This window comes from Alkaliphilus serpentinus (assembly GCF_009017255.1).
Classification (GTDB): Bacteria; Bacillota; Clostridia; order Peptostreptococcales; family Natronincolaceae; genus Alkaliphilus_D; species Alkaliphilus_D serpentinus.
In genome coordinates, this window is record NZ_WBZB01000004.1 from 57672 (window position 1) to 115342 (window position 57671).

The window sequence follows — 57671 nt, forward strand, 5'->3', positions numbered from 1 at the left end:
ATCCATAACATCAATGTGAAGTAGATGACAGCCTGCTTCCTCTACCTTTTTAACATCCTCCAGCAGCCTAGAAAAATCTGCCGATAGAATAGATGGTGCTAATTTTATCATTTTATTATCATCCTTTCCCTCCACTCAAGGTGTAAATAGAACATCATATGTGCTTTTTATTGAATATTGTACATAGGCTTGGTATTAACATTCCATTTTCAATTGTCAAGTAAGATTAATACTTCCTATTTCCTCGTATCTCTTCCAATAGCTGCAAATAGCTTTCATATCTACTTTCACTGATTTCTCCAATACTAACAGCCTCTTTTATTCCACATTGGGGCTCCTTTTCGTGGAGGCAAGAGGTAAATTTGCATTCCTCACTGGGCTTTAAAAATTCCGGGAAGTAGTGGGTAAGCTGTAACTCTCCAGTGAAATCCATCCGTAGATTGCTAAATCCAGGAGTATCTACTACCCATCCCTTTTGATCTAGGGGGATTAGCTCCACATGCCTTGTAGTATGTTTTCCTCTCTCTGTCTTATTACTAACCTCTCCTGTTTGCAGATGAATATTGGACTGTACATGATTTAATAATGAAGATTTCCCTACACCCGATGGTCCTGCCACCACAGAGACCCTTTCAGCTAAAGCCTGTCTTAAATCATCAAGACTTATGGGATGATCCTTACTGGTTGTGATTACCTTATAGCCCACTCTACTATAAATATCTAACATCCACTGATATTCCTCCAAAGGAAGAAGATCTATTTTATTAAAGCAAATGACAATATCCAAGTCTTCTTTTTCAGCAAGAATTAAAAAACGATCTAATAAAGAAAGATTGGGGTCTGGTTGAGTTACTGCAAAAACTACAATTACTTGATCTACATTGGCGACTGGTGGACGAAAGAGCATATTTCTTCTAGGTTTAATTTCTTCAATTACGCCTTTTTTCTCTTCTACATCTAAAACCGTAAAAAACACATAATCGCCTACCATAGGAGTTAAGTTGTTTTTTCTAAAGATTCCCCTTGCCTTACACTCAAATAACCCTTCTTCTGAATCAATGTAATAAAAACCGCCAATCCCTTTTATGATCCTGCCTTCCCTCATTTAATTCCTCCTAAAAAGTTATTTCTATGGTGTCATAAAGATTCCCATTTACATATATTTCAAAGGTCTGTTGTCCCGAACTCCTGACTTCTAAATTAACATCTCTTCCATCCTTAGATATGTCTCGGGTTATGGTTTCAATTCTGACTCTACCATTGTTGGTCAACTGAAAAATTTCGATATCCACGATTCCAGAATAGCCATCCAACTTGAAATAGATAGGTCTTGTGGATATTGGCACACCGGTATTTGTATCATCTTCTCCATCTTCGTCATCTCCAGGTTGTGGATCTTCATCATTACCTTCACCATCTCCAGGTTGAGGTTGGGGTTCTTCACCAGCCTCAGGCCCTAAGCTAACTACAAGGTCTACTTCGCTATTTTCTAAGGTTTCTGTTTGAGGCTGTATACTCTGTTCAATAATCAATCCTACCTCTACTTCACTGTTTTCTCTTGAGACAGTACCAATAGATATTCCTAAAGGTTTTAAAGTTGCTTCAGCGCTTTCAAGGGTTGATCCTATTAAACTGGGCATAAGGATGGTAGCCAGTTCTTTCCCTTTACTAACAACATAATTTACCTCAGAATTCTCTGGAATCTCCAAACCTGCCCTTGGGTTTTGATCAATTATCACACCTATTGGCAAGTCACTGAAATCTTCAGTTACCTCACCTTCCTCTAGATTGGCCTCCTTCAATAGCAATTTTGCATCAAAGCCATTTTGGTTTATCAAGTTAGGTACTTTTACCAAACGGCTGCCAGCACTAACGGATACATTAATGGTTTGTCCCTTTTTCACCTTCATACCAGCAGAAGGACTTTGACTTCTTACATGATTAACAGGAACCTCACTGTCAAATCTTTCAGTAATATGAATATTTAGTTCTAATTCCTCTATTATGGTTTTAGCCTCATCAATATCCTTACCCACCAGTGGTGGTACCTCTACATCATCGGTTTTCAACCAGCTACCTGCATAGAAGAAGGCCGTTACACCAATAGCTGCCATTAAAGCAAGGAGGATTGCAATCGTTACTAACCATTTACTTAGCTTCTTTTCCTTTACCGGCGGCTCTTTTCTTCTAGATTTATGGGTTACCCTTTCAGCCTTATCCCTAACAGTTTTACCATACATATCCTCACTAATTACAGGTATCACCTGAGTAGGGGAATCCGTCTCACTAATTCGGCTACCAAATACCCTCGTAGATGGATCATTCTTTAAATGGTTTAAATCGTCAATTAAATCTTGAGCAGTTTGATATCTTGATGACTGTTCCTTCTGCATCAGCTTTAAAATAATTTCCTCTAATCCTGATGGCAGATCTTCGATAATCTTTGATGGTTCCTTTGGTTTTTCCTGTATTTGCTTCAATGCAACTGTAATAGGGCTTTCACCCTCAAAGGGCACCTTTCCTGTAGCCATTTCATATAAAACGATTCCTAAGGAATAAAGGTCTGACTTTTCATCGGTATAGCCGCCTCTGGCCTGCTCTGGTGAGAAATAATGAACAGATCCTATTACACTACCGGCATTGGTAATAGTAGATGAAGTAGCTGCAACAGCAATGCCAAAATCCGTTACCTTAGCCCTACCATCGGCAGTTACCAGAATATTATGGGGCTTGATATCTCTATGGACTATATGGTTGTTATGGGCGTGCTTTAGTGCATAGGCAATTTGCTTACCGAAATCAATAATCTCATTAAAGCTTAAATGACCCTTCTCCTTGATGATTTCCTTTAAAGTTTTACCAGCTACATATTCCATTACAATATAATAAATACCTTCATCCTCACCTACATCATAGATATTTACTATATTGGGATGGGATAGGCTTGCAGCTGCCTGAGATTCCCTTCTAAATTTATCAAGAAGGTCTTTATCGGCTACAAATTCTGGTCTTAGGATTTTAACAGCAACATATCTATTCAACAAAGTACATTTCGCTTTATAAACAATGGCCATCCCGCCACCACCTATTTTTTCTACGATTTCATAGCGATTACCTAGATTTTTTCCGATCATTATCTTCACCTGCCTTCCCCATTTAAGAGATTATTTTTTATCATTATGATGGTTATGTTATCATATCCTCCCCTGAAGTTGGCAAGGTCCACCATTTCCTGACAAGCCCTTTGACAGTCCTCCATCTCTAGGGCATATTTCTCAATTTCATACTGATCTACAAAATTACTTAAACCATCTGTACACAATATTAGAGTATCTCCTACGCTAAAATCGATTGAAAAAACATCGGCTTTAACCTGCTGATCAGTTCCTAAAGCTTTGGTTATAATATTCTTTTGTGGGTGCTTTAGAGCTTCCCTCTCAGAAATACTGCCCTTTCTTAAAAGCTCAGCTACCAAGGAATGATCTTGGGTTATTTGTTTTATCTTCCCTTCTTTGATAATATAGCCGCGACTATCTCCTATATGACCAATATATAATTTGTCTTCATGATATAAAGCAAGGGTAGCCGTCGTTCCCATACCATCGCAGCCATCATCTTGATTGCTTCTATTAAGAATTTCTGTGTTGGCACGATTAAAGGCTTCAAAAATGATACCCTTTATAGACTCATCCTCATTTTCATCGAGGATGTATTTTAATAAATGTTCCTTAATAGTTTCAATAGCCAATTCACTGGCTACTTCACCACTGTTATGGCCTCCCATACCATCTGCCACAATGAATAGCATTAATGGATCCTCTAAAACCCAATAATGATCTTCATTATTATCCCTTACCTTACCAACATCTGTAACGGCCCCTACCTTCATTCTTCCAACCTCCCACCTTTATGAGTTGTAACTAGTTCATTACTTTTTACTCATGATGTTATTTCCATTTTATTCTTCATTCTTCATTCTTCATTCTTCATTCTTCAGGTGGCTATTTCTTAGCTGTCCGCAGGCAGCATTGATGTCTGATCCCATTTCTCTTCTAATGGTGGTTTCAATTCCATTCTTTTTCAATGTGGTTTCAAAAGTTTTAACTGTAGCATTATTGGACTTTTTATGATTACCCTCAACTACTTCGTTTATAGGAATTAAATTTATGTGACACAATAGGCCCCTTAAGAGCTTTGCCAACTGTTGAGCATGGGATACCTCATCATTTACGCCCTTAATCAAGGCATATTCAAAGGTTATCCGTCGATTATTTTTTGTTAAATAATATCTGCAAGCATCCATTAATTGAGTAATCGGATATCTTTTTGCTATTGGCATGAGGTTTTTTCTTAATTCATCCGTTGGTGCGTGAAGGGAAATTGCTAAATTAATGGGTATTTGTAAATCTGCTAATTTCCTAATTTCTGGTGCTAAGCCACAGGTAGACAGGGTTATATGTCTATTCCCAATGTTTAATCCCTTTTCATCATTTACAATATGTAAAAAACGTATTGCCTCATTAAAATTATGTAGGGGTTCGCCACTTCCCATAATAACTACATTACTGATTCTTTCTCCTAAATCCTCTTCCATTGCCAGAAGCTGTCCAATCATTTCGCTGGCCTTAAGATGCCGAATTAAACCTCCCTTTGTAGAGGCACAGAAGCTACAGCCCATGCTACACCCCACCTGTGAGGATATACAAGCCGTGAGCCCATGCTTATAGCTCATTACTACACCTTCTATTATATTATAATCCTCTAGTAAAAATAAATATTTAATTGTGCCATCTATTTTAGATACCAGCTTTTTTTCAACCCTTACCCTATTGATATAGGCCCTTGACTTTAATTCTTCTCTAAGTTTTTTTGAAAGGTTGGTCATATCATCAAAGGACTTTACTCCCTTATAAAGCCACTGGAATACCTGGTTGCTACGGAATTTTGGTTCCCCTAACTGCTGAATATATTCTGATAACTCTTCACTGGTAAAGTTTAAAATATCGATCAAACTAAATCCTCCTCAGACATTTTAAGATTTTCTGATGATTTTAGATATAAAGAAACCATCTGTCCCATCCATTCCAGGGTATAGCTGTAGCATAGCCTCTTGATGATTGCCTGGTATAAAGCTATGGTATTCCTTTGAGATATCTATTAGCTGATAATTCTTGTTATGATTTAAAAAGGTCTCTACCACCTTGTGATTTTCCCTAGGATCTATGGTACAGGTGCTATATACTATGGTACCACCTATTTTTAAGTATTTAGCAGCATTGGATAATATTTTAGCTTGCATCTCGGTTAAGGCCTTAATATCCTCATTGGTTTTTCGATATTTGATTTCAGGCTTCCGCCTAATAATTCCTAATCCAGAGCAGGGGGCATCCACCAATACCCCATCAGCCTTTCCTAAAAGGTTTTCATCTAACTCTATTCCATTAAACTCTTGGGTTTCAATAATATTCACCCCTAATCTCTTGCCATTGGATTGTACCAGCTTTAATTTATGGGGATGAATATCTCTAGCCAATATCCTTCCCTGATTCTTCATAAGTTGAGCAATATGGGTGGTTTTTCCACCTGGAGCACTACAGACATCAATAACAAAATCCCCCTCCTTAGGATCAAGGATTTTTGCTATTAACATAGATGCAAAATCCTGTATATAAATATGTCCCTTTTTCAATTCCTCCAACTGTTGAAGATTCTTCTCTCCCTTTATCACCAAGGCTTCGTCAATATACCCACTCCTATGAATGGTAAAGCCCTTTCCTTCAAGGCTCTTTAGGACATCAGCTACACTTGCTTTTAAGGTATTTACCCTTACATAAAGCTCCGGTTTACCATTGTTAGCCTCTAATATTTTTTCCGTAAAGGAAGGATCAAAGAACTTCAAAAAGGTATTCACCATCCATAGGGGATGTGAATATTTTAGGGACAGATAAAGAGGTAAGTCATCAGCCCTTGAGGGCATATGGATTTCACCCTTTTTCCGTAAAATATTTCTTAGCACACCATTGATAAAGCCTGAGGTCTTTTTGCAATATTTTTTTGAAAGCTCCACAGATTCATTGATTGCTGCGGAGGGAGGGATCTTGTCTAAAAATAATAATTGGTACAGGGCCAATCTAATGAGGATCAAGGCATAGGGGTGGATTTTTTTCAGCTTTACAGACGAAAATTGACCAATAATATAGTCCAGCTTCATTTGATTTTCCAAAACACCATATACCAGCTCCGTTAAAAATCCCCTATCCACTGGGGTATAGGGATTTTCCTTGATCTCCCTGTTTAAGGCTATATTCGAATAGGCCTCCTTCACATCAATCTGATAAAGAACCCTTAGAGCCCCTTCTCTTGCAGTCATATTCCTTCCTCCTAGCTATATATCCCCATAAAAAGCAAAGGCTCCTATGGCCTTTGCTATCTTCTTCTATTTCTTAATAATATTAATCTTAATAGCTGTGCCACAGATGCCGCCATAGCTGCAACATAGGTAAGTGCAGCAGCCCTTAAAACTCTTTGTGATGATTGCTGCTCTTCACCAGCAATAAATCCCCCATCTGCCAATAATCTTATGGCTCTACTACTGGCATTAAACTCCACTGGTAGGGTAACAACCTGAAATGCTACTGCTGCGCCAAATAAAAGAATGCCTATTTGAAATAATCCATCGTATCCTAGAAATAAACCCCCAATGATAAAGAACCATGCAGCTGATGAGCCAAAGCTGGCAATAGGAAATATTGCATTCCTCAAGGTTAGTGGAGCATATCCGCCTGCATGTTGAAGAGCATGACCCACCTCATGGGCAGCTACACTCACTGAGGCAATGGAAGAACCATTATAAACAGCTTGGGACAGCCTAACAACCCTTTTTCTTGGATCATAGTGGTCTGTCATATGGCCTTGAGAAGGCTCTACTGGGATATCTCTTAGATTATAAGAGTCTAATATCCCTCTGGCAACATCAAAGCCAGTATAGCCTTTTCTTGTAGGAACCCTTAAATAATTATTAAAGGTACTTTTTACCTTACTTTGAGCATATAAAGTAAAAATTATCGCCGGTATTAATACAATCATGGTTTCATCCACTGGAAAAAACATAAACTCACTCCTTTATAAAATGTATTATCGCTTTTTCTACCTCTTCAATATCTGCTTCAGTGTTAAAGCAAGGGCCTTCGGGCCTTTTATTAACCACGGCTACTACTGGGATACCCTTTACATCCTTTAAACCACTAATTAAGTCCCTCTCACAGGCTATTGCAATAATTGCCTGTGGTTTGGTTTTGCTAATGATCTTTCTTGCCAGACTACCACCAGTAACAATATTAATGGAAACACCATACTTTTCCTTCATCTCCAAAAGCTTATCTACATCGCATTTGCCACACCTTTTACAGTTATCTATATTATGGGTTATTTTGTGGGGACAAAAGGATTTTTGAAGACAGTGGGGCGTTAACAATAAGATATCCTGTCCACTAATTTCGTAGGTGTTAGCCATCACCAACTGATTATTTATTAGGGTATAGGTTCTGCCTATATCCTCAGTTCTTATTCCCAAGGCTTTTCCAATATAGGAGGTTATGGGAAATAATAACATAAGACTGAGCTTAGCAAAGGGACTTATATAGGTTGGTATAGGTATATTATACCACATTAGGATGGCTGAGCTTATAGTAGTTAATAATATAACTAGGATAAAAACCAATAATCCAAGAGAAACTCCTGCCAATAGCCTAGCAAAGGTTAAATCCCTATGAAAATACAAGGTTATGGCAAGGGCAATTAAAGCTATAATCACAAGGGCAGTAATAGCAATAACCACGATAAAATTTTTATGATATTTATCCTTTATACACACGTTATGAAAGCTCATTTTCCTCACCTAAAACTATGCCTTTTTCTATAGTATTACCAACAAGATATTCTTTAACAGTCATACGTTTACCACCGCTAAATTGTAGCTCTTCAATAATTAATAAGCCCTTTGAAGTTCCAACATAGATCCCTTCCTTGGAAACTTCTATAATCTTCCCTGGTAGATACTCCTCATCAATATTTTCAACCCTACCACGCCAAATCTTCATGGTACGATTTATGTAAGTAGTAAAGGCACCTGGCCATGGAATGGTACCTCTAATTAAATTTTTAATTTTAATTGCCTCATTGGCCCAATGAATTTTGCCTAAGTCTTTACTCATAATTTTTGCGTAGGTTGCTTCTTCATCCTTTTGGGGCTCCCTCTCAACCCCTCCAACCTCTATCAGGTCAATGGTTTTAGTTAAAACCTCTGCTCCTATAATCGAAAGTCTATCATGTAGCTCTCCAGCGGTTTCATCAGGCTTAATGGCAATTTTTTCCTTTAGGATCATATCTCCAGTATCTAGGCCCTCCTCCATATACATGGTTGTCACACCAGTTGATGCCTCACCGTTGATAATTACCCAATTAATTGGAGCAGCTCCACGATATTTTGGTAAAAGAGATGCATGTACATTTATACATCCAAAGGGTGGGATATTTAAAATCCTTTTTGGTAATATATGTCCATAGGCTACAACAATAATTAAATCTGGTTCTAAATCGTTAACAATCTCAAATACCTCGTCGGTCTTCATATTTTCTGGTTGATAAACGATTAGTCCTGCTTCTTGGGCAACCTCCTTTACCGGCGGCATAGTAAGTTTATTCCCCCGCCCCTTAGGCTTGTCGGGTTGGGTAAATACCCCAATGATCTCATGACCTTCTTCTATAAGGGCTTCTAGACATGGTACGGCAAAATCAGGAGTCCCCATAAATATTATTCGCATTTTAACACCTCTAATCTTCCTTAACAACTAAATCAGTGAATAGTACACCATTCAGGTGATCGATCTCATGGCATAGGGCTACCGCTAATAGGTCCTCACCAGTAATAATTACTTCTTCACCCTGGCGATTTAATCCTTTGGCCACAACCCTTTTTGGTCTAACAACCCTACCCGATCTACCTGGAAGGCTCAGACAACCTTCCTCCTCACATTGTTGACCTTCCTTTTTAAGGATTTCTGGATTAATTAGTTCGATAATCCCATCACCAATATCGATTACAATGATTCTCTTCAGTATCCCTATTTGGGGTGCCGCCAGACCTACTCCTTCAGCATGGTACATAGTCTCAGCCATGTCCTCCAATAATTGTATAATTTTATCATCAATTTTATCTACTGTTTTTGATTGCTTTCTTAATACTGGATCATCATCTTTTCTAATTATTCTAATGGCCATATTCTTCCTCCTTTTTTACATTAAATTATAGGGATTTATATCAATACCAGCTAAAATTCCTTTAGGCAGATATTTCTGTCGATGTTGTATAAAAAAATATCTAATTAATCTCTTTAAGGTTCCTAGCTCTACTCCATGATCCTTAAGAAGTATTTGGTATCTATATTTATTATTGATTTTAGGTATAATTGCTGCATTGGGACCCAATAACATATCATTCATACTCTGATATCCCTTAGACTGAAGAATATACCTTATACCATCAGCAATTTTATTAACATACTGAAATAACTCATCATCCCTTCCTCCACTAAAGTTGAGGGCTATTAAGTTGTTGAAGGGGGGATATGCAAATTCCTTTCGAATTTCCAACTCCTCATTATAAAAGCCTTTGAAATCATGTTTAGATGCAGTAACGATACTAAAATGATTAGGATCATAGGTTTGTAAAACTACCCTTCCAGCTTGGAGGCTTCTACCTGCCCTACCGGCCACCTGAGTAATTAATTGAAAGCTCCTTTCAGATGCTCTGAAATCAGGTAGGTTTAATGTAGAGTCTATAGAGATAATCCCCACTAGGGTAACATTGGGAAAGTCTAGTCCCTTTGAAATCATCTGGGTTCCAATTAAAATATCCTTATTGCCCTTTTTAAAATCTGCAAGGATTCTCTCATGGGCACCCTTTTTTCCAGTAACATCTAAGTCCAGTCTTGCTACTCTAGCCCCTGGAAATTGCCCTTCTATTACCCTCTCCAGCTTTTGTGTTCCTGCTCCAAAGTACTTAATCCTATTACTGTTACAACTAGGACAGCTGGTGGGGGCAGATATTTTTAAGCCACAATAGTGGCAATTCAAACTTTTAGTCCCCATGTGGAAGGTCATGGATATATCACAATGATTACACTTTACCACATGACCACAGCTTCTACAGGAGACAAAGGTAGAGTAACCTCTTCTATTTAGGAATAATATTGTTTGCTTTTTCTTTTCTAGGTTTTCCATAATCAATGACTTAAGTCTATTACTTAATATACTTGTATTACCAGTATCAAGCTCTTCCTTCATATCTATTACTTCTACCTCAGGCAACTTGGCCATCTGAGGTCTTTTTTCTAAGGTCCTTAATTTGATTTCGCCCTTCTGGGCCTTATAATAGTTTTCTATAGAGGGGGTAGCAGATCCTAAGACCACCACTGCCTTCTCTGTCATTCCCCTTAGAAAAGCTATATCAATAGCATGGTATTTAGGGTTTTGTTCAGATTTATAGGTTTGCTCGTGCTCTTCATCGACGATAATTAAACCCAAATTATTAAAGGGGGCAAATATTGCCGATCGAGCACCTATAACCATATCAACCTTACCCTCTGAAATTCTCCTCCACTCGTCATATCTCTCACCTTCAGAGAGGTTACTATGAAATACTGCAATACCCTCTCCAAATCGTCCTCTAAAGCGTTCCACCGTTTGAGGCGTTAAGGATATTTCCGGTACCAGAATAATCCCTTCCTTCCCTTCAGCCTTAGCAACCTCCATCAGCTGTAGGTAGATTTCAGTTTTCCCACTTCCAGTGATTCCATGAATTAAATAGTTATTAGACCTATTATCTATTATATCCCCTACAATTTCTTTAATGATATTTTCCTGTTCTTCTGTAGCCTTTAGCTTTGGATATAATTCAACCTCATCGGTAGAAAAAGGGTTTCTTTTACTCTCCTTTTCAAAGATGGTAATAAGGCCCTTGGCTTCTAAAGCTCTTATGGTGGCATTGGTTGTGTTTATTGTCTTTGTTATATCAGTAGTTTTAGCTTCACGATGTTTTAATAAGTATTCTAACATGGCCACCTGTTTAGGGGCTCGATTTAACTCATTAAGGACAATGTCTATCTCCTCAATGGTTTTTTTCAGCTTAACATATTGCTCTCGTTTGATATTAACCCTTGAGGATAACTGGTATTCAATATCTAAATAACCTTCCTCCTCTAAGGATTTTATTGCTTGATAACAGTCCTTAAAGGGTAGGGTTTTATTGATGAGATCTTGAGATAGTGAACCCCCATGCTCCTCCAGTAGCATCATTATCTGCATTTGTTTATGCTGCTGGTGAGGAATAAAGTTCCTCCAATTTTCTTTTGTTAAATGTAAAATTCTCTTCTCCTTATTTACGATGCCAGTGGGAATAATACAATGGATGGCCTCAATAAACTTACACATATATTTTTTCCTCATCCAAAAAACCATTTTTATCTGATTTTCCGACAGGATGCTATGATAATCTAGTGGTGTTATAATCTCCTTTAGCTTTAAAGATTCCTCTTTAATTACAGCTATATTCAGCAGGTAGGCTTCCAGTCTTTTATTTCCTTTCCCAAAGGGAACTAAAACCCTCATTCCAATTTTTAGGATGTTAATTAGATGGGGTGGAATTAAATAGTCAAATAATTTATCCGTTTGATGGCTATTATTGTCAACAATTACCTGAGCAACCAGCTTTTTAGAATCCATTATTTCACCCCCATGCTTATTATATCAAATTACCTATGTTATAGTAATAGGTTTTACTTGTACTATAAGATTCTCAATACGAATGCTATTGAAAAACCTCCATCTTCTATTTTGTAAAAATCCAGCAGGCAAACCACTACCTTGTTTCACCGAATTTGTTACATCCCGAATATGAAGGCTTACATACTTTGATGATTTTTGAGCTTTTCATCGAAGGATTCTCTTTTAAATTGATTTAACAATTTTATCTAGTACCTTATGGGCTACTTCCAGCTTTGTCATCTTATCAAGCTTCGTCGTATCTTCCTTTGAATCTATTAAATAGACTACATTGGTGTCCTTTCCAAAGCCTGCACCCTCTTCAGTTAAATCATTTGCTACAATTAGATCGAGGTTTTTCTTCTTAAGCTTATTCTTAGCATACTCTATAATATCGTTGGTTTCGGCAGCAAAGCCAACAAGGTATTTGTTTCCCTTTCGCTTTCCTAGCTCCATCAAAATGTCTGGATTCCTTACTAGCTTAATATATAAATCATCATCCTGCTTTTTCATCTTCTGAGGATGGGTAGCTTCTGGCCTATAATCGGCTACTGCAGCAGACTTTATAATAATATCATTTTCTTCAAAGTTCTCTAGCACGCGATCATACATTTCCTCTGCTGTGTTTACTCTAATAAATTCCATACCAGCAGGGGGTTTTAAGTTGGTAGGGCCAGATATAAGGGTAACTTCTGCCCCTCTGCCATGGGCGGCCTCTGCTATGGCATAACCCATTTTTCCAGTTGAATGGTTGGTTAAGTACCTTACAGGATCAATGGCTTCTATTGTGGGCCCTGCTGTAATTAAAAGCTTCTTACCCTTTAGATCTGCCTCCATCGATAGGAGCTCTGTAACATAAACAATGATTTTTTCAACCTCACACAGCTTCCCGACTCCTAATTCACCACAGGCTAATCGACCACTGGCTGGATCAATAAAAGCATATCCCAATGCCTTTAGCCCTTCAATGTTATTTTGTACGATGGGGTTTAGATACATTTTTGTATTCATTGCGGGAGCAAATACAACCTTAGCAGTTGAGGCCATAATAGTAGTGGAAAGCATATCATCTGCTATCCCATTGATAACCTTCCCTATGATATTGGCTGTAGCTGGGGCTACTAAAATCAAATCTGCCTTTTGAGCTAAGCTAATATGCTCAATATCCCAATATCTAGGGGTATCAAACATATCTACTGTTACGGGATTTTGACTTAAAGCCTGAAAGGTTTGAGGATTCACAAAATGAGTTGCAGATTCAGTCATAATCACGTTGATTTCTGCCCCTAGCTTCTTCAAGCTACTGGTTATATCACAAGCTTTATAAGCCGCTATACCACCGGTTACTCCAATTACAATTTTTTTGCCTTTAAGCATATTCAAAACATTCCTTTCTAGCAAAGAAAAGCAATTTATTATTTATTCACTATTACTTGTACTTATTCCTTATTACCTATTACCTATTACCTATTACCATAGTTCTAACTTCCCTACTTATTTGCTTCTTCATTATACTTAGTATAATTTACTGCATCTTCATAAATCTCTTGTGTGGCAATTGATACGGGTTTTTTTGATTGAGGGTTAACCAAAAGCTTATCCCCGTCTATTATCTGTCTTGCTCGCTTTGAAGCTGCCAGCACTAAAGTATATCTACTATCAACCTTCTTCAATAAATCGTTAATTGATGGATATAACATCTTTATCATCTCCTTGTCTAATTAATATCTAGTTATTATATCTTCATATTGCCTTATTACCCTACAACCCTCTGCTCTAAGGATGGCCTCAATATCCTGAATAGCCCCTTCTACATTGTCATTTACTATAGCATAATCATATTTAATCACTTGATTAATTTCCTTTAATGCAGAGCTGTATCGTTTATTGATATCCTCCATGGTTTCTGTACCCCTATTTATAATTCTATTCTTCAACTCTTCTAGGGATGGAGGCAAGATAAATACAAAAACCCCTTCATTGAATTTCTCTTTAATTTGTAAGGCTCCATCTATATCTATCTCTAATAATACATCATTGCCAGCCTCAAGATTATCTAATACATATTTTTTGGGGGTTCCATAAAAATTATCATAAACCTTGGCATATTCCAAAAGTTCATCTTCTTGAATCATATTTTTGAAGGCATCGGTGTCAATGAAAAAGTAATTAATGCCATCTACTTCTCCTTGTCTAGGTTTACGGGTTGTTGCTGAAATAGATGCCTTTATATGGGGATTTTCTTCAAGAAGCAGCTTGCAGATTGTTCCTTTACCTGCTCCCGATGGACCTGATATTACTATTAGTAAGCCTTTTTTTCTCATAAACTCTCCTCTTTCTAGCTACCCTTCCTGACAGTCAGTATTCTCTACATCCTTATTCTGATCCTTTGAATTTAGTCTATGGGCTACGGTTTCCGGTTGAACAGCAGATAGTATGATATGATCGCTATCGGTGATAATGACGGCCCTTGTTCTTCTACCATAGGTTGCATCTACCAGCATTCCCCTATCTCTAGCCTCTTGAATAATTCGCTTTATAGGTGCTGATTCGGGACTTACAATAGCAATAATTCTATTACCAGAAACAATATTTCCAAATCCAATATTTATTAGTTTTATACTCATTTATAGACCCCCTATTCAATATTTTGAACCTGTTCCCGCATCTTCTCCAATTCACTTTTTATATTCACTACAATATTGGTTGTCGTTAAGTCATTTGCCTTTGAACCAATGGTGTTAACCTCTCTGTTCATTTCTTGAATAATAAAGTCCAGCTTTCTACCCACTGAGTCCTCTTCCTTCATAGCCTGCTTAAACTGCTTAATGTGGCTATCAAAGCGGACAATCTCCTCAGTTACGCTGCTTTTATCTGCAAAAATAGCTACCTCCATAATAATTCGATTATCATCGACTGTATAGGCATCATCAATAAGCTCCTTGATCCTATCGGTTAACTTTTTCCGATATTCCTCAACAATTATTGGACTCCTATCCTCTATTTCTTTAACCATATCTTTAATAATATCCAGTCTTTTTATGATATCTTGGTTTAGCTGTTGTCCTTCTCTTTCCCGCATTTCAGTAAGCTTTTCTAAAGCTAAAATAAGAGCCTCCTCCATACAGCTCCAAATTTCATCTTCATTTGCCTCTTCCTTTTCGATACGAATCACATCAGGAAACTTAGTTATTAGAGATATGCTAACATCGTTTTTGATTTCAAGTTCTTTATCCAAGGCCTTCATAGCCTTTAAATATTCCTTAGCAAGGGCAATATCAGGAATAACCTTAACATCGGTATCCCCAATGTTTTCAAAGCTAATAAAGGCTTCTACCCTTCCTCTTTTTATATAGTCTTTAATTCGCTGTCGAATCTTTTCTTCTAGATATGTAAAAATCTTTGGCATTTTTATGCTTGTGTCAAGGTATCTATGATTCAGCGACTTAAGCTCAATCATGAACTTTTTATGCTCCGATTGGGCCTCTCCTCTACCAAAACCAGTCATACTTTTTATCATCTTATTCATCCTTCCGTTAAGAAAATAAACAGAAATTTACTCATTTAATATTTTATACCTCATTAATGATTATTACAATAGTAATGATGGTTGAAATGAAGAATTAAGAATGAAGAATTAAGAATGTAGAATTTATGATGAAACATGAGTACACATTTCTTTTAACTTAACTGCTAAATTTTCAACTATCCTTCATTCATTTTCCCTATTCCCTATTCCTTATTCATATGCACAAAGAGAACCGTCCCTATTGTGCACAATTTTTCATTTATAGTAATATTTTCCCTCACAAATATCCTCAGCTGGACCTTCCATATCCATAGTTCCATCATCCTTAATAATTACCTGAAGTCTTCCTCCATCAATTATAACCTCTACCTCACTGTCTACTAAGTCAAGATAATGGGCCACACCACATACGCTGGTTACCCCCGTACCACAGGCTAAGGTAAAACCAGCACCCCTCTCCCAGGTTTTCACATGGACTAAACCTCTGCTAACAACCTCTACAAAGTTGACGTTGGTTTTATGGGGAAAGATTTCCATATTCTCTATAATAGGTCCAAAGTTCCTTACATCATCATCAGATAACTTATCTAGGAAGATCACAGTATGGGGAACCCCCATTAATACAGTAGTAGCTTCAAATACCTTGCCTCCCCCATGAATCTTTTGCTTAATAAAATGAGGGCCATCATGTACCACAGGTATTTCTTCCGGTTTAAAATACATTCTACCCATGTTTACCTTCACAAACTCAACTTTATGATTTGCTATTTTTACATCCACCCTGTAGATACCTGCCAGGGTCTCGACTTTGAAGTTTTCCTTATTTGCTAAGCCCTCATCAAAAACAAATTTTGAAAAACAGCGTATCCCATTACCACACATATTGGCGATGGAGCCATCACTATTATAATAGATCATCTTAACATCTGCTGCCTGGGAAGCCGCCACCACCAAGAGTCCGTCTGCTCCTATTCCGAAATTTCTATGACAGCAGCTTCTGGCCAGTTGTTGAAGTTCAACATTGTCAGGAATATCTTCTTCTTTAATCACAATAAAATCGTTGCCTGCTCCATGCATCTTTTTAAAGGGAATGAACATCTTTTCACCTCATTTAATCAATTTGCCTAGATTTTTAATCAAAAAAGTAGTTTTTTTATGACCTTTCATGTATGATTGTATTATTGTATTATAAATATAATATTATCACATATAACCATAATTTAATCAAGAATTATTAGTGAACTTCTATTAAAAAATTCTATAAAATGTAGATATTTTGGAGGGATTTATATGGCATTAGATGGTTTAGTAATTGCGGCAATGGTGGAGGAGCTTCAAAAACTCTTACCAATTAACAAAATAGAAAAGGTTTATCAGCCAGAGATTGATGAGTTATTATTACATATTAGAGCTCAAGGAAGGAATTATAAGCTTCTACTCTCTGCTGATAGCAGTTATCCTAGAACCCACTTTATTGACCACAGCAAGGAAAACCCTGCTGCTCCCCCGAACTTTTGTATGCTATTACGAAAGCACCTACAGGGAGGCAGGATTATATCCATAACCCAACCTGAGATGGAGAGAATGATTATATTTAACATTGAAAACTATGATGAGTTAAATGTACTAAAGAGCAAAAAATTAATCATAGAAATTATGGGTAAGCATAGTAACATTATTCTAGTAGATAGTACTTCTGATAAGATTATTGATTCAATCAAAAGAGTTCCCATAGATGTAAGTAGATATAGGCAGGTATTACCTGGTCTTACTTATCAAATGCCCCCTGCTGGAGATAAGGTTAATCCGTTAACTGTTGAAACTTTTGAAGAATTTAGTGATAGATTATTAAAGGATCGAAAGGATAAGATTCTAAAGGCAATTTACGGTACCTTTACGGGTATTTCTCCTCTGATATCTAGGGAGCTATGTTTTCTCAGTGATATAGAGGAAAATACCCCTCTATTAGGAGTTGAGGAAGGTAAACTGAGGGATTTATATCATTCCTTTACGTCTATAATCGAAAAGATTAAAACAAAAGCCTTTAATCCTTCCATCTATATTGACGATGCTACTGATAAGTATATTGATTTTAATGTATTAGAGCTACAGCATCTTTCCATCTATAGATTGGAAACCTTCGAAGATGTAAGTGGAATGCTGGAGACCTTCTATAGAAATCGAGATATTAGGGAAAGAATTAAGCAAAAATCCCAAGACTTAAGAAAAAATCTAAATATAAAGCTTGATAGGCTCTACAATAAGATAGAAAATCTTCAAAAGGATTTAGAAAGAGCTCAAAGGGCTGAGGAATATAAGGTTAAGGGAGATCTTATTACTTCAAACCTACATCTAATAAAAGGACGAGAGGAAAGAATCAGTGTCATCAATTATTATGATGCAGAAATGCCAGAGGTTGTTATAGAGTTGGATCAAAAGCTTAGTGCCTCTCAAAATGCCCAAAGCTATTACAAGCAATACAACAAGTACAAAACCGCTGTTTCTGAGGTCCATCGGCAAATGGATATTACTACGGATGAAATTTCCTATATAGAAGAAATTCTAATGAACATTGAGCATTCAACCCATATATCTGATTTAGAGGAAATTCAAAGGGAGTTATCGGAAGCGGGGATCATTAAGGGTAAGGGTGGAAGGAAACAAAAGGAACAAGGAAAAAAACCTAAATTTCTAAGGTACTTGTCCTCCGATGGTTACGAAATCATCATAGGCAAAAACAATCAACAAAACGACGAGATCACCTTTAAGCTGGCCAGTAAAAATGATTTATGGCTTCATGTTAAGGACATCCCTGGTTCCCATACAATCTTAAAGGTTAAGGAGGATGGTTATAGCAAAGTAGCACTATTTGAAGCCGCAACCCTTGCAGCCTATTATAGTAAAGGAAGAGAGTCTACCAAGGTGGCTGTAGACTATACCCCTAGGAAAAATGTCAAAAAGCCTTCGGGAGCTAAGGCTGGGATGGTTATTTATGATCATTATGAAACAGTGTATGTGGACGGAAGCTTAAGAGATATAAAGGGAGTTAGGGAGATAGAGTAAATTAAGAAGTTAATGTTGAATGTTGAATGTTAAATGTTGAATGTTGAATATGCACAACAGGGACGGTTCTCTTTGTACATATTACTATAATTATAAGGAATAGGTAATAGGGTTAAACCCAAAAGAAGAAGCAGACTTTCGATAACCAGTTTATATTTGAGTAGATGAGTAAAAACCTATTTCTAATTTTGTAGGTAAATAACCTACTACCTTATTGTTGAATGTTGAACTCAAGATACTTCTATAGATCAGAAGGATTTAATAAAAAGCAATATTAACTATAAAGTAGGGTAACTATTTTCATAGCTACCCCCTTATCAAACCGCACGTGCCCTACTAAGGCATACGGCTTACCAACGTGTTTTAAATGAATTAAGCATAGCTTTTTGCAGCATTTATCTTTGAAACTCGGTCAGGAGTATAATACTCTTGGCCTTTCTCTTTTAATTTCTTGATTTGTTTCTCTAATTTTGCTCTACTTTTGGCCGTTATTTTCTCCAAGTACATTTCTAAGGTGTAACCCCACATTTTGTTATAATATAACCAATGGGATGGTATAAGCCCTATCTTAACAAAATACTCATTGTTCCACTTTGAGGTCATGAGCCAGCCTTTTCTTTGACATGGATTTTTGTGTATCATTGCTACCCTTAACCTTTGCCTAACATAGGAGTCTACTGCATGTAATTCCTTGCTGAAAGCCTGTAGTATACATCTACTTTTCTGACCATATCCTTCGTTGGCTTTAACTGCCTTGTAGATATTTAGATAGTAGTTTATCTTTCCTCTTATTATTGGATTTAAGGCATCTAGCCATGCTTTGGTGCTAAGGGTTAGGCTTTTCCTTGTTTTCTCTTTTATTTTAGTTTTGAAGTCTTTGATCGAATTCTCAGTAGGTCTTACGATGAAATATGACTCTCCATCGTTCTTTCTTTGTCTCCAATGCTCAAATGTAAATCCAAGGAAATTAAAATTTTCATTGTTGAAATTAACGAATTTTGTTTTCTCCATTGATACTTCCAATCCTAAATCAGTTATTACCCTATTCGCTGCCGCACCTGCTCTTTTGATTTCTTCTTCTGTTTTTGCAAAAAGAAGAAAATCATCAGCATATCTTACAAAACGGATATTTTCCTTATCTAGTTCCCAGTCTAGTTCATTTAGGTATATATTTGCAAGTATTGGCGAAATCACCCCTCCTTGCGGAGTGCCAGATTCAGTATTATGGAATTTACCTTCTTCCATATGTCCAGCCTTTAGCCACCTCCATATCATATCTAGGACAGTTCCATCAGCTATATATTTTTCAATATCTTCATCAGTTTCTTGTGTGGTATGTTGTCAAAAAACCCTTTTATATCACAGTCATATATGTGGTTGTGTCCTGTTTCTAGATTCCAAAGAATTATCTGCATTGTTCTTTCTGCACCTAATCCTTTTCTGTATCCACATGACCATTTATGAAATATCTCATTCTCAAACTTAGGACTTATGACATTTACCACACTTTGCTGTACAATCCTATCCTCTATGGTTGGGATTCCTAATGGTCTTTTTTTACCATTTTTCTTTGGTATATATACCCTCTTTACTGGCTTTGGTACGTAGCTTTTCTCTTTTAGGGTAATTAGGAGTTTATTGATCTTCTCCTCTTCTTTTTCAGCGAAGGTTTCGAGGGTTTCACCATCAATACCTCCACAGCCTTTATTTTCTTTAACCTGTTTCCATGCTTCCATTAGCTTTCTTTCAACTAACAGCTGTCCATAAATACTATGCATTTTAAGCTTCAATTCTTGATTCATTTATTATCCTTCACCTTTCTTGTGTCCTTTCGGTTCGTTTTTACTTTCGTAGCGTTACCGTTATCATTACACATGATTAAAGCTGGGACCACTGAGGTCAGTTCCCTTCCGTTCGGTACCAGTTTGGTCTAATACCTACTTCCGTACTATGAAACTGTCTGACTTCTCTATCCGTAGCAGAAACTTCGGCTTAACCTTATATTCCACTACCCCTTACAGGCTTGTATAGAGACCTCACAGGGTCATCGCACTTTCCTTCCTAACATACCGAGCACTTTCACATGATAAACTACTTTAAATCGGCTGATTCATTGAACTAAGATTATTGACTTTCCATTTTATTCGCATGGTCGTCAGTTTACCCCGCCACCTGTGCTTCACACCTCTGCATTTCGGTCTGCTAGTCCGCCTATGGGTCTCTCGACTTTCCACGTCTCCTTCAGACAACACCTCACGATATTGCCCTAGACTAGGCTTCCTAGGTTGTATCAGCACTCCTAGGGAAGGACTTTCACCTTCGAGAACTCTTGAGCTTCCAATCTCTAAACTCGTTTTTACCATTATTGGTATCGTGGTCGCTGCTTTGACACTCAAGATTTCATAAACTTTAGTTTATGAATGTGCGACTGCCTGTCGCACAAATAAAGGCTACCATCATTGGTAGCCTTAGACTGATGAAAAACTATCATCTGCTTTGTTGTTGCAAAAAGTCAGCACTCTTACGTATTTCTGTATACGCTGCAATCGCTGACTTTTCTTATGCCTCCCATCTGCCAGCTTTTGATCAGTCTTAATCTTGAATACTTCGTCTACAATCTGAGGCTACCATCATTGGTAGCCTTTAGCTATAAATTCTCTAACATCACTGAATTCTCATCATCTGTTTCTTGTAGTCTTACCTTAACGATTTCATTTTTTGCAGTTGGTACATTTTTTCCTACATAATCAGCCCTTATGGGTAGCTCCCTGTGGCCTCTATCAATCAATACCGCCAATTGTATAATACTAGGTCTACCTATATCCACAAGGGCATCTAGGGCTGCCCTAGCGGTTCTCCCAGTATATAAAACATCATCAACGAGAATCACGGTTTTATCATTAATATCATAGGGGATAGATGAGCCGTGGATTACCGGATCAAGGTTTTCCTTAGACAAATCATCCCTATATAGGGTAATATCTAATAATCCTACTGGAATATCAAAATCCTCGAATTCCTTGATTTTTGCTGCAAGTCTTTTGGCAATGGGAACGCCCCTGGTTTTAATTCCTATAAGTATTAAATCCTTAGGGCCTTTATTCTTCTCTAAAATTTCATGGGCTATTCTAGTAATAGACCTCATTATCCCCTTATCATCAAGAATTTGAACAGTTTTACCCTCCATCAATTATTTCACCCCTTCTTTTATACTCACATATTATTGAGGATTATCTCTTATTGTATTATTTTTAATTACCCTTAAAAGCTTTTCAAAATATTCTGGAAGAGGAGCTTCAAATTCCATGTATTCTTCCCTTGTAGGATGAACAAAACCCAAGGTTTTTGCATGAAGAACCTGTCCCCTTAAATTAAACCTACTGCTTTTAGTACCATAAACTTCATCCCCTAATAGGGGGTGCTTAATATAGGATAGATGCACTCTTATTTGGTGGGTTCTACCGGTTTCCAGTTGAGCTTCTATGAAGGTATATTGAGTAAATCGTTCTACAACCTTAATATGGGTAATGGCATTTCTGCCACCATGAACCACAGCCATCCTCAGTCTATCAACAGGATGTCTACCTATGGGAGCATCTATAGTTGCCAGATTTTCTTTAATATTACCCATGGCAATTGCATGATATTTTCGTGTAATGCTGTGGTCCTTTAACTGTTGAGCCAATGATTGATGGGCTCTATCATTCTTAGCTACTACCAAAAGTCCCGTAGTATCCTTATCTATTCTATGTACAATACCTGGTCGAATAACTCCATTTATCGTTGATAATTGATCTTTACAGTGATATAAAAGGGCATTTACCAAGGTGTTCTCATAATTACCCGGTGCAGGATGAACAACCATATCTTGAGGCTTATTAACCACCAATAAGGAATCATCCTCATAAACAATATCCAGGGGGATATTTTGAGGCTTAACATCTAACACCTTAGGTGGTGGAATTTCAACCTCAATACCATCTCCTGTTTTTACGATATATTTGCTTTTTTCATGCTTCTCATTTACTAAAATCATCTCTTCTTTGATAAGTTTTTGTATATAGCTACGACTATATTCCGGGAAGGCATCGGCTAAAAAAACATCCAACCGAACTCCTTCCTCCTCTTCTGATATAAAAATCTTACTCTTTTCCATAGGCTACAGCTCCTTTGGACTAAATGAATCGTATCGGATAATTAAATAAGAGACTAATAATGCGCCAATTACAATTGAAATATCCGCGATATTAAAAACAGGCCAAATTTTAAAATCAAAAAAATCAACTACATAGCTAAATCGTATTCGATCAATCAAATTACCGATGGCCCCTGCCATAATTAAACTCAAACCCAACTTCATTGTCAAAAATAGCTTTTTATTCTTTGATATAAAAATTATAATTCCCACTACAATTAGGGTGGTGGCAAATATAAAAAACAACTTTTGATTTTGAAGGATTCCAAAGGCAGCCCCTGAATTTTCAACATATGTTAAATGAAAAATCTTCGGAATTACAGCAATACTTTCTATCGGTTTTAGGGAATTAATTGCCCAGAGCTTGGTTATTTGATCTAGTATTAAGACTATTAAAACTATTAAATATGCCACTATAAAGCCCCCTTTATGAATATTGACATTACTGATTATATCATTAAGTTAAGAAAAAAGATACTTTGTAGTATCTTTTAATATTTACTTCTATTATTTCCCCTCAGCCTTCTATCGAGGCCAGTGGTGTATAGCTGCTCTAAATATTGGTCCTCTGTTACCTTCTCAACCCCTTGAACGATTCCCGGAGCATCATCATCAAAAACCATTTGTTGATTTCCTCCTTGAAAGGAAGGGTCATTTTTGATTTCATTAAACTTCTCTACTGCTTGATAGGTATCCTCCCCATCAAATCCCGTATAATCCTTGCCATCCATATTGGTTCTAGAAAAGGGTGGATATAAGAGTTTCTCTTCTATAGGTCGTCCTCTATCCCCCTGCATAGCTTCTAAGGGGAGCTTTTCCTTTGCACAACTCATACAGATATTGGCTTCAGGCAGAATCTCTAAGCGGTCTTCTGGTATTTCTTTACCACACAGATCACAACTACCATAGGAACCTTCTTCAATTTTTCCCAATGCTCTATCAATCTCTGTAATTCTGTATCTTTCATGATTTTCTAGGTTTCCCTGCATTTCAACCATAAACATTTCTGTACCCAAATCAGCTGGATGATTATCATAGGCAGATAGTTCTTCTGTATACTCCCTCATGGAGGCATGTTTGTTATGATGTTTTTCCATTAATTCAAGGGTATTTATTGTATTGAATTTTTCATTGATTAATTTATTTTTATAGTAGTTTAGTTTATTTTTATCCACCAGTACTCCTCCTATCGATAATTTTCTATTATATCTAATAAATCAGCGATAATCCTTCCAATTACAGGTAGATTCACCCATCCCCTCATTAAATATATTAGCCCACCTAATAAAATGGTGAAGCCTATACCCATTCCAAAGCCCCTTACTAAGCCTAATAGAAAATTCATAAAGATTAAACGGCCTGGATGGTTGATCATAGCAACATACTCTGCAACTCGCATATTATCCATATTTTTTGCTAAAGCTTCCAGCCTTCTATAGGATGTTTTTTCCTTTTTATGATTTTTTTCCTCCATAATCACTCACCTTTTCAGTTCTATTTTTCCCCTCCTTAGGTTTTTTAATTAATGATTCTACAAAAAACACAAAAGGATTGGAATCTATCCTCCCAACCCTTTTAAATTAGCTCTTTAAATATTCACTTAAACTCCTAATCCTTTTCATCAAAACTTCATAATCCTTAAAATTTAGGGATTGCATCCCATCAGACAGAGCTTTATCTGGATTAGGATGTATTTCAATCATTAGCCCATCAGCTCCGGCAGCTATTGAAGCCATAGACATAGGTAAAATTAACTCCCTTATTCCAGTTCCATGACTGGGATCAACAATTATTGGAAGAAAGGTTTCCTCTTTGATTATTGGAACCACTGAAAGATCCAGGGTATTTCTTGTATAGCCCTCAAAGGTACGAATACCCCTTTCACATAGGATAATTTCAAGATTTCCTTCTGAGGCTATATATTCAGCCGCCAATAACCAATCCTCAATAGAGGCAGCCATCCCTCGCTTTAAAATTACAGGCTTATTGGTTTTACCAACCTCCCTTAAGAGGCTATAGTTTTGCATATTTCTTGAACCTATTTGAAATATATCGACATATTTATCCGTCATTTCTATTTCTCTTGTATCCATCACCTCAGACACTACAGGTAGGTTAACCTCATCTCCAGCGATCTTTAATAGCCTTAAACCTTCTTCTCCTAAGCCTTGAAAGGAGTAGGGTGATGTACGGGGTTTAAAGGCCCCACCCCTTAGTATATTCCCACCCATGGCTTTAACAGTTTCTGCAATCCTTAAAATTTGCTCTTCACCCTCGATGGCACAGGGCCCAGCAATTATGGTGGTGGCTTGTCCACCAATAATTACGTCCTTAATCTTTACTTCTTTAAAATCATTTTTATCTTTTTTCTTAATTAGTCTTAGCTCCATTATTACTCCTTCTTACTTATAAATCTCTAAGAATTTTTCTTACGATTTCCTTAGAATGCTCAGCAGCCTTTTGAACAAACTCATTAAAATTAGAGTGGGCAGAGCCGTCAGCTTTATCTGACATCGCACGAATGATTACAAAGGGAATACCATTTACATAGCAGGTATGACCTATAGCAGCACCCTCCATTTCAGTAGCAAACCCAATAAATAGCTTCCATAGCTTATCCTTAAGGTCACTATTGCTTACAAAAATATCTCCTGAAACAATTCTGCCCTTCAACACTTTATTCTTGGTTAAAACCTCATCTGCCGCCTTCATCCCCAACTGCAGGAGTCTATCGTCGGCTGTAAAGATGGAAGTATCCATTCTTGGTATTTCACCAATAGGATAACCAAAGCCTGTTACATCAAAATCATGCTGAAGAACATCAGTGGATATTACTACATCCAAGACATTCAAATCTTCGTGTATGGCCCCAGCCACACCTGTATTTATTACAGCGGTTACTCCTAGCTGTCCTATTAAAATCTGTGCGCAAACTGCAGCATTTACCTTTCCAATACCACATCTAACCAATACAATATTTTTATTTTCAAGGCTTCCAATATAAAACTCCATTTTTGAAATAATCTTGGTTTCTTTTATATCCATTTTCTCTTTTAATAATTGTATTTCCTCGTCCATTGCACCTATAATACCAACTATCATTTTCTTCCCTCCTATATATATATAATTCCCATTTAAGCTTTCGTTTTACAATCTATTTATTGGATATCATAATAATTACCATGACTATTATACAATATTTAACCTAGGAAAATAAATAAATTTAGTAAAAAATCCCGTCTAAGACGAGATTATTATAATGGATTCTATTAAATTTCATCAATATCCTTTAAAACAGCCTCTAGTTGAGCTTCAAGAAGGGTCTTAAATCGCGTTTTAAATATTTGTATTTGCTTTTTTAATTCATTGGATTCTTTTTTTATATTATCAGCTTCTTGGTTGGCTTTTGTAATGATTTCTTTACCTTTGTTTTCAGCCTCCTGAATAATTACCTCAGCCTTTTTATGGGCATTTGCCCGAACTTCTTCTGCTGTGTTTTGTGCAACTACAAGGGTATTTTTTAAGGTGTCTTCTATGGTTTTGTACTTTTCAATTACTTGATTCGTGTTTTCGATACTTTCCTTTAATTCACTATTTTCTTTGTATAGCTTTTCATAATCAATCATCACTTGATCTAAAAACTCATCAACTTCATCTTCCTTATAACCCCTGATACCCTTTTTAAATTCTTTGTTTTGAATATCCAATGGCGTTATCATCCTTACACCTCCATTACATTGGTATTTTATATTTAAGCTTAATTCTTCCAGATTTAGTCTTTCCAAGGATCTCAACGATATCAGCCCGACCACTGCCCCTAACAGAAAGGGAGTCATTGCAGTTAACTTCATAGCTCACCTTGGTTATGATTTCCCAATTTATCTTTACCATTTCCTTTTCTATCCTAGATTGGGCGTTAGCTCTAGATAAATTAAAGATTTCTGCAATTACTGCATCTAATCTAAGGGATGATACATTACCAATTCCCTCTTTGTATTCAATATGAGGGATTACAATTTCACTTAATTGAACTTCCCTGACCATTACCTTGCTTTTTCCAACTTGATTGAGATTAAACAATATGTAATCCTTCATATCTCTATGGAGTATAATATAACCCTTTATTAACTTAGAATCATCATTGATTAGAATATCGCCTATTTTTTCCCTTTTAATTCCCAATCCTAGAATTCCTCCAAGAAAATCCCGATGATTACATTTGAAGAACTGATCATTACTGGTGATTTCAAGGGCAGCTAAGGGTAGTTCAATATCCTCACTACTTAAATAGTCGGGGTGGATTAAAACTACCTTTCTTTCTGCTCCTTCATAGCCTCCATAGGAAAAGTGGCAAATTCTATTTATTCCGACGAGAACTTCACGAATTTTCTTCTCGTAATAAGGACTTAAAAAGTCCGTACTCTTCACTTCATGCTTTTTCAAAACCCCATTAACCTGATCTAAGACCTTAATTAGGGTCTGTTGCAGTTGAGGGTCCTTTATATGTTGAATATACTTCTCTTTGTCCTGCAAACTCTGTCACAACCTTTACAAAAACCTCAATAGGGTGCTAAATATTATTTGCATCAAAAATATGGCTACTATTGGTGAAAAATCAATCATTCCTTTGTAACCAAATACATTATAAATTAAGTGTCTAACAGGTCCAATTATTGGCTCGGTAACCGCATAAACCAACTGAACAATAGGATTTCTTGGATTTGGATTAATCCAACTCATTAAAACCCTTACCAAAATTAAGAAATTAATTATTCTAAATAAATAATACAAGGCATTGATTACATCTACTCTAGTAAACAAAACATCACTCTCCTATTATTTCTGCCAGGGAAATACCCCTTTATTCTTTAATTCATCCTTAATATTACCAGATATATCTACATTATTGGGTGCCAAAATAAATATTCCTTGAGAAACTCTTTGAATGTTGCCATCAATAGCATAAATTGCTCCATTTAAAAAATCAAAAAACTTTTTGGCTAAATCTGGTTCAACACTTTCTAAATTTATAATAACAGGCTTCCTGTTTTTTAAACTATCAACAATACTTGAGGCCTCTTCGAAGCTAACAGGCTCATAAATTACGACCTTCATTTGTGTTTTAGTATGAATATTAACAACCTTATTTTTCTTATTATTGACCATCATTAAGTCTTCCTGCTGAATCTCTACTTCTTCATTTAGATCTTCTTCCTCATCAAATACATCCAACCCAATAAAGTACTTTACCTTATCCATAATTTTACCTGACATTCTTATCTCCTCCTTATTCTAAGCTTCTGTTGTAAAGATGGCACTTCCAATACGAACCATGTTGGCTCCTTCTTCAATTGCCACCTGAAAATCATTTGACATACCCATTGATAAATAACTCATGCTAACTTGATTTAAAGGAATTTTTTTAATTTCTTCAGATAGATTCCTTAATCCTTTAAAATATTTTCTTGTAGCCTCAGGATCTTCAACATAAGGTGCCATTGTCATTAAGCCCATAACCCTTAGATACTTAAATTCATCGAGTTTTTTTATAAAGCTCTTAACCTCTGTGGGCTCTAATCCATGCTTAGAATCCTCTCCAGAAATATTTACTTCAACTAAACAATTAATAGGTCGGTTTATTTTAGCCGCCCTTTTTTCAATTTCTTCTGCTAAAGACAGTGAATCCACAGAATGAATAAAGTCTACCTTATCAACTATATACTTAACTTTATTTTTTTGAAGGTGACCGATCATATGCCATCTAACAGCGTCCCCCAGCTCTTCATACTTTTTAAGGAGCTCCTGAACTCTGTTCTCTCCAATATCGGTTATACCTTGGCTTATAGCCTCCTTGACTTCCTTTACTGTAACAGTTTTGGTGACAGCAATTAATGTAATATCCTCTATATTTCTTTCAGCATTATCAGCGGCTTGCTGGATTAACTGATTTACGACTTCTAGATTCCTTTCTATATTCAAAAGCAAAATCCCTCCTTACTTTACCTTCTGTCCATCTAAGACTCCTTCACCCTTCATTAAAATCTCATCATATAAATATATGGTATTAATTCGATCTACCTTATCAGTTTCATCATTGGCTTCTTCAAAGTAACCATCATATAAAATAGAAAAGCCAGCATTCTGCCCTTTGACCTTTATTGGAACAAATCTAGCAAAACCATTTACATCAATTCTGAACACTCCTGGAGTCCCTTGATTTACTACTATAGCAGTATTAGGAACTATGGCTCCCTCAAAGGAGGTTTTGATAATATCCACCTCAATACTTCTAACATCTAAAGCTCCTTCCATGGATTCATTTAAATCAAATATCAGGATTGCATCTTCCTCTTGTGTTGTAATACTTCTAAGTATTGATTGGTATTTTCGATCATTGGTATGATTGCGAATATAATATTGGTTTCCAGCTTCAAAGCCCTCAGCATCTTGAGGACTTAGTTTGAGAAAGATACTCCATTTATGATTCTGTACAATTCTGATAGTTGGAATTTTTTCCTCTGATTCTTTATCCTTAATTTGCTTTTCTGAGTTTAATAGTAGGTCAAAGTCCTTAGATGTGATGCTTTCAATGGATCTTAAATTAATGATATCTTCCAAACCATCACTTCCAAAGGTAACAAAACCTGGAATATCACTATAGACTACTTGGTAGTTACTCCTTAATCTATCCTCCAGCTGCTTTTTCCTCTCTAATAATTCATTTGCATTTTTGCCTCCAAAGCTATTATCGCCAGAAATTAGATTTTTCTTTTCAGCAAGAACCTCCAGCTGATTTTTATAGGAATTAATATTGCTGTAGTCTCCTAGGTTAATATCCCTTTGGATTTGCTGTAGATATTGATTTATTTCCTGATTGATTTTTTCAATATCCTTTTCAAATATTTCCTCCTCATTTAAGGTACTATTATTTATGTTTTCAAGTCTTAGGTTAATTATTTCCAATTCTTCTATAGTTTTTTCATCAAAACTCTCTAAATATACCTCTGCAAGCTTCTGACCCTTTGCAACTCGCTGCCCTGAGTCCACAAAATACTTCACTTCACCCTCCCCCAGAGTTCTATAAACCTTCTCATCACGGGCGATATAGGCTTTTGCCGATAGAACAAGTTCAATTTTATCATGCTCTACAATATAGGTTTCTAGTCCTGATGCTCCATACAATGGGTATACTCTAGATAACAGATATAGACCAATGATGGTAATCATAATTAATTTTCCAAAAACTCTTCTTTTTCTTTTACTTCGTTTTTTTATTTTAGTTGGTTGCAATTAAACCACCTTCCATCATTACTACTACTGTATATTAATTCTTCACCCATAGGAAAACTCCTTCATGGATTGAGATATTTTATTCGTCCTATAGACCTAAATCCAATATTTTTCTTAATAAATATCTAAGCCCCTACTACTTTGTAGGGGCTTGTGGTTATGGTTTATTTATAACCAAGTAAAAAACCTTCCATACCGACTAATAATTTTCATTTTTTTTATTGCCGATACCTCAAGATTTTTTACACCATGGGATTTAGTTATGATAGATATACTATTTTTTTGTTTTATGACGCCTAAAACGATTCCTGAAATAGATGCAGAATCTTCTAGTTTTATTTTTACTTCATCTCCAGACATGATTTCTAATGAGCCCAACATAAAATGCTTCACGTCCACTTTTTCCAAATCTTCTGCCTGAAGGTTTTTATGATCAAGAAAAATAATATTATTTTTTAGGTAATACCTTTCTTTAACTACAGTAAAGACATAGCCTATTATAGTTGTTGTCAATAAGGTAATTGAAATAAGCATTAATACATCTATTAGCATAAAATCACATCCTTGTGCTAATTCTTTTCCATATATTATATCATATTTATTCCAAGAAGATGAATTAAGAAACCGTTTTATTTTTTAAGTATAATGGAAATTAATGAAGGGACAGATTTACTGTCATCAAATTAAAAAATCCCAACCTATTTAGGATGGGATTCTTCATCATAACTGGTCTGGCTGACAGGACTTGAACCTGCGACCTCCAGACCCCCAGTCTGGCGCGCTACCAAACTGCGCCACAGCCAGCTATTAATGCTACAAATAATATTTTATGGTGAAACAGTAAAAAAGTCAAGACTTTTTTAGAGTTGTAATCAGCTATATTCCTCCACTTTATCTAGTTTATGCATTGTTATATCAAAATATCCATATATAGCAATAATTATAGGTGTTAACCAGCAGATTACTGCATAGGGTCCGTAGCTTAGGGGACTTACCCCTAAGACTGATAGTACAAACAATCCCCCACTATTCCATGGCACCAATGGAGAAGTTAAGGTGCCTCCCCCTTCTAATGTTCTAGTTAAGTTTTTCAATTGAAGATTTTTTTCTCTATAGGATTCTCTATACATCTCACCAGGAATAATCACAGACATGTATTGATTACCACCAAAGATGTTCAGGAAAACAGAGGTTAAAAGAGTTACCGTAATTAAGCTACCTATTCTATAGGTGAATTTTAGAAATGTATTCACTATGGCCTTTAGCATACCTGTGGTTTCCATTATACCACCAAAAGCCAATGCCAATATTCCTATAGCTACTACATTATACATGCTTGATAATCCACCCCCTGAAAGCAGTTCATTAATCTCAGGAATTTCTGTCTCAATCATAAAGCCATTATAAACCGTCTGATAAAATTTTTCTAAGGTCTGTCCTTGAATGAATATCTGAGTCAATCCACCTAATATTAAGCCTGCTGTTAAACTTGGTATCGCAGGCACTTTATATATTACCATAACAATAACCACTAAGGGTGGTATAGCCAATAAAGGAGATAAGTTAAAATGATTTTTAATTACCTCTTGATATTTAATAACCTCGATTCCAATGTCTGCTTCTTTAACTGAAAATAATCCTAATAGCGTATAAAAAAGCAATGCAATTAAAAAGCTTGGCACAGTGGTATAGAGCATATGCTTTATATGGGTAAAAAGCTCCACATCTAAAAGAGATGATGTTAAATTAGTAGAATCTGACATTGGTGAAAGTTTATCTCCAAAGAAGGCCCCAGAAACTACCACCCCAGCAATGATAGGTTCAGATATTCCTAAACCATATCCTACACTGATAGCTGTTACTCCTATGGTGCCGATGGTCGTCCAGGAGCTTCCTGTTATCACTGAGGTTACACAACTTAGTATTAATACTATTGGTAAAAACCAGGCTGGTAGCAATAAGTCAAATCCTATGTAAATAAGGGCTGGAACCATACCACTACCTATCCATACCCCAATTAGCATACCGATTATTAACATGATGATTAAGGCAGAAATGCCCTTATTGATACTATTGATGAGTCCATTGGAAATTTCCTTCCAAGAAAATCCCAGAAAATATCCCAATAATCCAGCCGCTGCTGCTCCAAGAAACAAAGAAAAATGTGGCTGGCCATCATAAAGAAATACTGAAAAATAAAGAGATATTCCTACGATCATTATTGGAACCAAAGATATCAAAGCTGAAGGATTTCTTCTTTTATTAGATTTATGCTGCAACTATAATCCCTCCTAAAATTCTTCTATAGTAAGTACCTACCCGACATCCTCTAATATAAACAATACAAAAGCTCCAGTATGATTACTGGAGCTAGTATTATTACTAGAGCTTACTTTGATAACACAGAATCCAAGGTGTAGACTATAATCCCCTATAGGATAATGGCAATTAATCCTCCACTACCGTCGTTGATGATTTTTTGTAGCGTTTTTTGTAGCTTGATTCTTGTATCTTCAGGCATCATTTGAAGCTTATTTTGTAGCTGCTCCTTAACTAAATCATGGAGGGATTTTCCAAACATATTGGACTCCCATATTTTTTCAGGATTCTGCTCAAATTCTTCTAATAGATATTTTACCAGCTCTTCACTTTGCTTTTCAGTACCTACCACAGGAGAAACCTCAGTGGCTATATCTGCCCTTATAAAATGTAGGGATGGTGCATTGGCCCGAAGCTTAACACCAAATTGATTTCCATGTCTAAATATTTCTGGCTCCTCTAGGGTTAGTTCATCTAAGGCAGGTGGAACAAGACCGTAGCCTATATCCATTACATCCTTCAATGCCTTTTCTACCTTATTATATTCCTTCTTTGCCTTGGCAAGCTCCATGATAAGAGCAATCAAGTGGTGATCTCCCTCAATGGTGTACCCGGTTTTCTCTTCTAAAACCTTATAGAATAGATGATCTGAAGTAGCTAAGTCAATGTTGGCTGAGCCTTCTCCCATTTTTATATTATCTAAAGATACCCTTTTGATGTTTTCGATTCCCTTAAGCTGCTCCACCATACCATTTATATCCCTTAGACGTCTCATATTTCCAGCTGCTTCCTTTATTTCATCAAATATGGATGCCTTTAACCAATGGTTGGATTCTATGGTTTCTAACCAGCCTGGTAAATTGATATTAACCTCTGTTACTGGGAATTCAAATAATACCTCTTCTAGAATCTGATGAATTCCATTCATATCAAGCTTAGCACAATCTTTAATAATTACTGGAACCTGATATTTTTCCTCTAAGCTATACTTTAGGGATATGGTTTCTTCAGCCTCTGGTGTTCTTGTATTCAGTAGCATAACAAAGGGCTTTTTGATTTCCTGTAGCTCACTAATCACCCTTTCCTCAGCCTCAATATAATTTTCCCTTGGAATATCTGTAATAGAGCCATCTGTTGTTACAACTAGACCAATTGTTGAATGTTCTTTAATAACCTTCCTTGTTCCAATTTCTGCAGCTTCCTCAAAGGGTATTTGCTTCTCAAACCAAGGTGTGTTAACCATTCTAGATTTTCCATCCTCCTGATGCCCTATTGCGCCCTTTACCAAGTATCCTACACAATCTATCATTCGCATCTTGAAGGAGGCATTTTCCTTCAGAGTTAATTCAACGGCCTCATTGGGAACAAATTTTGGTTCTGTAGTGGTTATGGTTCTCCCAGTACCACTTTGAGGCAATTCATCCTTAGCCCTTTCTTTTTTATAGGCATTTTCTATATTGGGTAGTACAAATAAGTCCATTACTCTTTTTATTAAGGTTGATTTTCCAGTTCTAACCGGTCCCACTACCCCTATATAAATATCTCCCTGTGTACGCTGGGCTATATCCCTGTAAATGTCATAATTTTCCACGCTCTTTCCCTCCTTTTTGGCATTTATGATTTTATTTTTTTATACATGTCTAACATTATAAATATATGATTGGTACATGAATTTATGCCTAATCTCCATCTTTAAACTGCTTAATACTTTATATTTTCTGTAGGAGGTAAATATGCCAAATAAATAAAAGCTTGAGGAATTTTTCCTCAATAATGTTAAATGTTGAATGTTGAATGTAGAATTATTGAGAAAATTTCCTTCCAGAAATTTTATTATTTAAAAACATTTGCTTAGATGTATTTCAATAAAAAAGCCTAATCCTTTCAGATTAGACTTTTTAGTTCTATTTCACCAATTGATATCTGTATTCACAACCTCTTCCATCTCATGGGTTTTATCCCTAGACATTAGATTGGTTACAGCATCCCTTGCATCAATTTCATTATTAATTACCTTATAGATTTCTTCTGTTATAGGCATTTCGATGTTGTAATTTTTCGCAAGCTGATATGCAGCTTTGGTGGTTGTGATTCCTTCCACCACCATTCCAACCTTACTCAAGGTTTCCTCAAGAGAATTCCCTTCCCCTAGAAGTATCCCAGCCCTTCTATTTCTACTATGGACACTTGTACAGGTTACAATTAAATCTCCAATCCCTGTCAGTCCTGCAAAGGTGGCCAAATTAGTCCCCATTTTGCTACCCAATCTAGCGATTTCCCTAATTCCCCGGGTCATAAGGGCTGCCTTGGCATTATCTCCATAGCCTAAACCATCGGATATTCCGGCTCCAAAGGCTATAACATTTTTAAGGGCTCCACCCAGTTCAACCCCTGTTAAGTCTGGGTTTGTATATACTCTAAAGCTAGGGGTTATAAATACATCCTGTACAAATTCAGCAGTTTCTCGGCTTTCAGAAGCTACTACAACAGTGGTGGGCATCCCTTTGCAAACCTCTTCTGCATGGGATGGGCCAGAAAGGCAAACAAAGGGATTCCGAGGTAATTCTTCCTTTATTACCTCTGATATCCTCAATAGGCTGTTAATCTCGATTCCCTTAGCTGCATTAACAATTATTTGATGATCTTTAATATAAGGCCTTCCATTATGTATAACTCCCCTTACAGCTTGGGAAGGTACTGTAGTGAGGATTAAATCGGCATCAGCTAAGGCACCTTCTAAATCTGTAAAGAGCTTAATTCCTTCAGGAACCTTAATACCAGGTAAATATTTAGTATTTCTGGTATCAGTGATTTCTTGATGCTGCTTTTCATCCCTCATCCAAAGATTAACCTTGTGACCCTTTCCTTCTAAAAGAATGCCTAGGGCAGTACCCCAGCTTCCAGCTCCAAGTACGGCGATCTTAATAGAATTCAATTATAGTCCCCCCTTCATTTTTGAACCAGCAGTTATTTTATTTTCTGTTCCCTTCAATAGTCTTTGAATATTTGCCCGATGTCGATATACAGCCATAATTGCTAAAACCAAACCAAATATAAAATAATTTCTTCCATAGAAATATAAAATTATGGGCAAGATACTAATTGCTGAAACAGAAGCCAATGAAACATATTTAAATTTAAAAAGGATAACTAAACCAAAGGCAATACAAATGGTTGCGGATAAAGGCTGTACCATGAATACCACTCCTATTGATGTGGCAATACCCTTACCTCCTTTAAATTTCAGAATAACTGGCCAGTTGTGACCGATAATTGCAGCGGCTCCACAAAGCAAAGCCAAATTTGTGCCTCCGTATCTTTGTCCTATATAGACGGCCAATACCCCTTTAAGGGCGTCGCCAATTAGGGCTAAAGCTCCTGCCTTAGCACCCAAGGTTCGATATACGTTGGTGGTACCGGCATTTCCGCTACCATGTTTTCTGATATCAATCCTTCCATATATTTTACCTACAATAAAGGAGGTTGAGAAATTTCCAAGAAAATACGCTATTAAAATCAGCATCAAGTCTCTCACTTTAACGATCCCCCTTATCCTTTTCCCTTAACATAAATCGAATTGGTGTACCTTCAAAGCCGAAGTTTTCTCTTATTTGATTTTCTATATATCTAAGATAAGAAAAATGCATTAACTCCTTATCGTTGATAAATAAAACAAAGGTTGGAGGTTTAACAGCAGCCTGAGTTCCATAGAAAACCTTTAATCTTTTTCCTTTATCAGAGGGTGGCTGATTTAATAGCACCGCCTCTCCAATAATCTCGTTTAGAGTACCAGTAGGAACCCTCATGGCATTTTGATTGGAAACAAATTTAATGGTTTCTAAGAGTTTATTCATTCTTTGGCCTGTAAGGGCAGAAATAAATATAATGGGTGCATAATGTAAATAGGCCAGTTCTGTACGAATTTCCTTAGTAAATTTATTCATGGTATGGGTATCCTTTTCAATTAAGTCCCACTTATTAACTACAATAATCATACCCTTACCATTTTCATGACTGTAGCCAGCGATTTTTTTGTCCTGCTCCGTAACCCCTTCCTCAGCATCAATAACCAATAAACATACATCGGCCCTTTCTACTGCAGTAAAGGATCTAATAACACTATACCTCTCAATATTTTCCTTAATCTTACTCTTTCTTCTAATCCCGGCAGTATCTATTAGTAAATAATGATCCTCCCCGTCAGTAAAGGGGGTATCAATGGCATCTCTGGTTGTTCCGGCAATATCACTTACAATCACTCGATCCTCACCAAGTATTTTATTGATAATAGAGGATTTTCCTACATTGGGCTTACCGATAATAGCAACCTTTATTACGTCATCCTCCTCCTGGTTTTCATCTGGATTTGGGAAGTGCTTGACTACTTCATCCAGCAAATCTCCAATGTTATAGGCAGCAGTGGCTGATGTTTCCACCATTGACTCCATACCCAACTCAAAAAAATCATAGTAATAGGGAGAATGCTCCTTAGTATCCACCTTATTAATTGCCAATATAACAGGCTTATTCGCCTTTCTTAGCATGGATGCAACCTCTCTATCGGTGCCAGTTAAGCCTTCCCTTCCATCCACCATAAAAATAATTACATTGGCTGTTTCAATTGCGATTTCAGCCTGTCTACGCATTTGAGAAAGAATTGTCTCCTTTGACTCTGGCTCAATCCCACCTGTATCTATCAGAGTAAAATTGTAATTTAACCACTCCACTTCAGCGTAAATCCGATCTCTTGTAACACCAGGATGATCCTCTACTATAGAGATTCTTTTTCCTGCAACTCGATTAAATAGTGTGGATTTACCTACATTAGGTCTTCCAACAACTGCTACTACTTGTTTTGCCATTTTCATCCTCACCTCATATGTTCTCAATTATAAAGCCTGTTAATAAAAGCCTCACCATCCACTGGAACAACTCTTATTGTTGTATTTAATGCTGTCTCCAGCTCTGATACTGTCATATCATCAAGAAACACTTCTTCTCCTGACTTTAAAAGGTTTTCTCCAATAAAGATTTCATCTCCAAGCTGAAGGGTCCTGAGGGTATTTAAAATATCCACCCCCGTTAACAATCCACTTACAGAAACCTGTCCACCAAAATAATGATTATTTACACATACAACTTCGGTGGTTAACATGCTAATCTTATGATTGATTTCCTGACTGATGGACTTCATATAGTCACAGGCCAAGTTACCCGTTACAATGGTTATACGTTTCTCTTTAGAAAGTATATCCTCTGCTTTGTTGAGGGCTTCCATTGCTTCATCCCGAAATTTTCTTAGCATCCCTACACCATTTTCCAACTGTGGAAATCCTTCGTAGGCTTCATAGGCAGGTATGTCAACCTCCGCCAAGATATAGAACTCATCTGATAAATATACAAAGCTGCTATCAATCTTATTTTGGAACTTTTTTTGCCAGCCTTCTATTTGTCTTATAACCCCTTGGGCTGAAGCTTTATCATAAGCCCTAAGCTCCGTAAGCTCTTCTCTAAATCTCGTTAAACCCACCGGTACAGCTGCAACGCTATTGATGGAGTAGGAGAGTTTTCCTAAATCCTTCAGTGTTCTATCCAACTCTGCTCCATCATTAAAATCAGGGCATAGAACGATTTGACAATTCATTTCTATATCGTTATCAGCCAACAGGGTTAGGAGCTCCAGAATATTTGAAGCAAACTTGTTGTTAAGGATTTTTTTCCTCAGCTCACCATTGGTGGTATGGACTGACACATTTATTGGGGTTATCCTATATTTAATGATTTTGTTGATATCCTCTTCCTTCATATTGGTTAAAGTGATATAATTCCCATGAAGAAAGGACATCCTCGAATCATCGTCCTTAAAGTAAAGACTCTCCCTCATATTGGGTGGTAGCTGATCAATAAAGCAAAAGATACATTTATTTTGGCAGCTCCTCATATGGGTCAATAAAGGATTTTCAAAGTCAATGCCTAAATTCTCATCATAGTCCTTTTCTATCTCTAAAACCCATTCTTCTCCGTTGGACTTTTCAATAGCTACCTCTAAGTACTCGTCAGCAATATAGAATTTATACTCAATTATATCTTCTATTTGATTCCCATTAATTGAAAGGAGTATATCCCCCACCTCTAAGCCCAGCTCTTCAGCGATACTTCCGGCTTCAATATGACTAATTACGTTTTTTCCGCTAATTTCCTTCAAGGTTACACCTACTTTTAATAATTTTATCCATTATCACTATTTTAACACACCTCTTATAAATATTGCATCAAAATATGATAACTTTAAACTCAATAAGAGTCAAGCTTTATTATAAGGAAGCTTTAAGATTTTCAACTAATTTAACAAAATTCATATACCTGTTTTGAATACCTATTGCTACTAGGGGTCTTCCAATACTTATAAGGTTTAACTTCCTTGATAGAAAGCCCCCTACCCTTACCTTTAGATTAATCAGGGGAATTGTATTGATTATCAGGATTTCCCCTCTACAGCTACCCTGTTGAAGCCTAACATATTCATATAAGAGCTGAGTATATTGATTCCTCGATGAGGCCATCCCCAATGCAAATATTTGATTTTTCAAGGAATCCTCCCCCATAAAAATGGGTCTTCCAATTTCTTTGCTTTTGGTAGCATCAAAGTATGGACAATGGATGATTTCATGAATAGTAGCCACCCTTTTATCAGGTAATAAGCCTAAATGGATGTTGGCGGTAATGATTGAAGAGTGGGCTCCACCATAGCAGCTATAAAAGATTTTCATATTTAAATCGATCCTTCAAAAGGTTTCTTTTAACTCTATTTTTAAAAGTTCTAAAATATATTCTATCATATTTTCCTAAATCGATGATTTTTAACTCCTCCCTATATATCTCACCAATACCTTTTAACAGATTTATTAAGACCTGAGGATTTCTACGATATTTTACTATGTAAACCTCATTTAATTCTTCGTCTATTCCTAAAAACAAAATTCCAAATTTTATTTGATTTGTAGATATTGTTTTGTTTTTTAAACGAAGATATGCAGCCAAAAGAGCTGCATAATCATTTTTTCTATAAATATAGATATATTTCATCTTATTCACCTAATGCCTGACGATGATATAGGTGCCAAGACCAATATCATGTACCATTCCTCTTGTGGTCTTAGCAATTAATAAGGCAACCCTTTCCCTTTCATCCTCATCCTTAGCATAAATTATTGGGGAGCCTCCACTCCTTACATGAGCTTCGTTATTTAAAGTTACTACAGCTATTATAAAATTATTTATTCCAATATCCATAGGCCTCTCCCATTAGCTTTATTTGATAGGTTTTTTCTTTGAAGACTCCAATATTGGTGTTCGCCTTACAACAGTAATGAAATCTTCAATATCTGAATCTATTGGTATTAGTGCCATTACGATACTTCCAGTTTCAGGGTTAATCCTTGCGATGGGTGAAAAATCTGGCTCATCAATATCCCTTCTAATTCCCAGTTGAGTAGCGGCATTATGCTGCAAAGCCTGCCGTTGTCCAAGATTTGCCAATATAGCTCTTCCATAGGAGTCTTTAGGAATGATTTCAACGGCCTTTCCATTGTTCAAATAAATCTCCCTTGAAGCCTTTAAGCCAATATTAATTACTGGTACACCTGCAAGGGTTAATAATGGGCCATCAAAGGCAATGGTGGCCTCTTTAACCTCAGCGATATCCTCAATAGCTTTACCCCGTAACATACGAATCAAAAGAAATAAGGTACTATAACCAACAATAACTCCTATGAACCCCTGAAGGATTATACTTAAATGAAAGTAATCTCCAAGATATATTCCAGTGGAGGTTGCAAGGGCAGTTAGGATAGCTATATAATTCCTTGCTTCAAAGGCTTTGGCAATATCCTCAATATAGGCAGTACCTCTAGGAACAAGCTCTGTTATCTCTATATTATCTAAGCTTTGTCTCTCTAAATTTCTAACATCTCTAAAATGCTGGGCAGCAAGGGCCAAAAAGGTTACTGCTACATATTCTTTAGATGCTATGGCAGGTATTGCCACTGCTCCCAAGGCAGCAGCAATAATCCCCAAGGTAAAATGAGATAGATAGGCCTGTGGATAGGTTGGATATTGCCTATAGTCCACCCTCATCATAGATACCCTTGCCATGGTTCCCATAAGTAAAGCTATAATAATCATTAAAAAATTTGTGCTTATGGACATAATTTACTTTTTCCTTCTTCTTCCTAGGAAGCTATTAAACTCTTGTTTGAAGCCAGAAACCTTAGATTTCCATTCTTTGCCTCCAGAGCTTAGAAATAAGAAGGCCAACCCTCCTCCACCTAGGATTAGTAATAGTGCTATGATTCCAGACCCAGAGCCTGCGTTGCTATCTTCTCTTCCTTCAACCTTTTCGGTTCCACCATCCTTTTTATCCTGTACAACTCCACCAAAGAAGGCAGTAGTTAATACTTCTGAAAGAAATTTTGTAGACTTCTCAGCTCTTTCTCGTTTAAGCTCAAAGGTTCCCATCTCAAGCAGCATTGCTTGGGGTGTTAAATCTTGATTGTACCCACCCTGTGCATAAAATATATCCTTTATTAAACCTGGATACATTTTATCGGCAACAGATTTTATCTTCCATGCATTTTCTTCAGTTGCTTTAAAATTTTGATTCCCTCTTCCAACCACCAGCCGAACCTTAGAGGCTGGTTCACCATTAATATCAGCTATATAGGCTTCTGCAGGAACTGCATCCCTATGGACATCCAATAGAGTGTCGATTTGGTTATCCCTCATTAACTGTACTGCAGTTCTTCTAGACCTTTTATAGGCTCCTGCATCATGGGGTAGATGGGATGTATTATCAAAGATGGCCTCTACCCCTGTAGCTTTTAAATGATCCCTTAGCTTTTCTCCTACCTTCAGAATCCCTCCACCGGATTGATTACTCTCAGTACCATCGGTGGGAACATAGGATTCGGCAGTATGGGTAGCATATATTCCAATTTTCTTACTTCCCTCTTGTTGGGCTAGCAAAGCCCGTAGGCCACTGGGGGTTTTAAGAATCTCCATAATTGCTGCCAGTGCAGCTTCATCAACCTCTGGAAGTGTCACATCCTCTATAAACTCTGCATAGGCTGTTTTCTTATCAGTATTGACCCTTACTACTTTATACATTTTATTATCACCGCTTAGGTACTGATCCCCTTTTGTAACCTCCCTTGCTGTTGTAAACACCTCTTCACCATTTTTAACATCCAGAATAGTGAAATAGCTTCCATAGTCTTCATACCAATCATCACCGTAGGAGAAGGGGGTTGTGCACATTATTAGTATTAAAGAAAGCAATAAAATTGATAGCTTATTTCTCATCTCCATCATCTCCTCCAATCCTATCATCATCCTTATTTTGACCTTTATCTTGATTTTTTGATTCATCCTGCCCAAGACTACTAGCAAAATGTCCCTTTTCAAAGTGCATCTTCTTTTTAGCAGTGCCTCCCTGAAGCTTTTCTCTGGTTTCACCAATAATTTCTGCTATAACCACTGCTAATATACCTGCAATAACCGTAGTATCAACTCCACCGGCTCCACCAAATCGGGTAGGAGATGGAATATTGTTGATTATATTTAAAACCAATTGTATTAAATCACTGATAATTACACCAACAATCCCTGCAATAAAGGCGGCACGTCTTGATCTTCCTAAAATATAGGCTGTCAGCCCCCCAAGGATTGCGTATACATAATTGGGGTCTATTCTTTGAGCCTCTGGATCTGCTGGTAATACAAATCTTTGAACCAAATAGATTACTGTACCTGCCACCACTGCTGCTATTACTGCCCTTAGCTTTTCTTTACCGGTTTCAGCCTTAATAAATAGGTAAATTGCTAAGGCCAAGGGAATTACAAAGCCACCGATATTTATAGAAACCCTCTCAGTTAAATCGATGTTTGGAATAAATATGGTGGATAAAATGATGGCTAGTATAATGATTATGGCGGCTTTGTCATTTAATCTCAGGCGGTCTAGTACCCTTTCTGCAAGCCCCATAAAAATTAGTACTGTTACACCTATCAATAAAATCATTCCTATAGACATTGATATTCCTCCTTGATAGCTCTTGATTGTTTTTAGGTTTCCCTGACAATATTGAAAGTATTCTTTTATAGGAATAAAAAGAGCCCATCTATTGATGGGCTGTTATGCTTTAATGATTAATTTCTAATTTGATTTTTCAATTGGAAGGATAATTGTAAACTCTGTTCCCTTCCCTAACTCACTGTTAACCTTAATTTTTCCCTTTAAGGATAATACAATGTGTTTAACAATTGCCAATCCTAAACCCGTTCCAGCAATTCTTTTGCTTCTGGCTTTATCCACTCGATAAAAACGTTCAAAGAGTCTTGGTATTTCACTCTTGGCGATTCCAGTACCAGTGTCTTTAATGGATATGATGGTGTTATGATACTTTTTGAAGGCGTTAAGGGTTACCTTGCCACCCACTGGCGTATATTTAATAGAATTATCTAGTAAATTAATGAGCATCTGCTTAAACCAATCTCTATTCCCCTTAATTGGTGGTAGATTCGCCTCTATATCACCAGTAAGAGAAATATCTTTACTGGTGGCTATTGGTGTTAATATTTCTAGCACCTCTCCAATAACCTCCGATGGATGTATTTCCTGCTTATAGCTTCTAATATTGGTGTTTTCTATTTCTGACAAAGTAAGAATATCATCAATCAGCCTTGTTAATCTTCCCGTTTCGATATCAATTATATCTAAGAAGCGCTCCCTTGTGGTTTCATCTTCTATTGCCCCGGATTTAAGGGTTTCTACAAATCCACTAATGGAGGTTAAGGGGGTCTTAAGCTCATGGGAAACATTGGCAACAAAATCTGATCTCATTTTTTCCAGCTTCCGTATTTCTGTAACATCTTGAATGAGTGCTACAATACCCATTGTTCTAGTTGGATCATTTTCTAGCCTTATAAGATTTGTATAGATCTTTAAAATCTTTTCTGTTGGCTCATCAATAGATATTTCTAATTGAGTCTCCCTATGATTTTCAAAAACGTCCTTAATTTTTTCATCCAGTTGATTATTTCTTACAATTTCTAAAAGATGTTTCCCAGTTGCTTCATCGGCTGAGATCTGGAAAAGCTCCTCAGCTGCAGGATTTAAAAATATAATTTTATGCTTGTTATCTACCGCGATAATGGGGTTAATAATGCTTGCTAATAGTCCACTGAACTTGGTATTACTTTCTAAAAGCTTATCAATCATTTCCTTCATTTTGTCTGCCATATGATTAAAATTATTTGCAAGGATGCCCATTTCGTCATTAGATACTACATAAACCCGCCGATTCAAATCTCCATCAGCGATCTTTTGTGAGATTTCAGTCATTTCATGTATCGGCTCCATCAGCTTTCTAATAAACCTAGAGGCCAGTAAGAGGGTAGCTAAAAATCCTAAAAGCATGGAAATCCCTACATAATAATAAAGTCTACGATTAAGATCCTTAATTTGCTGCAGATTCACCGATAATCGAATAACCTTGATATTGTGAGGCTGAATATCCACAGGGATAGCTATATAAAACATCTCTTCATTTATTGTAGCGCTATAGCGGGTAGCTCTACCTACCTCCCCTTTATAAGCAGCCTGTATTTCAGGCCTATTATAATGGTTTTTAATTCCATCTAGCCTTGCTAAGGTATCTGCTAAAACAACCCCCTTACCATCAATAAGGGTTATTCTTGAGCCTATTTTTTCGCCATAGGTTGTAGCGATTCTCTGATATTCTTCTTTATTTAAAGGGACTTCTCTTTCATGAATAATCGCTTCAATTAATTTTCCATTTGATATAAGTTTATTTTCTAATTCATCCAAATGACTACTTCTAATCAAACTAAGATATAGAAAGCTGGTCATTAAAATACCTAATAACAAGATTATTGTAAATATAATAAAAATTTTCCTTTGCATATTGCACCCTGCTCCCTATTTCATCTTGTATCCAATTCCCCTTATGGTGTCAATATATTCTCCAGACTCGTCATCACCAATTTTTTTCCGAAGGTGTCTTATGTGTACATCAACAGTTCTAGTTTCACCAAAGTAATCGTATCCCCAAACCTCATCAAGTAAAAGGTTTCTAGAAAGAACCTTTCCACGGTTTTCAATTAGAATTTTTAACAGATCAAATTCCTTCAGTGTCAAGTCTACAGGGGTGCCTGCCACCGTTACTTCATGTTTTTCTGTATCTATGACAATATCCTTTACCTTTAGAATTTTGCCTTTAACCTCTTCCTTAACCTCTGTTCGCCGAAAGATTGCCTTAATTCTAGCTAACAATTCCCTTATACTAAAGGGTTTTGTCATATAATCATCTGCACCAAGTTCCAGACCAAGTACTCGGTCGGTTTCTTCCCCTTTAGCAGTAAGCATGATGATTGGCAGTTTTTCATGACCCGACATTCTTCTTATTCGGTTACATACCTCTAAGCCATCTATCCCAGGTAGCATTAAATCCAACACCATCAAATCCATTGTATTATCTTCTAGGAATCTAAGGGACTCTTCACCGTTTTCACAGGTGTAAACCTCATAACCGTTACTTTCTAAATTAAATTTGATTAACTCTAAAATATGCTCTTCATCATCTACAACAAGAATTCTTCTTTTGTTCATGATAACTCCTCCTAATATAGCAATTGTATGACAGCAGCCATTCTCCCAGTTTCCGGCCCCTCCATCCTATGGGAATACAACAAACTCGGGTTGCATCCAGTACATAGGCCACTGATTATAATATTTCTATCTAATACCCCAATTTCCTTTAGGCTTAACCTGTTGGCTTCCCATAGATTAAGGGTATACTTGCCTCCGCCCTTTGGAATAACAAAGCTTTGACAATTTGTAAAGTTTCGGTTAAATTTTTCGATCACTTCTTCTCCCACCTCATAGCAACACTCACCAATGGAAGGGCCTACAACCACGATTATATCCTCTGGTTTAGTACCATAAATCTCTATCATCTTTTTTATAGTCTTATAACCAATTTTCTTTACGGTGCCTGGCCAGCCTGCATGGGCTAACCCAACAGCCTTTTCTACAGGGTCAACAATAAAAAGAGGTACACAGTCTGCATAATAGGTCATTAAAGGGATTCTCACTTCATTGGTTATTAGAGCGTCAATGCCCCTTAAAGGGTTGTTCATATATCCCCTGCCCTTATCCTTCACAACCATTATCTCGTCACTATGTATCTGATGGGAAATTACTAGGTCTTCAAAATTCATTTTTAAAGCGTCACAGAATAGGCGGAGATTCTGAATAACATTCTCTGGTTTATCCCCGGTTTTAAAACCCATATTCATCTGCTGATAGCTTCCGGTACTTACTCCCCCTATTTTCGTACTAAAGCCATGCTTAATATAAGGAATTTCCCTTAATCTATCAAAGGAAATATATTTAATGTTGTTTTCTTCAAGTACCTTATAGCTCATAGTACACCATCCTTTAAAATTCTATTCAAATACTCTTACTAAATTTAAGCTTTATATCTATTTTCTTTTAATTTGTGCTAAATCAATTATGATAAATAGCAATATTTCGAAATTTATAAATTAAACCCATTAAAAACAGAGAACAAGTATGAACCTGTTCCCCCTAATCCTTCTTTTCCTTTAACATTTTTCTTAGCTCATCCATAAAGGTATTAATATCCTTAAACTCACGGTATACTGAAGCAAATCGAACATAAGCTACCTCGTCCAGTTCCTTAAGCCTTTCCATAACCAACTGACCGATATAACCTGTGGTAATTTCCAACTCCATAGAGTTGTATAGGTGTTTTTCAATATCATCTGTTATGTATTCAATTTTGCCTAAAGAAACGGGTCGTTTTTCACAAGCTCGAATGATTCCATTCATAACCTTGTTTCGATTATAGGGTTCCCTTTCACCACTTTTTTTAACTATAATTAAAGGGATTTCTTCAACCTTTTCATAGGTTGTAAAGCGTTTACTACAGGATATACATTCTCTTCTTCTTCTAATGGCTTGTCCTTCATCAGTAGGTCGAGAGTCAACAACTTTTGAATCCTGGTGAGAGCAAAATGGACAATTCATTTAATCCCTCCATTCTCTGGAAATAGACTTCTTCCTACATTATAATATACCCCTTCGAGGTTGTCTAATTCTTTTTAAGGACCATTACTCCTCTCTTCTATCAACCTCACCCTTTCTAATAAATTCTGGTTCTAAAATTTCTTGGTGATTTTCCTCATCCCTTAGTTTCATAGGCTCAAGGCTATTCCGAATCTCCACCAAAATAACATCCTCTCCAATTTTCTTGATTTGATTCCATGGTATTTCAAAATCATGTTCCTTTCCAAATATGCCCATAAACTTTCCTAAGGCGGGAATAATGATGGCTGTAATCCTGCCCTTTATAAGATCTACCTCTAGATCTGTAATCACTCCTATTCTTTTTCCATCGGTGACATTGATTACTTCCTTTTGTGTAAGCTCTGAAGCCCTTAGCATTTAAAAAACCTCCCAATTTATATCAATATTTTTCCTTGCTTGTCTACTATAATATTTATCTTTGAGTAAAGAATTTTATGACAAAAAAAAGAATAGAAATTAATCTATTCTTATAAAGAATAAAATTGAGAATTGAGAAAATAGAATGTAGAATTGTTGAAAAAATTTCCTTTGGTAAATTCTATGATGATATGATTTGTCCCTCGAAATGAATCAAATAGTCTTTTTTATTGAAGCCATAAGTTGTTTTCTTAATCCTTAATCCTTAATCCTTAATTCTTAATTCTTAATTCTTAATTCTTAATTCTTAATTGCCTCCTATATAAACTTCCTCATATGCCTTAAGGCAGTTTTCTCCAATCTTGAAACTTGAGCTTGAGAAATGCCAATTTCATCAGCTACCTCCATTTGAGTTCTTCCTTCAAAAAATCTTAAGGATAATATTAGCTTTTCGCGATCATTTAACCTTCTCATGGCTTCTCCAAGGGCTATGCTATCAATCCATGACTCATCTATGCTTTTTTCATCACTAACTTGATCCATAACAAAAATTGCATCTCCACTATCATGGTAAATCGGTTCAAATAGAGAAACAGGATCTTGGATGGCATCAAGGGCAAATACAATGTCTTCCCTTGGAACACTTAATTGCTCAGCTATTTCTGAGATATTAGGCTCCTTACCATTTTTATTGATTAACTGATCTCTAACCTGTAAAGCCTTATATGCTGTATCCCTTAGGGATCTACTAACCCTTATTGAATTATTATCCCTTAAGTAGCGTCTTATCTCTCCTATAATCATTGGTACAGCATAGGTAGAAAATCTTACATTTTGGCTTAAATCAAAATTATCAATGGCCTTTATTAGGCCAATACAGCCAACCTGAAACAAATCATCTACATGCTCCCCCCTATTATTAAATCTTTGTATCACACTTAAAACCAGTCGGAGATTCCCTCTTATAAATTCCTCCCTAGCACCATGGTCCCCCTGATTAATCCTATCAAACAATTTTCTCATCTGTTGATTTGTTAACACTGGTAATTCTGATGTATTAACTCCGCAAATTTCAACCTTGTTTATATGCATTGTTCTACTTCCGTCCTTTCAATTGAATTACCCCTTTCTATTAAAATTATTGACCCAAGTTGGAATTTTAATACGACTTCTTATGGTTTCAAATAAAAAAACCTCTAACAAATTAGAGGCTTAAACCAACCTGTTTATTTCTTTTTTTAATCTTAAGATAATGCGCTTCTCCAATCTAGATATATAGGATTGCGAGATTCCTAATATATCAGCAACCTCCTTTTGGGTTTTTTCCTGTCCAGAAAATAATCCAAACCTTAGCTCCATAATTTTTCTTTCCCGCTTTGATAGCTTGTTAAGTGCAATTTTAAGAAGCTCTTTATCAACCTCTTCTTCTAAAAACCTATAGATGATATCATTTTCCGTTCCTAATATATCTGAAAGAAGTAGCTCATTTCCATCCCAATCAATATTTAGAGGCTCATCAAAGGAAACCTCCATTCTTAATTTATTATTTCTTCTTAAATACATGAGTATTTCGTTCTCAATACACCTTGAAGCATAGGTTGCAAGCTTAATGTTCTTATCAGGATTAAAGGTGTTCACCGCTTTTATCAAACCTATTGTCCCAATGGAAATCAAATCCTCTACACCTACCCCTGTATTTTCAAACTTTCTTGCAATATATACAACAAGCCGAAGATTTCTTTCTATCAGTATTGTTCTGACTGTACTTTCATCATCACGGAGCTTAGAAATCAGAAAATTTTCCTCATCATTGGTTAAAGGAGGAGGTAATGCCTCACTACCCCCAATATAAAAAATACTTTCTTCCGAATCTATATGAAATTTTCTCATGAATTTTATAAAATAATACCAAATTTTAAACTTAAAATTTACGAATTTCTTTTTCACTAGGTAAAACCTCCTGTAGAAATAATTATGCTAAATCAGGATGAAGCAATGCGCTGTAATCTCCTGTTTTCGATAGCCTTTTACAATATACTGCAATGATAATATTTTTTATATTTTTTACATTGCTATCCTTTTCGATGATGACTGCATCGGGCTTGAAGCCTATTAACATACCATTTTCTGTACCTAAGGCTTCAAAGGGTATGAATCTAAGTCTGGTAACCCAAGGTGAATCCTGGAGCGAGTTCAATATCTCAGAAAGATTTGGAGCACTATAGTTTGTAAATAGACCTTGAATGTCCTTAGGTAAAATAGAGATGATGGCATCATATTCTACCACCATTACGGGATATTTAGTAAGGGGATCTGTAAGGGAGTTTCCGGTATCAACCAAGCCGGTAACCTCTACTACATTTTCTTTAATAAGTATTTTAACCCTCATTAAAACCTTTTCTTTTCCCAATTGTCTCTGTATATACCCCCAGCAGAAGTTAATTAGAACATAGCCAATTCCACACGAAATAATGATATTTTTTACTGAAATACTGGTTATATAAAAAATTCCATTGCTAATAATTCCATTAAAATTGGTAAAATAAAATAAAGCTATACCCGCACCACCAAAGATTAATGTTACTAAATAAAAAATACCTAATAATCTAAAAAAGTCTTTAAACCTATAGGGAGTAAAGGCCACAACGATAATCAGCATAGAGCAAGCCACTTTCATTATTATAGAAAATAAGAAGTAAAGGGATGGAAAAAAAATGATAAATGCATAGAATGCTCCTATGGAGGATGCTACAACTAATTGCAATTTTTTATGGTTGGCTTTTCCAAACTTTGCAGTTAGGGACAATATAATATAGTTCATAATAAAGTTTTCAAGAAAGACATACTCTGCGTATAATACCATCCAATCACCTCCCATAGAAAGGGACATATCCCTTCTACTATAGAAATATTCAATTGTTATAATCTTTATGTCTATTATATAGGAAGGTATTTCAATTTTTTGTCAATTTGTGAAGTCGAAAATATATTTAATTTCTTTGGCAATAAAAAAAAGTGTAGATTACTCTACACTTTGAGGTTGTTAAAAACCCCTATATTTTAAAACAGAGAAATCGGTTCCCGGACAAAGGGCAGGATGAACTCAAAGATGTCAGGTATTTTCAAAACTCACCTTCGGCTCAAACATTGAAAATACTGATCTTCCATCTTATCGTTCTTTTTTATTAACTCCACATATTTCTCTTTATTTAAAATATAGTTGTTTCCGATTTGAAATTTTACTTTCCAACAGTCTGACTATAGATTACTCTACACTTTTCTTCTTAGAATACTTAGCCAACAATCCTGCTGCTACAGCTGTTAGAGGTATGGTTAATATCAAACCTATACTACCGGCCAATGAACGAACAACTTGCGTTGCGATAAGGTCTAGATTAATGATTTTTATAAAGGGTTCATCATATGCTGTAAATACTAGTAATAATGGTATTGAACTACCGGTATAGGCTAATATCAGTGTATTGGCCATAGTTCCCATAATATCTCTACCAACATTCATCCCAGAAATAATCAATTGTTTTGAAGTTAGATGGGGATTCACTGTTTTGATTTCTTCAATTGCTGAGGCAATGGACATCCCTACATCCATTACAGCCCCCAAAGCTCCTAGGATAATTCCTGCAAATAGTAAATCGCTGAAGTTAAACTTTATTCCCTGGGGTATATATAAAAGCATCATAGCTTCTTGACTCGATAGTCCTGTTAGCCGCACCTTTGTACCTATAATAAAAGCAATTAACCCCGCAGAGAGAACTCCCCCTAATATACCGATTATAGCTGCTAGACTTTTCATATTAAATCCACCAACAACTACAATTGTCATAATGGTGATAACAAAGGATACTACCACCACCAATAGAATTGGATTATATCCCATCAATAGACCTGGTAAAATAACCTTAAGAACTAACAACACCGTTAATGCAAGGGTTATAACCGTTTTTAACCCCTTTAATCTACCAACTACTATAAGAAGTAATATAAAAAACACTGCAAGGCCTAATACATAGCTGTCCCTTAAATATTCAGAGATATAAACCTCTATTGAGCCACCCTCTAGCTCTTCTATACCGACCAAAACCTTGTCTCCGGGCTCCACTATGATATCATAGGCTGGGCTATCTGTTAATACATGGGTAATATCAAATATTCTCCCTTTATATTCACCTGATAATATTTCAAGCTTTACTTGATAGTATTTAAGAAAGGTCACATCTTCCTTTTGATTCTCCTCAACGTATTCAACCTCTAGGATTTTAGCTCTTTCAGTCATCGGTTCTACATCCAACTCATCTGCTGCTACAAAGCCTACTCCAGAGGCTAAAACAAGTAAAATAATCAAGATTCCTACGATTTTTTTTAACAACTGACTTCCTCCTCCTTTACTGTAGCTTTAAATGGTATGTTCTTAAATTTTCTTCGTAGAAAGCAACCTGTTACTGCCAAGATACTGATACTTGCTATAAAGATACTAATGATCTTAATTGCTGTATTATAGAAGAATGCTTCTGGTACCATTTGGATTAGTATATCAGTTTGAGGATCTAGAATCCATAAATCATTATCAAAGAATATCAGATGGAAATAAGTGAAGTATTTATTAAAATCAAAATATATTAGCCCAGAGAATAGGGCTAATAGTAGAATATTTACTATAGCCGTATAAAACATGGTTCTTGAGAAATTCCTTTTCCATCGCCTATCCTTTTTCAATAGGGTAATTACCATTAATACTAGCACAATTAAGCCAATGTTTCTGATATCCCGTCCCTTAATAAATAATTCCTTAACGTCTATCATATGAAGCTTTTCTCTCTCTCCAAAGATTTCAATCTCTTCCCCTCTAACAATGGCCCTAGTATTTAATACTGCCTTTTCATTACGTAGGTAGGAGAGAAGGTCTTTAACCACAAATTGATAATTTTCTAGATCCATACCGGTTTCAGAGGATATATTATATTTCTCATAGGAGCTTCTGTAATGGTTCATGTTGAAGGCTATAACTTCAACACTGGTTAGTAGAAGAATAATAGATAATAATATCCCTATTATAAGATAAAGGAATTTAGATTTCATAGCATACCTCCTTAAGTCAATTACTTCTATCCAGGATAGCAATGGTTAATCACATTTTGTACCTAATTATGAGTATACCATATTCCCAAAACATCTGAGCAATTATTTAATTATTCCCCTATCATTATAGGAGCAGAAAAGGTTTTATCATTGGTGGTTAGCTTGGTAAAGAGTTCCTATAATAAAAAGATCGTAGCATTGATTATTAAATCTACGCTACGATCTTTACATTTTTATTTAGTATTCAATCTTACAGCTCTATAATTTCTACAGCCTCATATCCCCCTTCATCAACTGCAGCAATCAGCTGATCATTACTTACTTCTTGGTCCAATTCAACAACTGCACTTTTTTCTCCTAAATTTACTTCCACTGAATGAACTCCACTTACTTCCTTTAGAGCCTCTTTTACATGTCTTACGCAATGTTCACAGCTCATTCCTTCAATCATCATTTTCTTTTTCATTATATCTCCTACCTTTCTATTATAAATGTTTATGTATTATCTATATTCTACCCCTATCAGGTATAAAGTAAATAGTTTTATATATTCATTTAATTGGGGATCCCCAAATTTTTTTTGTTTGCTTCTTCTATTGATTTAATAAGCTTTGAAACCACTTCTTCATAGAAGCTCCTCCTTTAAGATCTTTTAATATTTAAATCTGCAAGTACTGTGCCAATAAGTAATTATTCTTATATGATTATAAGCATTCAACAGATAAGCTTTTTTTTAGCTTTTTTTTTTTAGCATATTTTTGTAATATAAAAACCAGTGTCCTATCCCTAAGGGGATATCCACTGGTTTTTATAATTGAACTTTTTTTCATTTTTTTCTTCTTAAGAATATTGGGATATCAAAATCATCCTTCTTCTCTTCACCTGCTGCAACTTCCTTAGCTGTAGCAGATAGGATTGATTTTCCCTGCTTATCTACAAACTTCATGATATCCTTTTCGAAGCCTGTGGCAATTACAGTAATTCTTATTTCATCCTTTAGGTCCTCATTGATAACAGCACCAAATATAATATTAGCGTCCTGATCAGCTGCCTGAGTTACCAGCTCCGCTGCCTCATTTACTTCGAATAATCCTAAGCCAGCTCCTCCAGTAATATTTAACAATACTCCCTTAGCACCTTCTATAGAGGTTTCTAGCAATGGGCTATGGATGGCCTGCTTAGCTGCTTCAACTGCTCTATTTTCACCGCTGGCCCTTCCAATTCCCATATGGGCTAGGCCTTGCTCCAGCATGATGGTTTTTACATCGGCAAAATCTAGATTTACAAGACCTGGTACAGCAATTAGGTCAGATATACCTTGTACCCCTTGTCTTAACACATCATCAGCTATTTGGAAAGCATCCAGCATTGTTGTTTTCTTTTCTATTACTTGTAATAACCTATCATTGGGAATTGTTACAAGGGTATCAACGCGATCCTTTAATTCCTTTATACCTTCTTCAGCATGGGTCAGCCTTCGTTTTCCTTCAAAGGTAAAGGGTTTCGTTACAACTCCTACTGTAAGAATCCCCATTTCCTTAGCAATTTCTGCTACGATAGGAGCTGCTCCAGTACCAGTTCCTCCACCCATTCCAGCAGTAACAAAAACCATATCTGCTCCTTGAAGTAGCTTGTGTATATCTTCTCTGCTTTCTTCTGCAGCCTTCTTTCCTATTTCAGGATTAGCGCCAGCCCCTAGGCCCTTTGTCAGTTTTTCACCTATTTGAATTTTATGTTCTGCCTTTGAAGTAAATAAAGCCTGCTTATCTGTATTTACTGCAATAAACTCGACACCTTTTAATCCCGATTCGATCATTCTATTGACAGCATTGTTTCCGCCGCCACCAACACCAATAACCTTTATTTGAGCAAATTGTTCCATATCAATATCAAACTCCAACACATTATAACCCCCTTGTTATGTATCGATATCATAATTATTAGCATAATGTCATCATTTTTTACTATAGCATGAATGTTATTATTATTCCATAGGCTATAAGGCTATACTTATTGATTAGCAGGAAATATAGCAATATATGATGCTTATTTAATTCAACATAAATAATTGATTTCCTTTTTTAAATTGGAAATAATTTAATTTTTTTAGTATAATTTCAATAAAAATTTCTGGTGGAATAACCTTAATATGCCAACCTTATTGTTTGATACTTCCAATAAGATGCCGTCGAATAATGGCGAAGTTTTGGAAAAGCCTATTTCCAAAGGCAAAAATTGCAGCGTAATATAAGGGTACTCCTATTCTATCTCCTATATAAGCCAATAGACCAGCTAGAATTGCATTGCCAAAGAAGCCAGAAACAAATATACCTGTATGAAATTTATTGTCTAATATAGATTTAATGGCTCCAAATACTGAGTCTAGTGCAGCCAATATTGCTACTGATATATAGAGAGAAAAAGTAGCAGGATAAGTTATGGGTAAGTACAATCCAAGTATAATACCTATCAGTAAACCGATTAATGCGATGATCAATTTATTCACCTTCCTTAGGTGTTGCAAACTTCAATGCAATTTCACCTTGATATTTTGATATGAAAACCCATGGGCTGGTTTCAGTTTCTACAATTAGTCCCCACTCCTTTAAAAGTGTACTAAATGAATCTGGAGATTTAATTGCGGCATCTAGAGTTATGGGATCTCCAATTGCTTTTATAATAAAGGGCTGTCCATAGGTATGATTATTGATTGTAATGGTGGGGCCTGCACATTTTATTTCCGAAAGATGTACCACCCTCTGACCATTAATAGAAATCGCCTCAGCACCTGCAACCTTTAAGTCATTCACTATTATTAAAACATCAGACTCATGCACAACAAGATTGTTAGGATTTTCTCCTTCATAAAGCTCTCTTTCACTATCGCTGAGCTTTACAATTATTCCAGGCCCCTCAAGGTCTATATGACCACTTAGCATTTTCATATTTTTTAAATCATTGGCTAAAACATCCCTTATACTTCCCTCTGTTTTTAGAGCTTCACTATATTCTTGAAGACGGGTTCTACTAGCATCTGCCAACTCCTTTAGATTTTCTATCTCCTTCTTCTCTCCTTCCAATTGGCTTTGTAAATCACTTATGGTTTTCAGACTAACAAAAGTATAGTCATCCTGAACATTTCTTAGCTGTAGCGTGATTATAAAGCCTAAAATAGAGAATGTAATCAGGATTATGATCCCTGTAAAGAATTTTTTCATCAAATTACCTCCGGAGGTTTATTAGCTACCTTCTACAGGTTTAGCATACTTATAATTTATAATTTCTGTCACTTTGGGAATGACAATATGATCTTTTTTTTCAATTGTTACCTTAATGCCTTCCTCTTGTCTCATGTTCCAAATGATTCTATATCTCATATTTAAAGCAGCTTCAAGGGTTTCAGGATTCCCAATAGCTTTAATTACATAAGGAAGGGTTGTTTGCTCAGAGTTAATTAACACACTATTGGAGCTATAATATACTTCAGTTGAAGATGTATACCTTAAACCATTTATGCTTATAGCCTCTGCCGTGGATGCATTAAGCTCATTTATAATAGCTAAAAGCAGGTCATTATATAGCATAATAAAGCTATTCTTACCATCTTCAACCTCTTCTTCGATGGTTATTATAATTCCCGGGCCTTCAACATTACTATTTCCTGATAAAAATTGATACCTTTCCAGGTCTAAATTTAAGTTTTTAATAATGGTGTTGTCATCGGCTTCAAAGCTCTCATATTCCCTTAACCTGTTTTCAATTTCAGAAAGCTCTTTAGCTAGGTGCTCCTTTTCACTTCTAAGATCCCTTAATTCAGCTGTAACCTGCTGGGCTCTGAAATTGGCAAATAATCCGGATCTCAATGGATTATTCACTGTCTTAAACTGTATAGAAAGGATTATTCCAAATATCCCACATAAAATGGCAAAAGCTATCTTTCCCTTCATATCCTTCATTTATTACTCCTCCTGACCCTCTCGGTCTTTAACTGTAACATGTCCTTCAAAGCGTAAATCTATAATGACATTGGTTCTGTTCATCGAATAGAGGGCAGCCATAATATCCTTCAGTGCCAACATACTATAAACATGATTGTTACCCTCAGCAAGAAGAACTTCATTGCCGTCAACAGTAGAAAGCCTCAAAAGACCCTTATTTAATATATCAATTTCCGATATGGATTCTGTCATATCAGTAAGCTTTGATGCTTCTATTAAGACTAAAGAATCCATTAGCGTATCAAAATTCTCCGCCAATACTTTTTCACCAAGCTTATAGCTGGTTATTTTGGTTCCATTAATTAAGGGCAGTTCATTAAAAATATAGCTATCAACTGATTTTAAAATTACACCCTCTTTATCAATATATATAAATTTGCCCATATAAGATATTATAGCATAATCTTCTCTTTCCTTCACCTGGATAATAAGCTTACTAGGCAATTTTCTCTCTACTTTAGCTTGTCTAATGTAGGGTAAAAAAGTTATATTTTCTTCTACTTCCTCTAAGTCTATTTTCAAAATGCTTCTATCAAATATAAGTTTAGAAGCCTCCAGGATTTCCTCCTCCATTACCTTTTGATGATCTTTTACCACTACAGTTTTTAAATTAAAGAAATCCGACTGGAGTATTCCATAAAGGCCCCACAATGCAAAGACCATTAGTAGTAGCATCAAAGATACATAGCCTTTACCTTTCCCTTTAAATTTTCTTTTACCATCTTTACCGTAATGATCTTCCATTGTAATTCCACCTTTATGTCAATTACTTCACCAAGGCATAAAAACAAACCTGTTTTTCCATTGGTGTTTTCGGTTATAAGTTTTTTTTTAGATTTTGAACTTTTCTTCTTATGCTTGTCCATAATACCATTATATTAAAAGCAGCCATAGACTGCTATTAATAGAATCTAAGTTTTAATGATATTTACCCCTAGCTTCGATAGCTCTACATGTATATTATCATAACCACGCTCTACATGTCTTGCATTTTCTATAACAGTTTTTCCATCTGCTGCCAAGGCTGCTAAAATAAGTGATGCACCGCCTCTTAAGTCTTTGGCCTTAACGGTTGCACCAGTAAGGTTTTTAACACCTTTAACTAAAGCTATTCTCCCATCAACCTTTATATTTGCTCCCATTCTGATGAGTTCCTCAGTATGTTTGAAACGATTTTCAAAAATGGTTTCAATGAAAAAGCTTATACCATCGGCAACTGTCATTAATGCCATCATTTGAGATTGCATATCAGTAGGAAACCCTGGATATGGAAGGGTTTTAACGGAGTCTACAGACAATAGCCTCTCAGGTGCCCTTAAGTAAATATTACTGTTATCAGCATCAATAATGCAACCGACTTCCCGTAGCTTATAAAGAACAGATTGCAAATGCTCTGGTACTACATTTTTTAGATGAATTTCCCCTTTAGTAATGGCAGCTGCCACCAGGTATGTTCCTGCCACGATCCTATCAGGAATGATTCTATGCTCCACATCATGGAAGTTATCTACCCCTTCAACATATATGGTTGCTGTACCTGCACCCCAAACTCTACCACCCATAGCATTAATAAAACGCTCTAAATCCATGATTTCTGGTTCTCGAGCTGCATTTCTAATAACCGTTGTGCCTTTGGCAAAAACAGCAGCAAGGATTATGTTTTCTGTTGCACCTACACTGGGGAAATCCAGCTGGATTTCAGTTCCCCTAAGCTCTGTGGCTTCACAGATTAGGAAGCCATGACTTTCTTCTATCTTTGCCCCCATATTCCTTAGGGATCTAAGGTGTAAATCAATGGGCCTTGGTCCAATT

The 57671-nt window shown here is 36.2% G+C and carries 64 protein-coding genes, 1 tRNA gene and 1 pseudogene (3 of these 66 running past the window's edge); 1 reads left to right on the plus strand and 65 read right to left on the minus strand.

Features of this window, described 5'->3' with window-relative positions:
* From rpe to dapF, 17 genes are all read right to left on the minus strand, one after another.
* A protein-coding gene (gene rpe, locus F8153_RS00860; protein ID WP_151864457.1) for a ribulose-phosphate 3-epimerase crosses the window boundary here: on the minus strand, positions 1 to 111 show its start. 546 nt of this gene lie to the left of the window's left edge; 111 of the gene's 657 nt are visible here — the first part of the coding sequence; its start codon is at positions 109 to 111; its stop codon lies beyond the left edge, outside the window.
* 115 nt (positions 112 to 226) lie between these two features.
* On the minus strand, positions 227 to 1105 hold the full coding sequence (rsgA, locus tag F8153_RS00865) for a ribosome small subunit-dependent GTPase A (RefSeq protein ID WP_151864458.1): 879 nt from the start codon (positions 1103 to 1105) through the stop codon (positions 227 to 229).
* Positions 1106 to 1115: 10 nt separating this feature from the next.
* Positions 1116 to 3134 (minus strand): Stk1 family PASTA domain-containing Ser/Thr kinase, encoded by a 2019-nt coding sequence (gene pknB, locus F8153_RS00870; protein ID WP_243136860.1) that lies wholly within the window; start codon positions 3132 to 3134, stop codon positions 1116 to 1118.
* A 5-nt stretch (positions 3135 to 3139) separates the two neighbouring features.
* Positions 3140 to 3889 carry a Stp1/IreP family PP2C-type Ser/Thr phosphatase gene (locus F8153_RS00875; RefSeq protein ID WP_151864460.1) on the minus strand — a complete coding sequence of 250 codons (750 nt, stop codon included), beginning with the start codon at positions 3887 to 3889 and terminating at the stop codon, positions 3140 to 3142.
* 90 nt (positions 3890 to 3979) lie between these two features.
* Positions 3980 to 5011 (minus strand): 23S rRNA (adenine(2503)-C(2))-methyltransferase RlmN, encoded by a 1032-nt coding sequence (gene rlmN, locus F8153_RS00880; RefSeq protein ID WP_151864461.1) that lies wholly within the window; start codon positions 5009 to 5011, stop codon positions 3980 to 3982.
* A 21-nt stretch (positions 5012 to 5032) separates the two neighbouring features.
* Positions 5033 to 6370 carry a 16S rRNA (cytosine(967)-C(5))-methyltransferase RsmB gene (gene rsmB / locus F8153_RS00885; RefSeq protein ID WP_151864462.1) on the minus strand — a complete coding sequence of 446 codons (1338 nt, stop codon included), beginning with the start codon at positions 6368 to 6370 and terminating at the stop codon, positions 5033 to 5035.
* A 56-nt stretch (positions 6371 to 6426) separates the two neighbouring features.
* Complete coding sequence (locus F8153_RS00890) at positions 6427 to 7110, minus strand: zinc metallopeptidase (protein ID WP_151864463.1); 684 nt, start codon at positions 7108 to 7110, stop codon at positions 6427 to 6429.
* 4 nt (positions 7111 to 7114) lie between these two features.
* Complete coding sequence (locus F8153_RS00895) at positions 7115 to 7888, minus strand: DUF116 domain-containing protein (RefSeq protein ID WP_151864464.1); 774 nt, start codon at positions 7886 to 7888, stop codon at positions 7115 to 7117.
* A complete protein-coding gene (fmt, locus tag F8153_RS00900) occupies positions 7875 to 8822 on the minus strand; it encodes a methionyl-tRNA formyltransferase (protein ID WP_151864465.1) in 948 nt (315 codons plus the stop codon). Before fmt ends, F8153_RS00895 begins: the two co-directional genes overlap by 14 nt.
* Before the next feature lie 10 nt (positions 8823 to 8832).
* Positions 8833 to 9279: a peptide deformylase gene (def, locus tag F8153_RS00905; protein ID WP_151864466.1), complete on the minus strand. Its 447-nt coding sequence runs from the start codon at positions 9277 to 9279 to the stop codon at positions 8833 to 8835.
* Positions 9280 to 9294: 15 nt separating this feature from the next.
* Complete coding sequence (gene priA, locus F8153_RS00910) at positions 9295 to 11781, minus strand: primosomal protein N' (protein WP_151864467.1); 2487 nt, start codon at positions 11779 to 11781, stop codon at positions 9295 to 9297.
* A gap of 225 nt (positions 11782 to 12006) precedes the next feature.
* Entirely contained in the window at positions 12007 to 13197 is a 1191-nt protein-coding gene (gene coaBC / locus F8153_RS00915; RefSeq protein ID WP_151864468.1) for a bifunctional phosphopantothenoylcysteine decarboxylase/phosphopantothenate--cysteine ligase CoaBC, read from the minus strand.
* A 113-nt stretch (positions 13198 to 13310) separates the two neighbouring features.
* Entirely contained in the window at positions 13311 to 13520 is a 210-nt protein-coding gene (gene rpoZ, locus F8153_RS00920; RefSeq protein ID WP_151864469.1) for a DNA-directed RNA polymerase subunit omega, read from the minus strand.
* 21 nt (positions 13521 to 13541) lie between these two features.
* On the minus strand, positions 13542 to 14144 hold the full coding sequence (gmk, locus tag F8153_RS00925; RefSeq protein ID WP_151864470.1) for a guanylate kinase: 603 nt from the start codon (positions 14142 to 14144) through the stop codon (positions 13542 to 13544).
* Positions 14145 to 14162: 18 nt separating this feature from the next.
* A complete protein-coding gene (gene remA / locus F8153_RS00930; protein WP_151864471.1) occupies positions 14163 to 14447 on the minus strand; it encodes an extracellular matrix/biofilm regulator RemA in 285 nt (94 codons plus the stop codon).
* Between the two features lie 11 nt (positions 14448 to 14458).
* Complete coding sequence (locus F8153_RS00935) at positions 14459 to 15340, minus strand: YicC/YloC family endoribonuclease (RefSeq protein ID WP_151864472.1); 882 nt, start codon at positions 15338 to 15340, stop codon at positions 14459 to 14461.
* A gap of 264 nt (positions 15341 to 15604) precedes the next feature.
* Positions 15605 to 16447 (minus strand): diaminopimelate epimerase, encoded by an 843-nt coding sequence (gene dapF / locus F8153_RS00940; RefSeq protein ID WP_151864473.1) that lies wholly within the window; start codon positions 16445 to 16447, stop codon positions 15605 to 15607.
* Between the two features lie 192 nt (positions 16448 to 16639).
* On the opposite strand from dapF, the gene F8153_RS00945 reads away from it, so the two are divergent.
* Positions 16640 to 18412 carry an Rqc2 family fibronectin-binding protein gene (locus F8153_RS00945; RefSeq protein ID WP_151864474.1) on the plus strand — a complete coding sequence of 591 codons (1773 nt, stop codon included), beginning with the start codon at positions 16640 to 16642 and terminating at the stop codon, positions 18410 to 18412.
* Between the two features lie 372 nt (positions 18413 to 18784).
* On the opposite strand, the gene F8153_RS16350 is transcribed toward F8153_RS00945, so the two are convergent.
* On the minus strand, positions 18785 to 19423 hold the full coding sequence (locus F8153_RS16350; RefSeq protein WP_408608747.1) for a group II intron maturase-specific domain-containing protein: 639 nt from the start codon (positions 19421 to 19423) through the stop codon (positions 18785 to 18787).
* Positions 19421 to 20214, minus strand: a pseudogene (gene ltrA / locus F8153_RS16705) (group II intron reverse transcriptase/maturase); the annotation flags it as partial. The pseudogene ltrA and the gene F8153_RS16350, both read right to left, overlap by 3 nt.
* An 845-nt stretch (positions 20215 to 21059) precedes the next feature.
* Positions 21060 to 21599 (minus strand): bifunctional pyr operon transcriptional regulator/uracil phosphoribosyltransferase PyrR, encoded by a 540-nt coding sequence (pyrR, locus tag F8153_RS00955; RefSeq protein WP_151864475.1) that lies wholly within the window; start codon positions 21597 to 21599, stop codon positions 21060 to 21062.
* 33 nt (positions 21600 to 21632) lie between these two features.
* Entirely contained in the window at positions 21633 to 22568 is a 936-nt protein-coding gene (locus tag F8153_RS00960; protein WP_151864476.1) for an RluA family pseudouridine synthase, read from the minus strand.
* A gap of 3 nt (positions 22569 to 22571) precedes the next feature.
* Positions 22572 to 23021 (minus strand): signal peptidase II, encoded by a 450-nt coding sequence (gene lspA / locus F8153_RS00965; protein WP_151864477.1) that lies wholly within the window; start codon positions 23019 to 23021, stop codon positions 22572 to 22574.
* A 77-nt stretch (positions 23022 to 23098) separates the two neighbouring features.
* Positions 23099 to 23782, minus strand: a complete 684-nt coding sequence (locus F8153_RS00970) for a TraR/DksA C4-type zinc finger protein (protein WP_151864478.1) — start codon at positions 23780 to 23782, stop codon at positions 23099 to 23101.
* Between the two features lie 11 nt (positions 23783 to 23793).
* A complete protein-coding gene (locus F8153_RS00975; protein WP_151864479.1) occupies positions 23794 to 24081 on the minus strand; it encodes a DUF5665 domain-containing protein in 288 nt (95 codons plus the stop codon).
* 106 nt (positions 24082 to 24187) lie between these two features.
* Positions 24188 to 24997, minus strand: coding sequence for a 3-deoxy-7-phosphoheptulonate synthase (gene aroF / locus F8153_RS00980; RefSeq protein ID WP_151864480.1), 810 nt, complete (start codon positions 24995 to 24997; stop codon positions 24188 to 24190).
* Between the two features lie 16 nt (positions 24998 to 25013).
* A complete protein-coding gene (locus F8153_RS00985; protein ID WP_151864481.1) occupies positions 25014 to 25709 on the minus strand; it encodes a 5'-methylthioadenosine/adenosylhomocysteine nucleosidase in 696 nt (231 codons plus the stop codon).
* Positions 25710 to 25876: 167 nt separating this feature from the next.
* The gene (locus tag F8153_RS00990) at positions 25877 to 26326 is read right to left on the minus strand and encodes a DivIVA domain-containing protein (protein ID WP_151864482.1); all 450 of its coding nucleotides are present in this window, start codon (positions 26324 to 26326) and stop codon (positions 25877 to 25879) included.
* Between the two features lie 13 nt (positions 26327 to 26339).
* Positions 26340 to 27140, minus strand: a complete 801-nt coding sequence (locus tag F8153_RS00995; protein ID WP_151864483.1) for a YlmH family RNA-binding protein — start codon at positions 27138 to 27140, stop codon at positions 26340 to 26342.
* Positions 27141 to 27155: 15 nt separating this feature from the next.
* A complete protein-coding gene (locus tag F8153_RS01000; protein ID WP_151864484.1) occupies positions 27156 to 27428 on the minus strand; it encodes a YggT family protein in 273 nt (90 codons plus the stop codon).
* A 15-nt stretch (positions 27429 to 27443) separates the two neighbouring features.
* The gene (locus F8153_RS01005; RefSeq protein ID WP_151864485.1) at positions 27444 to 27881 is read right to left on the minus strand and encodes a cell division protein SepF; all 438 of its coding nucleotides are present in this window, start codon (positions 27879 to 27881) and stop codon (positions 27444 to 27446) included.
* 18 nt (positions 27882 to 27899) lie between these two features.
* Positions 27900 to 28586, minus strand: a complete 687-nt coding sequence (locus F8153_RS01010; RefSeq protein ID WP_192929590.1) for a YggS family pyridoxal phosphate-dependent enzyme — start codon at positions 28584 to 28586, stop codon at positions 27900 to 27902.
* Between the two features lie 15 nt (positions 28587 to 28601).
* Positions 28602 to 29897, minus strand: a complete 1296-nt coding sequence (locus F8153_RS01015; RefSeq protein ID WP_151864487.1) for an HlyD family efflux transporter periplasmic adaptor subunit — start codon at positions 29895 to 29897, stop codon at positions 28602 to 28604.
* Between the two features lie 168 nt (positions 29898 to 30065).
* Positions 30066 to 30449, minus strand: a complete 384-nt coding sequence (locus tag F8153_RS01020; protein WP_243136854.1) for a hypothetical protein — start codon at positions 30447 to 30449, stop codon at positions 30066 to 30068.
* 175 nt (positions 30450 to 30624) lie between these two features.
* Positions 30625 to 30701: transfer RNA gene (locus tag F8153_RS01025), tRNA-Pro, on the minus strand.
* A 68-nt stretch (positions 30702 to 30769) separates the two neighbouring features.
* Positions 30770 to 32176, minus strand: a complete 1407-nt coding sequence (gene nhaC, locus F8153_RS01030; protein WP_151864488.1) for a Na+/H+ antiporter NhaC — start codon at positions 32174 to 32176, stop codon at positions 30770 to 30772.
* 152 nt (positions 32177 to 32328) lie between these two features.
* Positions 32329 to 33807, minus strand: coding sequence for a stage IV sporulation protein A (spoIVA, locus tag F8153_RS01035; protein WP_151864489.1), 1479 nt, complete (start codon positions 33805 to 33807; stop codon positions 32329 to 32331).
* 318 nt (positions 33808 to 34125) lie between these two features.
* A complete protein-coding gene (locus tag F8153_RS15890; RefSeq protein WP_192929591.1) occupies positions 34126 to 35151 on the minus strand; it encodes an NAD(P)H-dependent glycerol-3-phosphate dehydrogenase in 1026 nt (341 codons plus the stop codon).
* Entirely contained in the window at positions 35152 to 35751 is a 600-nt protein-coding gene (plsY, locus tag F8153_RS15895) for a glycerol-3-phosphate 1-O-acyltransferase PlsY (RefSeq protein WP_192929592.1), read from the minus strand. It lies immediately after the preceding gene.
* A gap of 1 nt (position 35752) precedes the next feature.
* Positions 35753 to 37078: a ribosome biogenesis GTPase Der gene (der, locus tag F8153_RS01045; RefSeq protein WP_151864490.1), complete on the minus strand. Its 1326-nt coding sequence runs from the start codon at positions 37076 to 37078 to the stop codon at positions 35753 to 35755.
* Positions 37079 to 37101: 23 nt separating this feature from the next.
* Positions 37102 to 38421 carry a DUF512 domain-containing protein gene (locus tag F8153_RS01050; protein ID WP_151864491.1) on the minus strand — a complete coding sequence of 440 codons (1320 nt, stop codon included), beginning with the start codon at positions 38419 to 38421 and terminating at the stop codon, positions 37102 to 37104.
* 109 nt (positions 38422 to 38530) lie between these two features.
* Positions 38531 to 38986, minus strand: coding sequence for a DUF3189 family protein (locus F8153_RS01055; protein WP_151864492.1), 456 nt, complete (start codon positions 38984 to 38986; stop codon positions 38531 to 38533).
* On the minus strand, positions 38970 to 39302 hold the full coding sequence (locus F8153_RS01060) for a DUF3189 family protein (protein WP_151864493.1): 333 nt from the start codon (positions 39300 to 39302) through the stop codon (positions 38970 to 38972). The genes F8153_RS01055 and F8153_RS01060 overlap by 17 nt, the downstream gene beginning before the upstream one ends.
* A 9-nt stretch (positions 39303 to 39311) precedes the next feature.
* Positions 39312 to 39509, minus strand: a complete 198-nt coding sequence (locus F8153_RS01065) for a capping complex subunit for YIEGIA (protein ID WP_151864494.1) — start codon at positions 39507 to 39509, stop codon at positions 39312 to 39314.
* Between the two features lie 18 nt (positions 39510 to 39527).
* A complete protein-coding gene (locus F8153_RS01070; protein ID WP_243136855.1) occupies positions 39528 to 40400 on the minus strand; it encodes a YIEGIA family protein in 873 nt (290 codons plus the stop codon).
* 27 nt (positions 40401 to 40427) lie between these two features.
* A complete protein-coding gene (gene spoIIP / locus F8153_RS01075) occupies positions 40428 to 41576 on the minus strand; it encodes a stage II sporulation protein P (RefSeq protein ID WP_151864495.1) in 1149 nt (382 codons plus the stop codon).
* On the minus strand, positions 41566 to 42306 hold the full coding sequence (locus F8153_RS01080) for a DUF1614 domain-containing protein (RefSeq protein ID WP_151864496.1): 741 nt from the start codon (positions 42304 to 42306) through the stop codon (positions 41566 to 41568). The genes spoIIP and F8153_RS01080 overlap by 11 nt, the downstream gene beginning before the upstream one ends.
* A gap of 123 nt (positions 42307 to 42429) precedes the next feature.
* A complete protein-coding gene (pnpS, locus tag F8153_RS01085; RefSeq protein WP_151864497.1) occupies positions 42430 to 44199 on the minus strand; it encodes a two-component system histidine kinase PnpS in 1770 nt (589 codons plus the stop codon).
* Between the two features lie 15 nt (positions 44200 to 44214).
* Positions 44215 to 44904 (minus strand): response regulator, encoded by a 690-nt coding sequence (locus tag F8153_RS01090; protein WP_151864498.1) that lies wholly within the window; start codon positions 44902 to 44904, stop codon positions 44215 to 44217.
* 11 nt (positions 44905 to 44915) lie between these two features.
* Positions 44916 to 45722, minus strand: coding sequence for a peptidoglycan editing factor PgeF (gene pgeF / locus F8153_RS01095; RefSeq protein WP_151864499.1), 807 nt, complete (start codon positions 45720 to 45722; stop codon positions 44916 to 44918).
* Positions 45723 to 45885: 163 nt separating this feature from the next.
* Complete coding sequence (gene nrdR, locus F8153_RS01100; RefSeq protein WP_151864500.1) at positions 45886 to 46347, minus strand: transcriptional regulator NrdR; 462 nt, start codon at positions 46345 to 46347, stop codon at positions 45886 to 45888.
* An 84-nt stretch (positions 46348 to 46431) separates the two neighbouring features.
* Positions 46432 to 46764, minus strand: coding sequence for a YlmC/YmxH family sporulation protein (locus tag F8153_RS01105; protein ID WP_151864501.1), 333 nt, complete (start codon positions 46762 to 46764; stop codon positions 46432 to 46434).
* 318 nt (positions 46765 to 47082) lie between these two features.
* A complete protein-coding gene (sigG, locus tag F8153_RS01110; RefSeq protein ID WP_151864502.1) occupies positions 47083 to 47856 on the minus strand; it encodes an RNA polymerase sporulation sigma factor SigG in 774 nt (257 codons plus the stop codon).
* Positions 47857 to 47976: 120 nt separating this feature from the next.
* Positions 47977 to 48711, minus strand: a complete 735-nt coding sequence (sigE, locus tag F8153_RS01115; RefSeq protein WP_151864503.1) for an RNA polymerase sporulation sigma factor SigE — start codon at positions 48709 to 48711, stop codon at positions 47977 to 47979.
* A 25-nt stretch (positions 48712 to 48736) separates the two neighbouring features.
* Positions 48737 to 49627, minus strand: coding sequence for a sigma-E processing peptidase SpoIIGA (gene spoIIGA, locus F8153_RS01120; RefSeq protein ID WP_151864504.1), 891 nt, complete (start codon positions 49625 to 49627; stop codon positions 48737 to 48739).
* 402 nt (positions 49628 to 50029) lie between these two features.
* Positions 50030 to 51151 (minus strand): YibE/F family protein, encoded by a 1122-nt coding sequence (locus F8153_RS01125; protein WP_243136856.1) that lies wholly within the window; start codon positions 51149 to 51151, stop codon positions 50030 to 50032.
* Entirely contained in the window at positions 51145 to 51861 is a 717-nt protein-coding gene (locus tag F8153_RS01130; protein ID WP_151864505.1) for a TIGR01906 family membrane protein, read from the minus strand. Before F8153_RS01130 ends, F8153_RS01125 begins: the two co-directional genes overlap by 7 nt.
* Before the next feature lie 250 nt (positions 51862 to 52111).
* Positions 52112 to 52327 (minus strand): heavy-metal-associated domain-containing protein, encoded by a 216-nt coding sequence (locus F8153_RS01135; protein WP_151864506.1) that lies wholly within the window; start codon positions 52325 to 52327, stop codon positions 52112 to 52114.
* Between the two features lie 360 nt (positions 52328 to 52687).
* A complete protein-coding gene (gene ftsZ, locus F8153_RS01140; protein WP_151864507.1) occupies positions 52688 to 53764 on the minus strand; it encodes a cell division protein FtsZ in 1077 nt (358 codons plus the stop codon).
* 255 nt (positions 53765 to 54019) lie between these two features.
* Entirely contained in the window at positions 54020 to 54367 is a 348-nt protein-coding gene (locus tag F8153_RS01145; protein ID WP_330577583.1) for a small basic family protein, read from the minus strand.
* Positions 54360 to 55079 (minus strand): DUF881 domain-containing protein, encoded by a 720-nt coding sequence (locus tag F8153_RS01150; RefSeq protein ID WP_151864509.1) that lies wholly within the window; start codon positions 55077 to 55079, stop codon positions 54360 to 54362. The genes F8153_RS01145 and F8153_RS01150 overlap by 8 nt, the downstream gene beginning before the upstream one ends.
* Before the next feature lie 21 nt (positions 55080 to 55100).
* Entirely contained in the window at positions 55101 to 55817 is a 717-nt protein-coding gene (locus tag F8153_RS01155) for a DUF881 domain-containing protein (RefSeq protein WP_151864510.1), read from the minus strand.
* A 3-nt stretch (positions 55818 to 55820) separates the two neighbouring features.
* The gene (locus F8153_RS01160; RefSeq protein WP_151864511.1) at positions 55821 to 56603 is read right to left on the minus strand and encodes a cell division protein FtsQ/DivIB; all 783 of its coding nucleotides are present in this window, start codon (positions 56601 to 56603) and stop codon (positions 55821 to 55823) included.
* The gene (locus F8153_RS15900) at positions 56534 to 56725 is read right to left on the minus strand and encodes a hypothetical protein (RefSeq protein WP_192929594.1); all 192 of its coding nucleotides are present in this window, start codon (positions 56723 to 56725) and stop codon (positions 56534 to 56536) included. Before F8153_RS15900 ends, F8153_RS01160 begins: the two co-directional genes overlap by 70 nt.
* Before the next feature lie 45 nt (positions 56726 to 56770).
* A protein-coding gene (murA, locus tag F8153_RS01165) for a UDP-N-acetylglucosamine 1-carboxyvinyltransferase (RefSeq protein WP_151864512.1) crosses the window boundary here: on the minus strand, positions 56771 to 57671 show its 3' portion. It continues 23 nt past the right edge of the window; only the last 901 of its 924 coding nucleotides appear in the window; its start codon lies off the right edge, out of view; it ends in the stop codon at positions 56771 to 56773.
* Positions 57631 to 57671 carry the final stretch of a recombinase family protein gene (locus tag F8153_RS01170; protein WP_192929595.1) on the minus strand. 1549 nt of this gene lie beyond the right edge of the window, so only the last 41 of its 1590 coding nucleotides appear in the window; its start codon lies off the right edge, out of view — the gene reads right to left on this strand; it ends in the stop codon at positions 57631 to 57633. The genes murA and F8153_RS01170 overlap by 64 nt, the downstream gene beginning before the upstream one ends.

Bases quoted from the DNA above. Each gene is read 5' to 3' on its own strand.
- F8153_RS01055 (WP_151864492.1), bottom strand. From the start codon at position 38,986: ATGAAAATCTTTTATAGCTGCTATGGTGGAGCCCACTCTTCAATCATT.
- F8153_RS01150 (WP_151864509.1), bottom strand. From the start codon at position 55,079: ATGAAAAAATTCTTTACAGGGATCATAATCCTGATTACATTCTCTATT.
- F8153_RS00890 (WP_151864463.1), bottom strand. From the start codon at position 7,110: ATGTTTTTTCCAGTGGATGAAACCATGATTGTATTAATACCGGCGATA.
- F8153_RS00875 (WP_151864460.1), bottom strand. From the start codon at position 3,889: ATGAAGGTAGGGGCCGTTACAGATGTTGGTAAGGTAAGGGATAATAAT.
- F8153_RS00975 (WP_151864479.1), bottom strand. From the start codon at position 24,081: ATGGAGGAAAAAAATCATAAAAAGGAAAAAACATCCTATAGAAGGCTG.
- spoIIGA (WP_151864504.1), bottom strand. From the start codon at position 49,627: ATGGTATTATACGCAGAGTATGTCTTTCTTGAAAACTTTATTATGAAC.
- der (WP_151864490.1), bottom strand. From the start codon at position 37,078: ATGGCAAAACAAGTAGTAGCAGTTGTTGGAAGACCTAATGTAGGTAAA.
- F8153_RS00960 (WP_151864476.1), bottom strand. From the start codon at position 22,568: ATGGAAAAGAGTAAGATTTTTATATCAGAAGAGGAGGAAGGAGTTCGG.
- F8153_RS01105 (WP_151864501.1), bottom strand. From the start codon at position 46,764: ATGCTAAGGGCTTCAGAGCTTACACAAAAGGAAGTAATCAATGTCACC.
- F8153_RS00935 (WP_151864472.1), bottom strand. From the start codon at position 15,340: ATGATAAAAAGTATGACTGGTTTTGGTAGAGGAGAGGCCCAATCGGAG.
- F8153_RS00990 (WP_151864482.1), bottom strand. From the start codon at position 26,326: ATGATAACGCCATTGGATATTCAAAACAAAGAATTTAAAAAGGGTATC.
- F8153_RS01130 (WP_151864505.1), bottom strand. From the start codon at position 51,861: ATGAAATCTAAATTCCTTTATCTTATAATAGGGATATTATTATCTATT.
- pnpS (WP_151864497.1), bottom strand. From the start codon at position 44,199: ATGCAAAGGAAAATTTTTATTATATTTACAATAATCTTGTTATTAGGT.
- fmt (WP_151864465.1), bottom strand. From the start codon at position 8,822: ATGCGAATAATATTTATGGGGACTCCTGATTTTGCCGTACCATGTCTA.
- F8153_RS00945 (WP_151864474.1), top strand. From the start codon at position 16,640: ATGGCATTAGATGGTTTAGTAATTGCGGCAATGGTGGAGGAGCTTCAA.
- nrdR (WP_151864500.1), bottom strand. From the start codon at position 46,347: ATGAATTGTCCATTTTGCTCTCACCAGGATTCAAAAGTTGTTGACTCT.
- F8153_RS01135 (WP_151864506.1), bottom strand. From the start codon at position 52,327: ATGAAAAAGAAAATGATGATTGAAGGAATGAGCTGTGAACATTGCGTA.
- remA (WP_151864471.1), bottom strand. From the start codon at position 14,447: ATGAGTATAAAACTAATAAATATTGGATTTGGAAATATTGTTTCTGGT.
- F8153_RS01160 (WP_151864511.1), bottom strand. From the start codon at position 56,603: ATGGAAGATCATTACGGTAAAGATGGTAAAAGAAAATTTAAAGGGAAA.
- F8153_RS01090 (WP_151864498.1), bottom strand. From the start codon at position 44,904: ATGAACAAAAGAAGAATTCTTGTTGTAGATGATGAAGAGCATATTTTA.
- F8153_RS16350 (WP_408608747.1), bottom strand. From the start codon at position 19,423: ATGGAGAAAACAAAATTCGTTAATTTCAACAATGAAAATTTTAATTTC.
- F8153_RS01005 (WP_151864485.1), bottom strand. From the start codon at position 27,881: ATGTCAGGTAAAATTATGGATAAGGTAAAGTACTTTATTGGGTTGGAT.
- aroF (WP_151864480.1), bottom strand. From the start codon at position 24,997: ATGGAGCTAAGACTAATTAAGAAAAAAGATAAAAATGATTTTAAAGAA.
- pknB (WP_243136860.1), bottom strand. From the start codon at position 3,134: ATGATCGGAAAAAATCTAGGTAATCGCTATGAAATCGTAGAAAAAATA.
- pyrR (WP_151864475.1), bottom strand. From the start codon at position 21,599: ATGGAGGGTAAAACTGTTCAAATTCTTGATGATAAGGGGATAATGAGG.
- gmk (WP_151864470.1), bottom strand. From the start codon at position 14,144: ATGAGAAAAAAAGGCTTACTAATAGTAATATCAGGTCCATCGGGAGCA.
- F8153_RS00895 (WP_151864464.1), bottom strand. From the start codon at position 7,888: ATGAGCTTTCATAACGTGTGTATAAAGGATAAATATCATAAAAATTTT.
- sigG (WP_151864502.1), bottom strand. From the start codon at position 47,856: ATGCATATAAACAAGGTTGAAATTTGCGGAGTTAATACATCAGAATTA.
- priA (WP_151864467.1), bottom strand. From the start codon at position 11,781: ATGGATTCTAAAAAGCTGGTTGCTCAGGTAATTGTTGACAATAATAGC.
- coaBC (WP_151864468.1), bottom strand. From the start codon at position 13,197: ATGCTTAAAGGCAAAAAAATTGTAATTGGAGTAACCGGTGGTATAGCG.
- F8153_RS01080 (WP_151864496.1), bottom strand. From the start codon at position 42,306: ATGTCTATAGGAATGATTTTATTGATAGGTGTAACAGTACTAATTTTT.
- F8153_RS01070 (WP_243136855.1), bottom strand. From the start codon at position 40,400: ATGATTATTATAGCTTTACTTATGGGAACCATGGCAAGGGTATCTATG.
- rsmB (WP_151864462.1), bottom strand. From the start codon at position 6,370: ATGACTGCAAGAGAAGGGGCTCTAAGGGTTCTTTATCAGATTGATGTG.
- rpoZ (WP_151864469.1), bottom strand. From the start codon at position 13,520: ATGTTATATCCATCAATTAACGATTTATTGAAGAAGGTTGATAGTAGA.
- pgeF (WP_151864499.1), bottom strand. From the start codon at position 45,722: ATGAGCTATAAGGTACTTGAAGAAAACAACATTAAATATATTTCCTTT.
- F8153_RS01060 (WP_151864493.1), bottom strand. From the start codon at position 39,302: ATGAAATATATCTATATTTATAGAAAAAATGATTATGCAGCTCTTTTG.
- F8153_RS00985 (WP_151864481.1), bottom strand. From the start codon at position 25,709: ATGATAGTTGGTATTATAGGTGCAATGGACGAGGAAATACAATTATTA.
- spoIIP (WP_151864495.1), bottom strand. From the start codon at position 41,576: ATGAGAAATAAGCTATCAATTTTATTGCTTTCTTTAATACTAATAATG.
- F8153_RS01155 (WP_151864510.1), bottom strand. From the start codon at position 55,817: ATGAAGGATATGAAGGGAAAGATAGCTTTTGCCATTTTATGTGGGATA.
- F8153_RS01065 (WP_151864494.1), bottom strand. From the start codon at position 39,509: ATGGATATTGGAATAAATAATTTTATAATAGCTGTAGTAACTTTAAAT.
- def (WP_151864466.1), bottom strand. From the start codon at position 9,279: ATGGCCATTAGAATAATTAGAAAAGATGATGATCCAGTATTAAGAAAG.
- rsgA (WP_151864458.1), bottom strand. From the start codon at position 1,105: ATGAGGGAAGGCAGGATCATAAAAGGGATTGGCGGTTTTTATTACATT.
- F8153_RS01020 (WP_243136854.1), bottom strand. From the start codon at position 30,449: ATGCTAATAGATGTATTAATGCTTATTTCAATTACCTTATTGACAACA.
- dapF (WP_151864473.1), bottom strand. From the start codon at position 16,447: ATGTTCATTCCCTTTAAAAAGATGCATGGAGCAGGCAACGATTTTATT.
- F8153_RS15900 (WP_192929594.1), bottom strand. From the start codon at position 56,725: ATGGACAAGCATAAGAAGAAAAGTTCAAAATCTAAAAAAAAACTTATA.